Below are 57,230 nucleotides of genomic sequence, written 5' to 3'. Positions count from 1 at the left end.
CCGCCCAGCGGCTCCGGCACGATCTCATCGATCAGCCCCAGCTTCTTCAAATCCTGCGCGGTGATGCGCATCGCCTCGGCGGCGGTGGCGGCCTGGGCGGAATCACGCCAGAGGATGGAGGCGCAGCCTTCCGGTGAGATCACCGAATAGATCGCGTGCTCATACATCAGAACCGTATTGCCCGCCGCCAGCGCGATGGCGCCGCCGGAGCCGCCCTCGCCGATGATGGTCGCCACCAGCGGCACCGGCGCGTCCAGGCAGGCCTCGATGGAGCGGGCGATGGCTTCCGCCTGGCCGCGCGCCTCGGCCTCGATGCCGGGGAAGGCGCCGGAGGTATCGACGAAGCTGAGGATCGGCAGGTTAAATTTGCCGGCCAGCTCGATCAGCCGCTTGGCCTTGCGATAGCCCTCGGGCTTGGCCATGCCGAAATTATGCTTCAGGCGGCTTTCGGTGTCGGTGCCCTTCTCGGTGCCGATCACCATCACCGCCTGGCCCCGGAAGCGGCCCATGCCGCCGACGATGGCGGCGTCATCCGCGAAGGCGCGGTCGCCGGCCAGCGGGGTGAACTCCTCGATCAGCGCGGAAATCACCGCCAGCGCCTTCGGGCGCTCGGCATGGCGGGCGACTTGCGCTTTCTGCCAGGGGGTCAGCTTGGCGTAGGTGGCCTTGAGCTGCGCATCCGCCTTGGCGGAGAGCTTGGCGACCTCTTCGGCGATGTTGATCTCGCCGGGGGCCGCACTCATCCGCCGCAGCTCCTCGATCTTGCTCTCGAGCTCCGCGACCGGCTTTTCGAATTCCAGATACTGACGCATGGCCGTGGGGCTTAGCACATCTTCCGCGTAAAAAAAGCCTTAAGCGCGCGCGGGCAGGCCCGCCGCCGCATCGGCAAGGCGCGCCAGCGCGGCTGACAGCTCGTCATTGCCGGGCGGCAAAGACGGCAAGGGCACCGCCTCGCCGCGCAACCGGGCGAGGATGGACGCGGCGAGCGCCCGGCAGGCGGCGGCGCGCGCCGCATCCGCCGTGCCGGCACCCAGCACCCGCACCGCCGCCGCCCCGGCGACATTCCGCAACGCGCCCAGCAGCGCCGTGGCGGCCTCCAGCCGGCCGCCCCGGCCGCGCCCTTCCAGCCGCATCCGCGCCAGGGCGGTTTCGGCGGCGGAGCTGGCCAGCCCGGCGGCGCGCCGCTCCTGCCCGGCCGCATCCTGGCCCATGGCGGGATGCGCCAGCGCCTGGGCGGCGAAGGTGAGATTGGCCTCCACCGCCGCCGCCAGCAGCGCCACCACCCCGCCCGGCCGGCGTTCCGGCCACAGCACGAGCCCCCCCGCCACCCCGACCAGCGCGCCGATGATGTTATTCACCGCCCGGGCCACCGGCACGCCGCTGCCCGGCTGCACCATCTCGATCACCAGCACGAAGAGGGAGGTGAGAAACAGCACGAACACGGTATAATTCACGCTCTTGAAGGCGATGGTGAGCGCCGCCAGCGGAAAGATGATCAGCAGCAGCACCGGCTTGGCGGGGCTGGCCGCCAGCAGCAAGGCCGCCAGCATGCCGCCGCCGACACTACCCAGGATCCGCTCCAGGCTGCGCGGCCAGGTCGCCTCGGCCAGAGGCTGCATCACCATCACCGTCGCCATCGTCGCCCAGTAGGAGAAGGTGAGGTTCAACCAGGCGACCAGCAGATAGGCCAAAGCCACCGCCACCGTCACCCGCGCCGCATGGCGCAGCACCGGGACGGTGATGCGCCCCGGCCCTGCGTGCGGCTGAATTGCATCATGCTCCGCCCCCGGCCCGGCGGCATAGGCGGCCAGGGCAGCGGCGCATTGCGCCAAAGCCCGGCCCGGCGCGTGCGGCAGCACCCGCGCATCCTGCGCCAGGCTGCGCGCCTGGTCCGCCAGCCGCACCCCGCTGAACTGGCGCGACGCCGCCTGGTGCGCGGCCTCGGCCAGCGCCTCATGCAGCGTCCAGAGCGCGAAGCGCAGCGGCCGCGAGGCCTCGCCCGAGGCCAGCCCATGGCCCAGCGCCAGCAGCCCGGCGAAGAGCCGGTCCGCGCAATCCACCGCCAGCTCATGCCGGCCGCGGCGCTGTTCCAGCCGTGCCACCGCCGCGCGGGCGCGCTCGATGGACAGCCGCACCGCACGGCGATGCTCGGCATTCAGCCCGGCCCAGTCCGCCTCGCTGGCCTCTTCATGCCCGGCCAGCACCAGCATGTCCTGCACCATCGCCGCCTCGCGGGCGTACAGGGCCGCCGCCGCGCGGCGCACCGGGGCGTGCGGATGGATGCGCCAGAGCACCAGGCAGAGCAGATAGGCCCAGGCGCAGCCGAACAGGAACGCGCCGGTGAGCACCAGCGCGCCGGCGGGCGTGTGCGGATAATCCACCCCCACCACCGCGACGACGCTGACCAGAATGCCCGGCACCGTCGCCGAGGCGCCCCAGGCGCGCGGCAGATTGGTGAGAAACACGGCCGCCAGCATCACCGGCCCGCCCACAAACGGCCCGAACGCGCCGGCGATGGAAACGATGGGCAGAACCAGCGCCCCGGCCAAAGCGAAGCCGCCAATGGCGCGCCTGCGCACCCAATCCGGCCCGCCCGGGTCCGCCAGGCAGCACCAGAAGGCGCCGAACACCGCCCAGGCCAGCCAGGGCCGGCCCAGCCCGTAGGCGAGAGCCGCCATCACCGCCACGGCGGTGGCGGCGCGCAAGCCCTCGACAATGCCGATCTGCTCCGGAGTCAGCCCGAAGGCGCGGGATTCCAGCTGCCGCGCGAGGCGGTAGAACCCGTCCGAGATCCCCGCCGCCGGGCCCCGCCATGTGAAATGCCTTAAATCCACGCTCCGAGTCCGCATCCGCGATCCATCACCGGCGCCGCCACGGCCCGACTGCGTGAGTATATGCTGCGGCGCAGCATTAATGAAATGAATTGTTTAACTGGCCATATGTCGATTTTGGAATGACGAGAGACGGCCGGCCGGCGCAACGCTGTGCGCCTCCCAGGCCGCCATGCCCAGGAGGAGGGCTGCGGCTCAGACCGTGCCCTTATCCTTCAGCAGGTCGCGGATTTCGGTCAGCAGGGTCTCGGTCGGCGTCGGCGCCGGGGCGGCGGCCGGCGGCGTCGGTTTCTTGTAGATCTTCTGCACCATCCGGACCATCCAGAAGATCGCCGCCGCGACGATCACGAAATTGATCACCGCATTGATGAACACGCCATAATTCAACGTGACATCACCGGCCTTCTGGGCATCCGCCAAAGTGAGCGCCGGGGTGCCTTTGAGGATGATGAAATGATTGGAGAAATCCACCCCGCCGGTGATCAGCCCGATGATCGGGTTGATCACGTCCTTGACCAGCGAGCTGACAATGCCGGTGAAGGCGGCGCCGATGACGACACCAACCGCCAGATCGACGACATTGCCGCGCATGATGAAGGCCTTGAAGTCATCCACCCAGCTGGGGGCCTTCAGCTGCACCGGGAATTTGGACGTGTCGGACATCGGGCTCTCCGCGTTGGTTACGTTTCACCATGTACGCGCCGGATCGCGCTTCGCAACCCTTTTTAAACCAATCCGTTCTGGACCAAGCCCCCGCGCATTGCCGGCAATTTTTCGTAAGCCCTTGAAAAGAAAAACGTCTATCAGCGCACCCCGTCCCGCAGGCGGATCGATCGGCGGTTTGGCTTGCGCAACGCGGCGCGCCTTTGAGACAAGGGCAAGACCAAACAGGAGAGATGGATGTTCAAGAAATCCCTGATGCTGGCGATGGCGCTGGCCCTCGCCGGCTGCGGCCATGGCACCGGGCGCACCACCGGGACGGCCGCGGGTGGCGCGGCCACGGGGGCGTTGATCGGCATTGTCGGCGGGCCGATCGGCGTGGTCGTCGGGGCGGGCATCGGTGCCGGCGCGGGCGCGCTGGCCGGGTCCAACACCACCCCCAAGCAGGTCAATCTCGGCCAGGCGCCGTGGGATAAAAAGGGCAATTAACCCCGATATGCCGGGCGCCTGCAGCGGCGCCGGGCATGTCATGGCGGGGTCTGCCTTAAAAATCCGAAACGAAATCAACGCGCCGGTCGCAACGACTGACAAAAAACTCAGGCTTTTTTAAGCCACCATTCATCGCCGGCAGCTTAGCTATTCCGCGCAGTCTGCCCATGGCCCACCACCTCCATGTTCCAGCTGCCGGGTGATGGGCCGTGGTGGCCCATCACCTGCGTGTCGCGCGGGCGCGAAAAGCCGGTGTCAGGCGCCGGCCAGGGTCATGCCGTCCAGCCGCAGCGTCGGCGCATCGGTGCCGCGCTTGAATTCCAGATCGCTGGCCGGCGTCAGGTTCAGGAACATGTCCTTGAGGTTCCCGGCAATGGTAATCTCCGCCACCGGCTCGGCGATCTGCCCATTGCGGATCATGAACCCGGCCGCCCCGCGCGAATAATCGCCGGTGAGGCCGTTGATGCTGGAGCCCATCATCTCGGTCACGTACAGCCCTTCGGCGATGTCGGCCATCAACTGCTCAGGGCTCAGCCGCCCCGGCGCCATGTAGAAATTCGAGAGCCCGCCGGCATGGGCGTTGGTCTTCAGCCCGAGCTGGTTGGCCGAGCGCGTATCCAGGATCCAGCCCGTCAGCACCCCGTCCGCGATGAAGCTCATCTGCGCCACGCGCTGGCCCTCGCGGTCAAACGGGCGGGAGCGGCGGCCGCGCACTTTCAGCGGGTTGTCGATGATCTCCAGCCCGGCGGGGAAAATCCGCTGGCCCAGCGCATCCTTCAGGAAGGAGGTGCCGCGCGCGATCGAGGCGCCGGAAATCGCCCCGGCCAGATGGCCGAGGATGGAACCGGAGACCCGCGGATCGAAGATCACCGGCAGCCTGGCGGTGGCCGGGCGCCTGGGGTTCAGCCGGGCCAGCGCGCGGGCGGCGGCATTGCGGCCCAGCTGCGCCGGGTCGGCCAGATCCGCGCCATGGATCACGCTGTCATAATCATAATCGCGCTGCATCGCGGTGCCGGTGCCGGCAATGGCGGTGACGGAGACGCTATGCGCGGTGCGGGCATATTCGCCCAGAAACCCATGGCTGGTGGCCAGCACCGAGACGGCGCGCGACCAGCTGGCGGAGCCACCTTCGGAATTGGTGATGCCGGGCACGCCCATGGCAGCGTCCTCAGCCTGGGCCGCGCGCGCGATCAGCAGATCAGCGCTCGGCTCAACCGGGTCTTCAAGCTCCAAAAACCCGGCATCCAGAGCCGGCGGCGCCTCGGGGATTTCCGCATACGGGTCCTCCGGCACCACTTTCGCCATCGCCACCGCCTGCGCGGCCAGGCGCGCGAAGGCGCTGCTGTCGATGGAGCTGGCGGAGACGGAGGCCGAGCAGCGCCCCAGGAACACCCGCAGGCTCAGCTCGGTGGTCTCGGCGCGCTCGGTCTCCTCGGTCTTGCCCAGCCGGCGCTGCACGCCGACCGAGGTGCCCTCATACAGCCCGACCTCGGCGACATCCGCCCCGGCCCGCTTCGCCGCTTCCAGCAGCCCAGCGGCGGCGTCGGAGAGCGCGCTCATGCCGCCAGCCGGTCGATGATGGCGGAGAATTTCGGCACCTGCGCCACCGGGCCGATGGTGGCCAGAGTGGGTTTCTGCCGGAAAATCTTGGCGGCCGAGGCGCGGATATCCTCCACGGTGACGGCATTGATCTTGCCCACGGTCTCCTCAACCGGGATGATCCGCCCGAACACCTGCCATTGCCGGGCCAACTGCTCGCAGCGGCTGCCGGTGGACTCCAAGCTCATCAGCAGCCCGGCCTTGAGCTGCGCCCGGGCGCGGTTCAGCTCCGCCTCGCTGACGGAACGCTGCACCTTCTCCAGCTCCTCCAGCGTCACCGGGATCAGCTCGGCGGCCTCGGATTCACCGGTGCCGGCATAGATGCCGAACAGCCCGCCATCCTGCGCCGGGGCGGTGAAGCTGTAGATGGAATAGACCAGCCCACGCTTCTCCCGGATTTCCTGGAACAGGCGCGAGGACATACCGCCGCCCAGCAGAGTGGAGAGCAGCATGGAAGGATAATAATCCGGCTGGCCATAGCCCGGCGCATCGAAGCCCAGCACGATATGCGCCTGGTCGAGATCCCGCAGCTCCCGATACTCGCCGCCCATATAATCGGCTTCCATCGGCGCGGCGCGCTCGGCGCGCGGCAGATCGGCGAAATGGCGCTGGGCCAGCTCCACCACCTGCTCATGGTAGAGATTGCCGGAAGCGGCGATGACCATGTTCTCCGGCGTGTAATGCTGGCGCATGAAGCCGGGCAGCGCCTCGCGCTTCATGGTGCGGATGATCTGCTCGGTGCCCAGCACCGGCCTTCCCATCGGCTGCGCCGGATAGGCGGCGGACTGGAAATGGTCGAAGATGATGTCGTCCGGCGTGTCGTTCGCCTGGCCGATCTCCTGCAGGATCACCCCGCGCTCGCGCTCCAGCTCCTCCGGCTCGAAGCTGGAATGGCAGAGAATATCGCCGATGATATCCGCCCCCAGCGCCAGATCCTCCTTCAGCAGCTTGACGTAATAGGCCGTCTGCTCGCGCGAGGTATAGGCGTTGATATGGCCGCCGACATTCTCGATCGCCTCGGCGATATCCGCTGCCGAGCGCCGCTCGGTGCCCTTGAAGGCCATATGTTCGAGGAAATGCGCCACCCCGTTTTCGGCGGCGGTCTCGTGCCTTGTGCCGGCCCCGACATAGGCGCCGAAGGACACGGTTTCCACCCGTTCCATGCGCTCGGTGAGCACGGTCAGGCCGGAGGGCAGCGTGGTGATGGAAACCTGTTCAGGCATTTCAGTTCCTGTTCGCAAAATTCCGCACCAAGGTTTCGATCTGGTTGAGATCGGCGCCGGCGCGGGTGAATGTCTCTTTCCTGTCATATAGGTCGGAAAGATGGTTTGGGAGGGGCGGGCGAATGCCGACCGCTTTTTCAATCGCATCCGGGAACTTCGCCGGATGCGCGGTGGCGGCACAGATCACCGGCAGGCGCCCCGTGTCGCAATCGCGCCCGGCGGCGAGGCCGATGACCGAATGCGGGTCCGCCAGATAGGCGCTCTCGGTATAAAAACGCTTGATTTCCGCCAAAGTCGCCTCGTCCGACAGGCGGTAGCCCTGGAATTCATGGGCGATGGCGCGCCAGACCGGCGCCTCCACCGTCATTTTCCCGGTGCTGCGGAAATCCGCCATGGTCTTCGCGGTCAGCAGCGCATCCCGGCCCAAGAATTCGAACAAAAGCCGCTCGAAATTCGAGCTGACGCCGATATCCATGGAGGGCGAGAGGCTGGGCTCGACCTCATGCACGGACATGTCGTTCTCCGCCAGGAAGCGGGAGAGAATATCGTTGCGGTTGGAGGCGACGATGAATTTGACGATCGGCAGCCCCATCTGCTTGGCCGCCCAGGCCGCCAGGATATTGCCGAAATTCCCGGTGGGGACAGAGACCGCCACCTCCCGCTCCGGCGCGCCGAGATTGAGCGCGGCATAGACATAATAGGGGATCTGTGCGGCGATACGGGCGAAATTGATGGAGTTGACGGCGGAGAGATTCATCTCCGTCCGGAACGGCGCATCCGCGAACATCGCCTTCACCAGATCCTGGCAATCGTCGAAATTCCCGTCGACCGCGATGTTGAGCACGTTATCCGCCTGCACCGTAGTCATCTGCCGGCGCTGCACCTCGGAGGTTTTGCCGTACGGGTGCAGGATGGTGATGTCGATATTCTTCCGGTTGGCCACGGCCTCGATGGCGGCCGAGCCGGTATCGCCGGAGGTGGCGCCGACGATGCGGACTTTCTCGCCGCGCTTGGCCAGCACATGCTCGAAAAGATGCCCGACCAGCTGCAGCGCCATGTCCTTGAAGGCCAAAGTCGGGCCGTGGAACAGCTCCAGCGCGTAGAGATTGGTCTCCAGCTGCACCAGCGGCACGATCGCCGGATTGGCGAAATCCGCATAGGCGAGCTTGCACATGGAGAGCAGCTCAGCCTCGGAGACGCTGCCCGCCGCGAACGGGGCGATGACCTTGGCGGCGAGTTCGGGATAAGGCAGGCCGCGCAGGGATTTCAGCTCCTCGGCGGAGAAGCGCGGCCAGCTCGCTGGCATATAGAGCCCGCCATCGCTGGCGAGGCCGGCCAGCAGCACGCCGGCGAAATCCATCTCCGGGGCCTGGCCCCGCGTCGAAACATAGCGCATCGAAATTCCCTTAATTGCGGCTGGCTATACTATCTGCACAGGGCCGGCAGCAATGCGTCCAGCCGTTTGATGCCTTGCGCGGTGGCGGCCAGCCGGTCCTCGGCGAAGGTGAGATAGCCCTCGGCGAGGCACTCATCGAGGATCTCCGGCTCGATGGCATCCAGCAGGGCAATGCCGGTGCGGGCGGCGAAGTGCGGCGCGGCGATGCCCTCGCGCAGCCGCAACCCCATGATCAACGCCTCGCGGGCGCGGTCCTGGGCCGGAATGTCCTCCTCCAGCGTGGTGCCGTGGCCATGCGCGGCGACGCGCTCCATCCAGGGCTCCGGGGCGCGATGGCGGGTGGTGGCCAGCAGCCGGCCGCCCAGAGAGAGCCGCCCATGCGCGCCGGGGCCGATGCCGGCATAATCGCCATAGCGCCAATAGGTCATGTTATGCCGGCTCTCACCGCCGGGCTTGGCATAGTTGGAGACTTCGTAGCGCTGCAATCCATAGCGCCCGGCCTCCTCGGCGGTGATGTCATACAGCGCCTCGGCCTCGTCCTCATCCGGCAAAGTGAACTCCCCCCGGGCGTGGAGGGTGGCGAATTTGGTGCCGTCCTCGATGGTGAGCTGGTAGAGGGAGAGATGATCCGCCGCCAGATCCAGCGCCTGGCGCAGCTCCGCCCGCCACGATTTCTGATCCTGGCCGGGCCGGGCATAGATCAGGTCGAAGGAGATGCGGGGGAAGATGCTGGCCCCCAGCTCGATGGCGGCGATGGCCTGCTGGGCGCTGTGCTGGCGGCCGAGAAATCGCAGCGCTTCGATTTCGAAACTCTGCACGCCGATGGACACACGGTTCACCCCGGCCTGGCGATAGGCCTGGAACTTCGCCGCCTCCACGCTGGTCGGGTTGGCTTCCAGCGTGATCTCGGCCTCCGGCGCCAGGCTGAACACCCGCCCGGCCTCCTGGATGAGTGCCGCCACGCTCTCCGGGTCCATCAGGCTCGGCGTGCCGCCACCGAAAAAGATCGAGCCGACCTCACGCCGCCCCAGCCGCGCCGCCTCATAGCCCAGCTCCGCCGTCAGCGCCGCCAGCATCTGCGCCTGCGGCAGGCTCTCGCGCACATGGGAGTTGAAGTCGCAATAGGGGCATTTGGCCAGGCAGAAGGGCCAATGGAAATACAAAGCCAGCTGATCCATGCCGCCCGGCATAGACCGATGCGCCGCGCGGTGCGAGTCCGCACCGTGTTTTGCGCAAGGTCAAGGCGGTGCGGCGTGCCGCGCTTATGTTCGCGGCACTTTCAGGAGACAGGACATGATCCAGGACTGGACGAAGCTGATCGAGGCCATGAATGGCGGGGTGAAAACGCTGCGCCAGGGCGCGCCGGAGGCGATGAAAGGGTTTGCCGCCCTCGCCCAGGGCGCCCATGCCGGCACCGCGCTGGACCAGAAAACCAAGGAGCTGATCGCACTCGCCATCGGGGTGGCGACGCGCTGCCAGCCTTGCATCGCCTATCACGCCCAGGCCGCCGGCACGCACGGGGCCAGCCGGGCGGAGGTGCTGGAGACGATGGGCATGGCGATCTATATGGGCGCTGGCCCCTCCGCGATGTACGCCGCCCAGGCGCTGGAAGCCTTCGACCAGCTCACCCCACCCGCCGCATAGGCGCCCTTCGCCGGGGGTGGTTGGCAAGACCGCATCGCGCGCTTAATCCCAAAGCGCATGGAGACGCGGTTTTCAGAGCCTATACCGGCCCCGATGCGGACACGCATAAGCCGGTTTTGCGCCATAATCTTCGTCTTCATGCCTGACGCAGACGCAATCAGGCGCGGCGCGGCGGCGGCGTGCCCAACCGGAGACTGAGCATGCACCGCTTCTGGCTCATCCGCCACGCTTTGGTCCACCGGGACAATCTGGCCTTCCTCTACGGCACCGACGACGTGCCGGTATGCACCGACACGATGGCGGCACAGGCAGCGGACTATGCCGCCCTGGCCGCCCGGCTGCCGCGCCCGGCCCGGCTGGTCTGCACCCCCCTCACCCGCACCCAGCTCACCGCCGATGCGCTGCAGCGCGCCGGCTATCCGCAGATGCCCCGGCTGATCGAGCCCGCCTTCATCGAGCAGGATTTCGGCGACTGGCAGGGCGTGCCGATTTCCACCTTCGATGCCCGCGGCCATGATGAGCGGCATCCGTTCTGGCCGATCCATGCCGCCGAGACACCGCCGGGCGGGGAGAGCTTCGCGCATCTGATCGAGCGCGTCGGCGCCGGGCTGGAGGCGCTGCGGGAAAGTGCCCAGGGCAGCGATACCATCATCGTCAGCCATGGCGGGGCCATCCGCGCCGCCTGCGCCTCTGCGCTGGGGCTGACCCCGCATCAGGCGCTCTGCCTGCAGATCGACAATATCTCCCTCACCCGGCTCTCGCATGGGCCGCGCGGCTGGCGGGTTTTGTCGGTTAATGAACATTCATCCACCCAAGCTTGCCGCTTCGAGGCCGCCACCCCACCTGCAGCAACACGGCAAGACGCGCCCAAACCCGAAGGAGTTCTCTCATGAAGCGCCTGCTTCTCGCCGCGGCCCTCGCGGCCGGCACCGCCGCCCCGGCCCTGGCCGCCAATCCGCAACATCTGGTCGATAGTTCCACCTTGGCGCTGGAAGACATGATGGGCGGCGCCCAGGGCTCCCAGGCTCAGGAGTTCCTGCGCAAGGCCAAAGCCGTCGTGGTCTGCCCGAACGTGTTCAAGGCCGGCTTCTTCTTCGGCGGCGAAGGCGGCGGCTGCGTGATGAGTGCCCGCACCGCCGATGGCGGCTGGTCCAACCCGGCCATCTATTCCATGGGCGCGGGCAGCTTCGGCCTGCAGATCGGCGTGCAGAACGCCGAGGTGATGATGATCATCATGACCACGGGCGGGCTGAACGCGCTGCTGAACTCGCAATTCAAGATCGGCGCGGATGCCGGGCTTTCGGTGGCGACTTTGGGGGCCGGCGTGAATGGCGCCATGTCCACCGCCACCAATGCCGATATCATCAGCTTCTCCAAGAGCCAGGGGCTCTATGGCGGCGTCTCGCTCTCCGGCACCGTGCTCTCCAACAATGCCGGCGCCGAGCAGCAATATTACGGCCAGCAGCTGGATGCGCGGCAGATCGTCGTTGATGGCCAGGGCAATAATCCCGGCGCCAACCCGCTGCGCCAGACCTTGCAGCGCTACGGCGGGTAAGCCCTGCCCCTCGCGCGAATAAGCCGCCCTCCTCCCGGAAGGCGGCTTTTTTCATCTCAGGGATACAGCCCGCGCTCGTTGCGGGCCTGCAGGATGCGCTCGCACGCCACCACGAAGGCGCCGGTGCGCAGGCTGAATCCATGCCGCTCGCAGGTGGCCCAGATATGCGCCAGCGCCCCGGTGATGATCTTGTCCAGGCGCAGATTGATCTCTTCCTCGCTCCAGAAGAAGGACGAGAAATCCTGCACCCACTCGAAATAAGAGACGATGACGCCGCCGGAATTGCAGATCACGTCCGGCAGCACCGTGACACCGCGCGCGGCGAGAATATCATCCGCCCCCGGCACGGTCGGCCCGTTGGCGGCCTCTAGAACCAGGCTGGCGCGCAGCCGTTCGGCGCGGGCCTCGGTGATCTGGCCTTCCAACGCGGCGGGGATGATCACATCCACCTTCGCGTCCCAGAACTCCTCCAGCCCCAGCACCTCGCCGCCACGAAACCCGGCGACGCTGCCTTTTTCCAGCACATGCGCGGTCAGCGCCGGCACATCCAGCCCGTTATCATTATAGACGCCGCCGCCATGGTCCTGCACCGCCACCACCTTGGCGCCGGACTGCGCGAACAGCTCCGCCGCATTGGCGCCGACATTGCCAAACCCCTGGATCGCGATGCGCGCCCCGTCCATCGGCAGCTTCAGCCGGCGCATCGCCTCGCGCCCGGTGACGAACACGCCGCGCCCGGTCGCCTTCACCCGCCCGAGCGAGCCGCCCAGGCTGATCGGCTTGCCGGTGACCACACCGGTGGCCGTGGCGCCGACATTGGCGGAGTAGGTGTCCATCATCCAGGCCATGATCTGGCCGTTGGTGTTCACATCCGGCGCCGGAATATCGCGCTGCGGGCCGATGATGATGCCGATTTCGCTGGTATAGCGCCGGGTGACCTTTTCCAGCTCCCGCTGCGACAACTGTTTCGGGTCCAGCCTGATGCCGCCCTTGGCGCCGCCAAAAGGCAGATTGACCGCGGCATTCTTGATCGTCATCCAGGCCGCCAGCGCCATCACCTCTTCCAGCGTCACGTCCGGATGGTAGCGCACGCCGCCCTTGCCCGGGCCGCGCGAGAGGCTGTGCTGCACCCGGTAGCCTTCGAAATGCGCGATGCTACCGTCATCCATCTCGATCGGCACATCGACGATCAGCACCCGCTTCGGGCGTTGCAGCGTGCCGGACCAGCGGGCGAGATCGCCCATATAAGGCAGCACGCGGTCCACCTGCGCCAGATAGGTGCCCCAGGCGCTCTGGCGCGTCGGCGATACGTAAGACAGGCTGGCGCCTGGCAAGAAACTTTGCGGATGATCGGCCATTCCATACTCCTCTGCTGACGATTGCTTCGCCTTGCGCCCATAATCGGGCGAGAGTCATGACGCGCGGGCCGCGCCATGATGGAAAAGCTACACCTAAGCTCAAGCGTCGTCAGGGGCTTAACGCCGCGTTTCAACGCAGCCTTGTTAAAGCCGGGAAGCTCAGCAACGCCAAAAAGGCATGGGGCGTTCCGCCCCCATGCCCTGTCTTCGTCGTCTTACGGCAGCTTAGCTGACCGGAATAATGAACCGGAACCAGAAGCGCGTGTCGTTGCCGAGATAGCCCGTCTGGGTAACGTCATGGGTAAGGTAGGATTGCAGAACCACCTTGCCGAAATTATAGCCGACCAGACCGCCCATCGCGAATTGATGCTGCTTCTGGTAGCCGGAATAGGGTGAGCTTGTGTCCGTTGAATAATAAGCGACCGGGCCGAAGCTCCAATTGCCGAAACTCTTCGTCGCGGTCAGATCCAGGTTGAGATAATTCGGCACCTTGGAGGCATTGACCGAGGAGTTATTCACCTCATTGCCGATGATCAGATTGGCGGAGAGATTGAGGCCATTCCCCGTATAGGACACCGCGAAGCGCTGATTGATGGTGGTGGCGTCATTCGCGACCGGGCTGGAGAGCTTCGGGTAGGTGCCGAGCAGATAGGACACGCCGATATTGTTACCGAGATCCCAGGCCAGCTGGCCGGCGAACCAGGGATTATACCAGCCCTGCACATGCGCGCCGGGCACGCTCGCCTCGGCCAGCGGAAAGGCGGCGTAAAGCTGTACGCGCGCGCCCAGCAGATGCACTGGGGTGGACCAGGCGACAACCGGGATGGTCACCCCCAGCGCTTCCTTGCCGAGATTACCGTAATCGGTGGTGTCCACCAGATACACGCCTTGCGGCAGCGGCGTGCCGGGCGCGAGGCCGATGGTCTCACCGGGCTGGGTGACGGAACCGGCGAAGGCCGGCACGGCAAAGCCCGCGAGAGCGGTGCCCGCGAGCAAGGCCAGCGCCCGGGCGGTATGGGTACGAGATTGGATCTTCATGAAACCCCCTGCATATCGACAAATCGGTCTGCGCCGCTTTGTCTCTTGGTTTTGACTTGGACGTCCCGGCCTTGATTTTTTTGACCGGGGCGATGCGAGACCCCGGTGTTCCGGGCGGCCCGCATCGCGTCATCGTCTCAGCAGGATTCGTGCCAAAGAAAGTTCTTGGGTTTTACTGGGGAATTCACGAGATAGCTGGGATTTGAGCTGTCACGTTTTTCATCACTGCTTCGAAACGCAACAGCTCAGAAGGTCAGTTTCATTCCCGCCGTCACCGCCACCGGCGCGCCGATGGAATAGCTGCGCGGGTTGCTGTAATTTGGCGCCGGCGCGACATAGACGCCGCCAACGCTGGAATAGGTGCCGTAAACAAAGTAGCGCTGGTCTGTGACGTTATCGATACTGCCAAACAAAGTGAGATGCGGTGTGACGCTGTAGCGCGTGTTCAGATCGATCAGCGCATAGCCCGGCAACGGCTTATCGAGATTGGCGGCATCGCCGTAGAGATAGCTGCCCGTCTGCGCGGTGCCGCTGAAGCCCACACTCCAGCGCGGGGTGATCTTGTAATCCGCGCCGAACTTGATGAGATTTTTCGGCACGCCCGGCAGAAAATCGCCGCTATTGACGGTGATATTGCCGCTCGCATCGGCATTCGGGCTGTTGCTGCGCTCGATAAAGCTGGCGCCATAGGTCGCCTGCACGCGTGAATAGGATGCGTAGAGATGCCATTTGGCGCTATCGAACTGCGCCGCGAGATCACCGCCGCGCCGGTGCACGCTGCCGATATTGGAGAAATAGCCGTTGCCTTGCGGATTATAAGGCGATTGCAGGAATTCGATGTCGTCTCTGGTTTCATCATCATAAACATCCTCCTGGATGCTGAGGAAATTCAATCCGCCGACAACGAACGTCCCACGCAGCCCGGCCTGGAAATTCTGCGAGACGATCTGCTTCAGCGCCGGATCGCCGGACATGAAATTCGCCAGGGCACAGCTATCAAGCGGGCTGGCGCAGGAGAGTTCAGCCGGGGTCGGCGCCGCGTTCTGCACAGACCAGCTGCCATAGAGCGTCACCGCGCGCGTGAGCGCGTAGGCCATGCCGACCGAGGGGTTGAAATGCTGATAATAATGGCTGCCATTCAGCCCGCCCGGCGCGGCGTTGGGGTCGTAACCACGCTCATTATGCAAGGCGATCTGCGCGATATTGAACCGCCCGCCCAGCGTGAGGGAGAGTTTTTTGGTGAGGTCGATCGTATCCGTCGCGTAGAGCCCGTAATAGGCGTTGCGCAAGCCTACATTCACCGGCACGTTGCCGGGCTCATCGACAGGATAGCCAAGTCCGGTGCCGGGCAGCGCATAATAATCGCGCGTGCTCAGCGACAAGGCGCCATCATAAGCCGCGGCGCCGTAGGTGCTGTAGCCGCCATCATAACTGAGCCCTGCGACGAGCTGGCCCAGCGCGCCCTTATGGGTGATCTGCGCGGAGGCGCCATAGCCGTTGGTATTGGTGGTGTTGAGGTTGAGCTGCCCGTAGGCATTATTGCCATTCGGCAGATATTGCGGAATGATGCCGCCGCCGGCCGCCGTGGAATAACTCCCCCCTGCCCCGCCCTGGCAGAGATTTTGCCCATCGCCGCAGGGAAGATCGTTGGGCCCGTTGCCGTTGAGCAGATGCTCCCAGATGTTCTCGTAATAGAGCACCGCCTGCAGCGAGGTATCGCGGCTCAGCTGCAGATCCAGCGTACTGCTGAGGCGCAGATATTTATCGTTGATGGAATTCGGGCCGGTGAATTGCGCGTTGGGATCCGCCGCCAGCACCTCCACCGGCACCGTGCCAGGGCCATGCAGCCCGGAATTACCGGCGATGAGATTGATATGCAGCGCCGCAGCGCTGCCGCGCCAGCCGAGATCCGCGTAGGCGCTCTTGATGTCGGAACCTTGCGCATCGCGCCAGCCGGTATTGCGGGCGGCAGAGATGTCAACATACGCGGCTGCATTGCCAACCTGCTTGCCATATTCAAAATGGCCAGCAATCGTGCCGAAGGAGCCGCCTTGCAGCTCCAGCACGCCACCCGGGGCGGTGAAGCCGTTTTTCATCTTCACATCGATGGCGCCGCCGAGCGCGTTGAGGCCGAAGAGCGGGTTGCCATCGACCAGATCGAAGGAATCGATCGCGTCGTCAGGCAGCACGCTCCAGAGCGCCAGATCGCCAAAGGGCGTGTTGAAGCGCGCGCCATTCACATAGACCGAAAGCCCGGCCGGCGTGCCCTGGATAGGGGAAAGCTCGTAGCCGTGGTAAAGCACGCTCGGCTGATACGGGTTGGCCTGGCTGTTCTGCAGATTGACGCCGGCGGCTTGCCGCGCCAGCGCGCCGGTGAAATCCGTCGCCCCTTGTTTGGTCAGATCCTGCGCGGAGAAGCTTTGCACGGCGGTCGGCCATTTCTGCAACGGCACGCCGCCGCCCAAGGGCGAAACACCGATGTGAACGTTAATGACCGGCGGGGTGGTGTCAGTTGAGCTGTCGCTGGTCTGCGCCATCGCCAGTCCGGGAACCAGAGCCGCACTGGCGAGAAGCAGGCGCCTGGTGCGGCCCGCCAAAATCATGAAACGCGCCGCCATTTGAAGTCACCAGGCTCTTGCTGCGCCTCTGCCGCCGCCATCGCGTTCATGGCCGCGTGACGCGGGGAGCGCGAACAGACTGGGTCGGTCGCCGCCGCATCGCCGGTGATGGCCATTGCCTGGCAGCGGCAGCCGCCCCAATCGATTTCCTTCAGCGCACAGCTGGAACAAGGCTCCTGCATCCAGCCGGTGCCGCGAAATTTGTTGAAGGCGTCGCTGCCTTCCCAGATTTCTCGCAAGGGCAGATCATCGGCGCGCGGGAAGGTCAGGCCGGGGATCGTCTCCGCCGCATGGCAGGGCAGCACCCGCCCATCCGGGGCGATGTTGAGCATTTTCTGCCCCCAGCCGCCCATGCAGGTTTTCGGCAGATCCGCGTAATAATCCGGCACCACGTAATCAATCACCATGCGCGCGCCGATTTCCTCACGCTTGCGCGCCACCAGCGCATCCGCCGCCTCGAACTGGGCGCGGGTGGGGATCAAAGCGGCGCGGTTTTCCAGCGCCCAGCCATGATATTGCACATGCGCGATTTCCAGCCGGTCCGCATCCAACGCCAGCGCCAGATCGATGATCGCTGGCAGTTCCTCAAGATTCTGCCGATGCACCACCGCGTTGATGGTGAGTGACATGCCAATCTGCGTGACCAGCTTCGCCACTTCGAGTTTCTTCTCGTGCGCGCCTTTGTAATTGCCGATCCGGTCGGCATTCGCCGCCTCCGCGCCTTGCAGGCTCACCTGCACATGACCCAGCCCCGCCTGCGCGTAGGCGCTGAGCTTGTCCCTGTTCAGCAGCACGGCGGAGGTGATCAGGTTGGCGTACATCCCGCAATCGGTCGCATGCGCGATCAGCGCAGCCAGATCCGACCGCAGGCTCGGCTCGCCACCAGAGAAATGGATCTGCAGCACGCCCATCGAAGCCGCCTCGCTGATCACCCCGCGCCAGAACGCCGTGTCACGCTCCTTGTTCGCCTTCAGCATCTCCAGCGGGTTGGAGCAATAGGGGCATTGCAGCGGGCAGCGATGGGTCAGTTCCGCCATCAAGGCGAAAGGCGGTGCGATAGAGCTCATAGCGTGACCAAGGCGGACTCCGCCAAGCCTTCCAGAAATTCCCTGACATCGCCGTCGATCTCCTCGACCGGCGCCTGATAGCGCGCGGCGAGCAGCGCGACGATGTCAGCGATATTGCGTTGCCCGTCACAGGCGGTGACGATGGCATCGGCAATCTCGTCGAGCACGACGACACGCTCCGGGGCCATCAGCACGGCGGTGTCACGGGCCTTGTCGAACTGGCGGCGCACCCCGCGGCGCAGGCGGGGGACGGTCTCGCCGGTTACGCGCACCGCGCCAGCGCCGCCTCGGCGCCAAACGCATCGAGCGGGACATGACCCGGCGTGACGTAGGCGGCATACAGCGCATCCAGCTGCGACCAGAGCACATCGCATTTGAACCGCAATGCGGCGATCACCTGGTCCTGTTCGGCGCGGGTGGTGGCGTGGTGCTTCACATAATCCAGGGCGAAATCCGCATCGCGCGGCGCCTGGGTGAGGCGGGCGTTGAAATAGACCAGCGTATCCTTCGACACCCATTCATAATTCGCCAACATGCCGGCGACACGCTCGGCGATGATGGTGGGTGAGAACATTTCCGTCAGCGAGGACGCCACCGCTTCCAGCAGCGAGCGGTCGCGCACGAAATGCACATAGGCATCCACGGCAAAACGCGTCGCGGGCAAGATGCCCTGGGTCGATTCCACGTAGGCGGTCTCCAGCCCGACCCCTTCCGCCAGACGCAGCCAGCGGGCGATGCCGCCATCGCCTTCGCGCTCGCCATCATGGTCGATGATGCGCTGGCGCCAGGCGCGGCGGGAGGCGGCATCCGGCAGGCGGGAGAGCACGATCGCGTCCTTGATCGGAATGCAGGCCTGGTAATAATAGCGGTTCAGCGCCCAGGCCTGCACCTGGGTCTGGTTCAGCTTGCCGCCATGCAGCAGCTTATGAAACGGATGCAGACTATGGTAGCGCGTGGCGCCGACATTGCGCAGTGCTGCCTCAAGCTCGGCATGGGAAAGCATATTCGTCATAACGTCACCTCCATTCCGTCATAGGCAACGTCCCAGCCATTTTCTTGGACTTTTTTGGCTTCCTTGGAATCGTCGCACAGGATCGGATTTGTATTGTTGATATGAATGAAGACCTTGCGAGTCTGCGTCAATGCGGAAAATGCGGCCATCGTGCCGGCTTCACCCGAAACGGAAATATGCCCCATGCGCGCGCCGGTTTTTTGGCTCAAGCCAGCATCGATCATCTCGCGATCCTGCCAGAGCGTGCCATCGAAAAACAGAATATCAGCTTGTTGAGCGCGCGTTAGAATATCCGGCGTCACGTAGGCGCAGCCGGGAATGAAAAGAATCCTGTGTCCGGCCTCATCCTTTACGGACAGGCCGATGACGCTGTCATCGCTCACCAGGGCCGCGAGGTCCCGCCCCGCCTCCTGATAGAGCGGCAATTTTCCAGGCACCGGAAAGGCTTCCACCGAAAGCCCGAGGCTTTGCCCCGCCGCATCGCGCAGCGCCACCGGCTCGTTCACGCGCAGACTCTCCTGGCGCACCAGCGCCGGATTCATCACGCTGAACACCTGGTTACCGTTCAAAATCGCCTGGACGAAATCCTGCGCATAAAGCCGGAATTCATGCCCCTCGCGCAGCGTCAGCAGCCCGGCGATGCAATCAATATCCCCGCCGGAAATCACCACAGCCGCCACTGGATTATTCCGGGCCGGGCCATCATGGTCAGGATGCAGAATGACATGGTCGCGCAGCTGGGAGGGAAGATCCGGGCTGGCATTCAAAAGCACCCAGCGCACCCCATCCGCGCTAACGGCGAGAGAGGCCTGGGTTCTGGGCTTCACGGCCGGATCCCCGGCCCGCGCCCGGCGGCAGCCCTTGCAATGACAATTCCATTGCGGAAAGCCGCCGCCCGCGGCCGATCCAAGCACAATTACACGCATGGGAGAGACGTGGCCTATGCCTGGATCGGTTGCCTCACTTACTTGCGGGTCGCGGAGACGTAAGAGTTGATCTCAGCGCCGATACAAATCTGCTTCACGGTCGGTTTACGCCACATTGTCCATTCCTCCTTGGTTATGATCCGGCGCGACATCGCGCCCTTATTTGCAAACCGCTTGCAAATTTCATTCACCCTTGCCGGGTGTTATTTCACCTGAGAGACCAGCGGCGTGCTGTCGCCCATCGCCTTATCGTAATTAAGGGCGGTGCTGCCGGCAGGGTAGCCGTTGGTCTTCAGGATATAAGCGAAGATGTCCTCATACTGGGTATGGGTCAGGCTGCCCGGCTGGCCGGCGGGCATCTGCTGGGCCATCTCGGTGAAGAGTGCGCCGACGGTATAGTTGTTGCTGGCGGAGGCGAAGGCCTGGCCAACCAGGGCCGGGCCGGCGCCGCCTTCCATCTTCGCGCCGTGACACATGGCGCAATTCTGCGCATAGGCATCGGCGCCGGCGGTGGCCTGCGCATCGGTATAGATCGCCGGCGGGGTTGCCGCCTGCGCCGCCACCGCGCCCAGGGACAAGGCCAAACCGAGGACCGCAATCTTCATATTTTTCATACTCTTCTCACTCTTCCATGCCTGAGACGCCGTGAGCCGGGACGTCATAGGGTTTGACCAAAGCCCCTAGCTGTCGCGATGCAGCAAGCGCTTCGATCGCCTTATTGAACGCCCTGACCTCTGGTTTATTCTGCGCCGATTGCGGATACAGAGCAACAACGTTCCAGTTTGCGTAGGGCATGTTCAATTCCGCGACATGCAGACTTTGCGGATGCGCGGCCAGCTGCTGGTTCAGCCAGGGCCGCCAGATCAGCGCGGTGTTCACCTCGCCGTTCAGCACGGCGCCGAGCAGCTGATCGTTGGTGTAATAGACATGCTCATGCGCCATCGTCGCGGTGGTGAAATAGGTCTCCGCCGGCGACATGTTCAGCACCCCGATCGTGCCTTTATGCAGCAAGCCCTTGAAGCCGCCGGAGACATCCCCCTGCGCGACGGCGACAAAGCCGGTGCGCGCATAAGGGCGCGAGGCCGCCAGACCGGCGGGGACATTGCCGCCGCCATCTTCAAGCGGAAAGCCCATCACCAGGTCGCAATTATGCACCAGCGCCTTGATGGCTTTCATGTTTTCGCCATGGCCGGCATCGTCATCGCCGCCGGTCTCGGATTTCAGCGAATCACGTTCGATGAAGACCGCAACCTCTCCCGCCTTTTGCGCCGCGGCCCGCGCCACCGCCATGTCGGTCGGCAGCATCGGGTTGGCCTTGTCCACGCAGAATGTGATGCTGCCCGCGTGGGCGAGGCCGGGGCAAAGCAATGCCGCCGCGAGCAGCATTGCACCGGAGGCAAAAAGTCCCGACCGCTTGCGCGGCCGGGTCAGGTTACCTTCAGGAGCCAATTTTATAGACATGCAGCTGACCAAAGCGCGGGGTGTTCTTCAGCGGCTCGGCGAGGGCGCCGCCCCAGAGCGGCCAGACGCCGCCATAGCTCGCCCACACCGCGACATATTCGGTGCCGTTGACGCTATAGGCGACAGGGTCGGCGAGGATGGCGGTGCCCATGGCCGGGCTGGTCCAGAGATCCTTGCCGGTCTTGGCATCGAAGGCGTGCAGCTTGCCATCGACGGTGCCGGAGAAGACAACGCCGCCAGCGGTGCTCAGCGCGCCCGCATCCCAGACCTGCTTGGTCTCGTGCTGCCACATCTGCTTGCCGGTGTTCAGGTTGATCGCCTGGAAGGAGCCGAGATTCGGGTCCTTCGGATCCGGCAGCATCTTGAAGGTCTCACCCAGGAAGGGCAGCCCGGCGGCGTAGGTCACCGGCACGCCGGTCATGCTCATGCAGGCATGCAGCGTGGTGATGTAGGCGGTGTGGTTCATCGGGTCCACCGCGATCGGCCACCAGTTCTTGCCGCCCAGGAAGGAGGGGCAGGTGGTGATGGTCTTGCCCAGGGCCGGGCGCAGCGCCTGGCTGGTCTGGGTCACACCATTCTTGATGCCGGTGACGGAGGTATCGTGCACGAAGGGTACGGCATAGATGAACTTGCCGGTGGTGCGGTCCAGCGCGTAGAGATAGCCGTTACGGTTCGGCTGGATCACCGCCTGGTACTGCTTGCCCTTATAGGTCAGGTCGGTCAGCACCGGGGTGTTGACGCCGTCATAATCCCAGGTGTCGTTCGGGGTGAACTGGTAGTACCATTTCAGCTTGCCGGTGTTCGGGTCCAGCGCCACCAGGGAGTCGGTGTAGAGATTATCGCCGGGGCGCATCGTCGCCAGCCACGGGCCCGGATTGCCAACGCCCCAGAACAGCGTGTCGGTCGCGGGATCGTAGGTGCCGGTCATCCAGGGCGAGCCGCCACCGGTCTTGTAGGCGCCGGCGGGCCAGGTCTTGCCGCCCGGCTCGTCCTCGGACGGGGTGGTGTAGAATTTCCACAGCTCGTTGCCGGTATTGACATCCAGCGCCACGATCCGCCCGCGCGCGCCATACTCGCCGCCGCCAGTGCCGATAATGACCTTGCCATTCACGATCAGCGGCGCCTCGGTGATGGAGTAGCCGGTGCCCGGCTCCTTCAGCGTGACATTCCACTTCACCGCGCCGGTAGCGGCATCCAGCGCCACCACGTGATTATCCAGCGTGCCGAAAATCACCATGTCGCCAGACAGCGCGACGCCACGGTTATTGGTGTCGCAGCACAGCGTCTTGAAGGCGGCGGTGGGCAGCTGGTAGTCATATTCCCAGAGCTTCTGGCCGGTCGTCGCGTTATAGGCGATGACATGGTCCTTGGCGGTGGTGACGAACATATAATCGCCATTGATCACCGGCGAGCCTTCGAACGCATCGGGAATATCGATCTTGTCGGAGGTCCAGGCCTCGGTCAGCTTGCCGGCGTTCTTGGTGTCGATCTGCTTGAGCTGAGAAAAATTCTGCCCGGTATAGTCATGATTGAACATCAGCCAGCCATCATTGCTGGCGGCGTTGGCCAGCATGTCGCTGGTCACCGGCTGGTAGGCGGCCTGGTCGGCGCGCGCCATCGGCGCGGCCAGCAGCCCTGCCGCCAGCGTGAAGCTGACCCCGGTCAGCAAACGCTGCGCCAGACGTGAATATTTCGAAACGCTCATCCTGTTTCCCCTCTATTCTTGAACCATTTTTGCCCCGGACCGGGCTTGATGTTGGTGCTGACTTCGTTACGGTTCAGGCAAGCGCCCTCCCCGCCGCGCCCGCCAGCTGCTGGCGCGGATCTTGTTTTTGCTTGTCGCTTGGCTTTAGACGGCCGCCTCGAGAGCGGCGAGCTCCGCATCCTCGAACACACGCGAGCGAGTAAGGAAGCGCAATCCCGTCCCATTCTCCAGCGAGAACATGCCACCCATGCCGGAGACAACGTCGATGATCAGCTGGGTGAATTTCCAATATTCAAACTGCGAGGCGCTCATGAAAAATTCCGCCCCGCCGATTTCACCCAGCTTCACATCGTCCGGCGCCACCAGATAATCGCCGACCGGATAGCACATCGGTGTCGAGCCATCGCAGCAGCCGCCGGATTGATGGAACATGACAGCGCCATGTTTCGCCTGCAGTTTCTGGATCAGCTCCACCGCCGCTTCGGTTGCCAGAACGCGTGCCGGGAGCTGATCCATATCGCTATTCCCTCAGAAGAAGCCCAGCGGCTTCGGGCTGTAGCTGACCAGCAGATTCTTGGTCTGCTGATAATGATCCAGCATCATCTTATGGGTTTCACGGCCGATGCCGGACTGCTTGTACCCACCGAACGCGGCATGCGCCGGATAGAGATGGTAGCAATTCGTCCAGACACGCCCGGCCTTGATGCCGCGGCCCATGCGATAGGCGCGGTTGCCATCGCGCGACCACACGCCGGCACCCAGGCCATAGAGCGTATCATTGGCGGCGTGCAGCACCTCTTCCTCGGTCTTGAAGGTGGTGACGGAGAGCACCGGCCCGAAGATTTCCTCCTGGAAGATGCGCATCTTGTTATGGCCGTGGAACACGGTCGGGTTGATGTAGAAGCCGTTGGAGAGGGCGCCGCCGAGATCGGCCTTGCCGCCGCCGATCAGCATCTTCGCCCCTTCCTGCTGGCCGATATCGATATAGGACATGATCTTCTGCATCTGCTCGGAGGAAGCCTGCGCGCCGATCATGGTGGAGGGATCCAGCGGGCTGCCCTGCTTGATCGCGGCGACGCGCTTGAGCGCGCGCTCCATGAATTTATCGAAAATGCTCTCCTGGATGAAGGCGCGCGACGGGCAGGTGCAGACCTCACCCTGGTTCAGCGCGAACAGCACCAGGCCTTCGATCGCCTTGTCGAGGAAATCGTCATCCTCGGCCATCACGTCGGAGAAGAAGATGTTGGGGGACTTGCCGCCCAGCTCCAGCGTCACCGGAATCAGGTTATGGCTGGCATATTGCATGATCAGCCGCCCCGTCGTCGTCTCGCCGGTGAAGGCGATCTTGGCGATGCGGTTGGAGGAGGCCAGCGGCTTGCCAGCTTCCAGCCCGAAGCCGTTGACGACATTGATGACGCCCGGCGGCAGCAGATCGCCAATGATTTCCATCAGCACCATGATCGAAATCGGGGTCTGCTCGGCCGGCTTCAACACCACGCAATTGCCAGCGGCCAAAGCCGGGGCCAGCTTCCACACCGCCATCAGCAGCGGGAAATTCCAGGGGATGATCTGCCCGACCACGCCCAGCGGCTCATGGAAATGATAGGCGATGGTGGTCTCATCCACCTCGGAGAGCGCGCCTTCCTGGGCGCGCACACAGGAGGCGAAATAGCGCATATGGTCGATCGCCAGCGGCACGTCAGCCGCGGTGGTCTCGCGGATCGGCTTGCCGTTATCGACGGTCTCGACATAAGCGAGCAGATCGAGATTTTCCTCCATCCGGTCGGCGATCTTCAGCAGCGCCAGAGCGCGCTCGGCGGGGGCGCGCTTGCCCCAGGCGTCAGCGGCGGCATGGGCGGCATCCAGCGCCAGATTGATGTCCGCCTCATTCGAGCGCGCGGCCTGGGTGAAGACCTGGCCGGTGATCGGCGAGACATTATCGAAATACTGGCCGGAGAGCGGCGCCGTGAACTTGCCGTTGATGAAATTGTCGTAGCGCGGCTTGAAGGAAAACCCGGAAAGGGCGCTTCCCGACAGAGGCGCGATGGCTGCGTCGAGCATTGTATGGTTCCTCGCTTTGTTGTGCGCGGTTAAGCCGCGTTTGGACGTATCCAGGTTCCAGCAAGGAGCATGCCAAGGCCGGAAACTGGCTGAGTTATTCAAACCACACGCGCGCCGTCCAGCAAAGCAAATTGAATTTAGCGTCCTGAAAGCTCACACTGTCCCATAACAGAACAGTGAACATTCAACGGGTCGAGGGCGCGACTTTGTTAATGAACGCGATGCAATCCCTCAGAACCGGCGCCAGGAAGGTCAGATATGGCGAGAGCGCGCCGACGAGTTTGCGATGGTCCAGCCCCGGATACAAAGCCAGCTCCACCGCATCGCCATGCGCGCGCAGCTTCGCCGCCAGCCTCTCGCTATTGCCGGGATCCACGGTGTGGTCCGCCAGCCCGGCGGCGAGGAATGCAGGCGGCGCGCCTGGGGTGACGAAATTGATCGGCTGGGTACGCGGCCATTGCGCCCGGGAGCCGAACATGCGCTGCAAGGCGGGGTCGGTGATCGGCAGGAAATCATACGGCCCGGCGAGGCCCAGCCAGCCGGCGAGGTCACGGTTCGGCACCAGCCCGTGCGGCGCCAGAAATTGCGCATCCAGGGCCAGCATGGCGGCGTTATAGGCCCCGGCGGAATGGCCCATCAGCACCAGCGGCGCGGACGGGGCGAGGCGGCGGGCAAAATCGATGGCGGCGGCGCAATCCTCCAGAAATTCCGGAAAGCGCACCTGCGGGTAAAGCCGGTAATCCGGAATCGCCACCATGCAGCCGCGGGCGGCCAGCGCTGCGCCGACGAAGCGGTACATCGCCTTGTCCCCCTCCTGCCAGCTGCCGCCATAAAAGAAAACCACCAGCGGCGCGCCCTGCGCCTGGCGGGGCAGATAGAGATCCATCCGGCCGCGCGGCCCGGGGCGGTAGGCAAGGTTGCGCTTTACCGTGAACGCGCCGGGGGCGAAGGCGTTCAGCACCGTCACCGGCGAATAAGCGGCAAAGCCCACGCCCCCCGCCAGCCCCAGCGCCGATCCGGCCAGCAGCAGCACGCGGCGCCTCACGCCCGCACGCGCCGGCTGGCTGACAAAAAAACGCCCGGCACGAGGGCCGGGCGTTGAAACGGGCGCCAGGACTGCATGGGCTTTATACGCCCGCGCCCTCGCGCTGGATCACATAAGGTTCAGATGCCGAAGGCCGACATCGCCATCCCCGCCAGCGCCGCGCCGATCAGCGGGCCGACCACCGGGATTGCCGCATAGCTCCAATCCGCATCCCCCTTGCCGGCGATGGGCAGCACCGCATGGGCAATGCGCGGCCCCAGGTCACGCGCCGGGTTGATGGCGTAGCCGGTGGTCCCGCCGAGCGACAGGCCGATGCCCCAGACCAGGCAGCCGACCAGATAGGGCCCCAGCCCGCCGGCAACGCCGTTAGGCGAGGCCGTCTTGGAGAAAATCGCGCCGACGACGAACACCAGCACAAAGGTGCCGATGATCTCGCTGATCATATTGGCGGCGATGTTGCGAATGGCCGGGCCGGTGCAGAAGCAGGCGAGCTTCAGCCCCTTATCCTCGGTCTCACGCCAATGCGGCAGGAAATGCAGCCAGACCAGCGATGCGCCGATGAACGCGCCGACGAAATCCCCGGCGATGGCCATGGGCAGCTTCGCCCACCCGCCATGATCCACCGCCAGCCCCACCGCGACGGCGGGGTTGAGGTAGGCGGCCGGGCTGCCGGTGGCGGCGGCGACGAACACGCCGCACATCACCGCGAATGCCCAACCGGCGGTAATCACGATCCAGCCGCCATTCTGGCCTTTGGATTTATTGAGAAGGACGCAGGCGACAACGCCGTTGCCCAGGAGAATGAGTGTGGCGGTGCCAAGCAGCTCGCCCCAAAAGACCGAACCCATCTTGATGTTCCCTGATTGATTATTGCTTCGAGAGATCCCCGGCAAAAGCACGCGGCCGGGGGCGCGTCGGTCTGCTCAGTCCACCCAGTCGAACGAGCGCTGAACCGCCTTCTTCCAGGATTTGTAGTAATGCGCGCGCTTATCGGCGGCCAAAGCCGGGGTCCATTGCTTGTCCACCTGCCAGTTGGCGCGCAGATCCTCGACATTGCTCCAATAGCCCGTCGCCAGCCCGGCCGCGTAGGCCGCGCCCAGCGCCGTCGTCTCCGTCACTTTCGGGCGGATCACCGGCACGTCGAGAATATCGGCCTGGAACTGCATCAAGAGCTCGTTGGCGACCATGCCGCCATCGGTCTTCAGGCTAGAGAGCTTGATGCCGCTATCGGTCTCCATCGCCTCGACCACGTCGCGGGTCTGGTAGGCGGTGGATTCCAGCGCGGCACGGGCCAGATGCGCGCGGGTGGCAAAGCGCGTCAGCCCGGCAATCACGCCGCGCGCGCTCTCTTTCCAGTAGGGCGCATAAAGTCCGGAGAAGGCCGGCACGATGTAAACATCGCCGTTATCCTCGACGGATTTCGCCAGCGGCTCGATCTGAGGGGCGACATCGAACAGCTTCATATTGTCGCGCAGCCACTGCACCAGCGCGCCGGTGATGGCGATGGCGCCTTCCAGCGCGTAGCGCGGCTTCTCGCCGTCAAACTGGTAGGCCAGAGTGGTCAGCAGCCCGGCCTTGGATTGCACCGGCTCGGTGCCGGTGTTCATCAGCATGAAGCAGCCAGTGCCGTAGGTGTTCTTGGCCTCGCCGGGCGAGAAGCAGGTCTGGCCGACGAGCGCCGCCTGCTGGTCGCCCAGAATGCCGGCGAGCTTGGCGCCGCGCAAAGTCGGCGTGGTGATCTCGCCATACACGGTCGAGGAGGGCAGGATTTTCGGCAGGCAGGCGCGCGGAATTTTGAATTCATTCAGCATGTCCTCGTCCCAGTCGCAGCTGGCGAGGTTCATCAGCTGGGTGCGGCTGGCATTGGTGACATCGGTGATATGCACCCCGCCCTTCGCGCCGCCGGTGAGGTTCCAGGCGAGCCAGCTATCGATGGTGCCGAACAGCGCCTCGCCGGCTTCCGCCTTGGCGCGCGCGCCCTCCACATTCTCCAGCAGCCAGCGCAGCTTCAGCCCGGAGAAATAGCTCGCCAGCGGCAGCCCGGTCTTGGCGCGGAACCTGTCCTGGCCACCGTTTTTCGCATATTCGGCGCAGAGTTGATCGACCCGCGTATCCTGCCAGACCAGCGCGTTATGAAGCGGCTTGCCGGTGGCCTTGTCCCAGATCAGCGTGGTTTCACGCTGGTTGGTGATGCCGACGGAGACGAGATCGCTGGCCGAGAGATCGGCCCGCGCCAGCGCCGCGCCGATCACCTCATTGGTGTTGTGCAGAATCTCCAGCGGGTCATGCTCGACCCAGCCGGGCTTGGGATAGATCTGCTTATGCTCCTTCTGCGCGACCGAGACGATATTGCCCGCCTTGTCGAACACGATGAAGCGCGAACTGGTTGTGCCCTGATCGATGGCGCCGACATATTTTGTCATGTGTTGCCGTTTCCTCGTTGTCATTTGAAATCGCAGTCCTTCAGCCGGCGCGTTGCATCCGGCTCAGATAGTCATCGATACGCGCTGCCGTGCCCTCTGGCACATGCAACCCCAAACGCGAGCGGCGCCAGAGAATATCCTCCGCCGTTCGCGCCCATTCCTGCGTGGCCAGGTAGGCGATCTCCGCCGCGCTGATGCCGCCGCCAAAATCCTCACCAATATCCGCCCCCGCGAAGCGCTCGGCGCGGCTGCCGTAATTGCGCACCAGCCGGTGCGCCAGGGCCGCCGGCAGCGCCGGGAAGCGCTGGCGGAACTGCGCCAGATAGGCGTCGAAATCCTCGAAATCGCCGCCTGGCAGCGGCGCCTTGCCGGTCCAGGAGGGGCCCACCTTGCGGCCCATCGCCGGCAGCAATTTCTCCAGCGCGTGCTCAGCCAGCTTGCGCGAGGTGGTGATCTTGCCGCCAAACACCGAGAGCAAAGGCGGGGTGCTGGCATCGTGCTGCAGATCCAGCACATAATCGCGTGTCACCGCGCTGGCATTCTCGGATTTATCGTCAAAGAGCGGGCGCACCCCGGCATAGGACCAGACCACATCCGCCGGCGTGATCGGCTTGCGGAAATAGCGGCTGACGCATTCGCAAAGATAGCTGGTTTCCTCAGCCGAAATCTCAACCTTGTTGGCATCCGCCTCGAACGGCACATCGGTGGTGCCGATCAGCGAGAACTCGTTTTCGTAGGGGACAACGAAGACGATGCGCCCGTCGGGGTTCTGCAGAATGAAGGCCTCGTCGCCCTCATAAAGCCGTTTGGTGACGATATGGCTGCCTTTGATCAGCCGCACGCTGGCGGCGGTGTTGCGGCCGAGCTTGCTGTTCAGCACCTCCGCCACCCAGGGGCCGGCGGCGTTGATCATGGCGCGGGCGGCAATCGGCCCGGCCTCGGTCTGTGCCTGCCACACCCCGTTCTCAACCCGTGCCGAGAGCAGCTTGCAGCGTGTGGTGATCACCGCCCCGCGCTCGGCCGCATCCATGGCGTTGAGCACCACCAGCCGGGAATCCTGCACCCAGCAATCCGCGTAGGTGAAACCGCGGCGATACTCACCCTTCAGCACCTGCCCGGCCTGGTGCTTCGCAAACGAAACCGCCTTGGAGGAGGGCAGCGTGCGGCGCTTGGCCAGATGGTCATACAGAAACAGCCCGGCGCGAATCATCCAGGCCGGGCGCAGATGCGCCTCATGCGGGAGCACGAATTCCAGCGGCCAGATGATATGCGGGGCGATGTTGAGCAGCCGCTCGCGCTCCATCAGCGCCTCGCGCACCAGGCGGAATTCGTAATATTCGAGGTAGCGCAAGCCACCATGGATCAGCTTGGTGCTGGCCGAGGAGGTGTGCTGGGCCAGATCATGCTGCTCCAGCAGCCGCACGGAGAGCCCGCGCCCGGCCGCGTCCCGCGCGATGGCGGCGCCATTCACGCCCCCGCCCACGATCAACAGATCCACGATACCAGCCTGGTCCAAAACAGTACCTTCCTTGGGTTTCCTTGGCCTGAGCCACCGGATATGCGTTTAAACCGAATTTTCGATGTTCGCAATCGAAAATTTAAATCGAAAATTAAGTTCGATTTCGCACATGCAGCATAAATCACGGTTCGCCCGCCAACATGCCGCCCGCCCGGTGGCGCTGGCGGAGGCCGGGAAACCGGCCTAATATGGGGCCAGCAAGGAGTGGTGCACTGTCCGAGAAACAAGGCAATGAAGACCGGCAAAGCGAGATCGTCGAGCTGGTGGCGAAGCGGGGATTCCAAACCATCGAGGCGCTGGCTCAGCATTTCGGGGTGACGGTGCAGACCATCCGCCGCGATGTGAACACGCTGGACGCGGAGGGCCGGCTGTCGCGCTATCGCGGCGGGGCGGGCTTGCCCTCTTCCATCGAGAATATGGAGTATGAGCGCCGGCAGGTGATCAATCTCGCGCGCAAGCAGAGCATCGCCAGCGCGGTGGCGCGGGATGTGCCGCAGGGCGCGTCCTTGTTCATCAATATCGGCACCACGACGGAGCAGGCGGCGCGGGCGCTGTTGGCGCATCGCAATCTGCGGGTGATCACCAACAACATCAACGTTGCGAAAATCCTCAGTGAAAATCAGGATTGTTCGATTGTGATGGCGGGCGGCAAGGTGCGCAACCGGGATGGGGCGATTACCGGCCAGCTTGCGGTGCAGATGTTCGAGCAGTTCCGCGCCGATATCGGGATTATCGGGGTCTCGGGCATCGACAAGGAGGGCGGCATGTTCGATTACGATCTGGATGAGGTGATGTGCACCCAGGCGATCATCCGCAATTCCAGGCGGGTATTTCTGCTTGCCGACCATTCCAAATTCGGCCGCCCGGCGATGGTGCGGATCGGGCATTTATCGCAGATTTCGGCGCTGTACACGGACGCGCCGCCGCCGGAAGCGATCACCACGATGCTGAAGGAAACCGGGGTGGCGCTGGAAATTTCTGGCTAAATTAATAAAAGTTTTTGGGGGTGTGGGGACTTTTTTCAAAAAGTCCCCAAGAATGTCTGGGGTGTTGGCACCGAAGTTGCACACGCCCCACCGTTTTTCGCCGCTTTTTTGAAAAAAGCGGCCCCTCCGGCGGCTTTCCACCGCTGCTGCGCAGCAGCGGAACCTTGGCCGCCTCCGCCAAAAAACTTTTATATATTCACCAGATGCGAAATCTCGCTCGCGGACTCCATCGCCGTGCTGCCCGAACGAATAATCCGCCCGCGCTGCATCACATGATACGCCTCGGCAAACGACCAGGCGAAATCAAGATATTGCTCGACAATCAAAATCGTCACCCCCAACTCGGTGCGAATCCGCCGCAAAGCCGCCTCAATCTGCTGCACCACATTCGGCTGAATCCCTTCCGTCGGCTCATCCAGCAGCAACAGACGCGGCTGCCCGGCGAGTGCGCGGCCAATCGCCAACTGTTGCTGCTCCCCGCCTGACAGCAGCCCCGCCTTACGGTTCTTAATCTGTGTCAGCTTCGGGAACAGATCGAAAATATGGCTGGCAATGCCTGACTCCTTCACCGCCTTGCGCCCCGCCAACGCCGCCAGCCCGACGGTGAGATTCTCCATCACGGTCAAATGCGGAAACACATGCCGCCCCTGCGGCACGAAGCCGATCCCCGCCCGCGCGCGCCCATGCGCCGGTGTCGCGGTCAGATCCTCCCCGCCAAACTTCAAATGCCCGCCTGTAAGCTTCTGCACCCCGGCAATGGCATTCAGCAGCGTGGTCTTGCCCACGCCATTGCGGCCGATGAGCGCCACCGCCGCCCCTTGCTCCACCTCCATATCGATGCTCCACAGTACCTGGCTCTGGCCATAAGCCGCGCAAGCGGCCTGCAATTCAAGCAACTTCATCTTTGGCCCTCCCCAGATACACCGCTTCCACCGCCGCATCCGCGCGGATTTCCGCGACACTGCCTTCCTTCAAAATCTGCCCCTGATGCAGCACCGTGGTAAAACCGTTCAGCGCCTCCACGAAGCTCATATCATGGTCGATCACCAGCACCGCATGCCGGCCGATCAGCGAGAGGATCAGCTCGGCGGTGCGCTGCGTATCCTGCGGGCCCATACCGGCGGTCGGCTCGTCCAGGAGCAGCAAATCCGCGTCCGTCGCCACCACCATGCCGATTTCCAGCCATTGCTTCTCGCCATGGGCGAGGCTGGCGGCGGGCACGTCGCGCCGGTCCTGCAACCCGATCGTCTCCAGAATCTCCTCGGCCCGTGCCATCTCCTGCGCCGGGGTGGCGGTGGTGAAGGCGCGCCACCAGGCGCGGTTCTTGCGGCCACTGACCAGCAGATTTTCCATCACCGAAAGGCTCGGCAGAATCCCCGGCGTCTGGAATTTCCGGCAGATGCCGCGCTTGACGATCTCCTGCTCCGGTAGCGCGGTAATCGCCTCGCCCTTGAACAGAATCCGCCCCGCCGTCGGCCGCACCCGGCCGATGATGGTGTCGCACAAAGTCGATTTTCCGGCGCCATTCGGGCCGATGAGGATGCGCAGCGCGTTCGCCTCCAGCGTCAGCGACACATCGGTGAGCGCCTTGAACCCGTCGAAATCGACGGTGACGTTTTCGAGGGCGAGCAGAGGGCTCATTCCACAACCTCCTGGCGGCGGCGCAATAGGCGGGGGGGTAGGCGCGGATTGCTGAACATCCCGGCAATGCCGCCGGGCAGGAAGCTCACCACCAGCACGAACAACGCGCCCAGCGCATAGAGCCAGAGCGAGGGCAGCGCCGAGCTGATCTCATCCTTGGCGAAATTCACCAGCAGCGTGCCGGCAATCGCCCCCCACAACACGCCGCGCCCGCCAACCGCCACCCACACCACCATCTCGATGGAGGGCACCACGCCCACCAAAGCCGGGGAGATCACCCCCGCATGCAGCGTGAACAGCGCCCCGCCAATGCCGGAGAGGCTGCCGGCGATGGTGAAGGCGACAACCTTGTAGGGCAGCGGGTTATGTCCCAGGAAGCGGATGCGGTTTTCGCCATCGCGGGTGGCGCGCAGCATGGTGCCAAAGCGCGTCGCCAGCAGCCAGCGCAAGGCGAAATAGGCAGCCACCACCAGCATGAAGGTGATCAGATAAATCACCCGCGCCGCGCCCTGGCTGGTGATGTCATAGCCGGCGAAGGTGGAGAAATTGGTCAGCCCGTTGAAGCCGCCGGTGAGCGCCTGCTGGCTGACCAGCAGCGTCGCGAAGGCCAAAGCCAGCGCCTGGGTAATCAGCGCGAAATACACCCCGCCAATGCGCCGGCGAAACACCAGCCAGCCGAAGAAGGCGGCAAACAAACCCGGCACCAGCACCACGTAAACCAGAGAGAGCCACGGGTTCACGAAAAAGCGCCACAAAGTCGGCAGCGCGGAAACCCCGCTCCAGGTCATGAAATCCGGCATGTCGCCATTGGCGATGTCCAGCCCTTCGAGCTTCAGATGCATCGCCAGCGCGTAGCCGCCCAGGCCGAAAAACACACCCTGGCCGAGCGAGAGAATTCCCCCCTCGCCCCAGGTCAGCATGATGCCGAGCGCCACCAGCGAAAACGCCAGAAACCGGCCGAGCAAGGAAAGCTCGTAGGCGGAGATGAGCCAGGGCGCGGCGGCGCCCAGAACCAGGACCAAAAGCGTGATGGGAAGTGCGGGTTTCATATCAGCCCTCCAGCGCGCGCGAGCGCACGGCGATGACACCTTGCGGACGGATTTGGATGAACAGGATGACGAAGACCAGCAGCAGCACCTGGGCGACGCTGACATCGACATAGATCTCGATCAGCGCGGTAAACAGCCCGACCATCAGCGAGGCGATGGTGGTGCCCACCAGCGAGCCCAGCCCGCCGAGAATGACGACGAGGAAGGCCGGCACGATATAGCTCTGGCCAACAGTCGGCGTCACCGGCCCCAGCAGCGCCAGGATCACGCCCGCGAGCCCGGCGACACCGGTGCCCAGCGCGAACACGGTCAGGTCCACCAGCCGCGCATTCACGCCCAGGGCGGCGGCGGTCGGGCGGTCCTGGTTGACGGCGCGCACATAAAGCCCAAGCCGGGTCTTGTTGATCAGCAGCGCCACGCCGCCAAGGATGAGCGCCGCCACCAGCAGGATGAACAACCGCGTGTCCGGCAGGGTCAGCCCGGAGAGGATGCCGGTGGAAAAGGAAATCGTATGGTCGAGCCAGGTGGGTGCGACCACCTGCACGCCGATGGCGCCGAACAGATTGCGCGCCGCCTGCTGCAGAATCAGCGAAACGCCCCAGGTCGCCAGCAGCGTATCCAGCGGCCGGGTCGAGAGGCGGTGAATGACGGTGAGTTCCAGGATGCCGCCGAGAAACGCCGCCCCCAGAAACGCCACCGGCATGGCGACGAGAATGCCGAGCGGGCCGGGCACGACCAACAATGTGAGATAGGCGAGATACCCGCCCAGCATCAGCATCTCGCCATGCGCCATATTGATGACCCGCATCAGGCCAAAGGAAAGAGCCAGACCCAAGGCCGCCATGACGAACAGCGAGGCCACCGAAATGCCGTTGAACACCTGGCCGATCAGAAACGCGCTTTCATGCATGGAGGCCTCCTGACTGAGAGAACGAAGCGCGGCCCTTGTTCAGGGCCGCGTCACAGGCTTTAGAAGTTGCTGTGCAGGCCGCAGCTCTTGCCGGGGAAGGTCAGCGGGTCATACGGCACCGGCTTGATCGGCGCCGGCGAGGACCAGATCACCTTGAACTGACCATCCGGCTGCAGCTCGCCGATATAGCCGGTCTGCACCATGGACTGGTTGGCATCGAACTTCACCTGGCCCAGCGGGCTGTCGACGAAGCCGAGCTTCACCGCCTCGTTACGCACCTTCTTCGGATCGAAGCTGCCGGCCTTCTTGGCGGCGTCGGCCCAGATCATCACATCCTCATAGCCATGCACCATCGGGTCATCGACGACGGAGTCAGCGCCATATTTCGCCTTATAGGCGGCGACGAAATCGGCATTGGTCTGGCCCGGCAGGCTCTGGAAATAGTTCCAGCTGGTATAGGAGCCGGCGAGCAGGCTCGGGCCCATCGCCTTGGCTTCCGGCTCGGCGATGGAGAAGCTCATCACCGGCAGCTTGTCCGGGGTCATGCCGGCGGCGGCCATCTGCTTGAAGAACGACACGTTGGAATCGCCGTTCAGCGTATTGATGATGATGTCCGGCTTGGCCTTCTGAATCTCCGCGATGATCGAGGAGAAATCCGTCCCGCCGAGCGGCACATATTCCTCGCCCGAGAGGGTCAGCCCGTCATGCGCGATATGCTTCTTCAGGATCAAATTCGCGGTGCGCGGATACACATAATCGGAGCCGACCAGGAAGATCTTCTTGTAGCCCTGCTTCTCGGCCCATTCCAAAGCCGGGAGCGCCTGCTGGTTCGGCTGCGCGCCGGAATACATGATGTTCGGGGAGCATTCATTGCCCTCGAACTGCACCGGATACCAGAGCAGCCCGTGCAGGCGCTGGAACACCGGCAGCATCGCCTTGCGCGAGGCGGAGGTCCAGCCGCCGAACACCGTCACCACCTTGTCCTGCTGCAGCAGCTTGGTCGCTTTCTGCGCGAAAATCGCGGGGTCGGAGGCGCCATCTTCCACCACCGGCACGATCTTCTTGCCCAGCACGCCGCCCTTGGCGTTGATCTGGTCGATCGCCAGCAGCTCGGCATTTTCCAGCGGCACTTCGGAAATCGCCATGGTGCCGGAGAGGGATTGCAACACACCCACCTTCACGGTGCCGTCGGCATGGGCGGGGGCGGCAAGGCCCAAAGCCGTGCTGGCGAGAAGGGCGGCGGTAAGGCCCAGTTTTTTCATCTTCATCAAAGTCTCCCACTTGTTGGCGGCAAGCCCGCGTTCGTGATGGGGGACTATGGGTTTGCTGCACCGCCGCGCGCCATGGGCCATTTGACGTAGTGGGCGGGGTGGGGGCATCGCCCTTGCACACGCCCAAACGTCTTCGCCGCTTTTTTGTAAAAAAGCGGCACCAAAAAACTTTTATAATTTTTCAAAGGGTTTTTATCCCCGCCGCGCAAGCGCTCCCACCGCCAGGGCCGCCGCCGAGGCGCGGTTCTCCACCCCCAGCTTGGTGAAAACCTGCTCCAGATGCTTGTTCACCGTGCGCGGCGAAATGCCGAGAATATCCGAGACATCCTTGTTCGGCTTACCCCGGGCCACCCACAGCAGCACCTCCGCCTCGCGCGCGCTCAAGCCGAACTGGCTTTGCAGAAACGCCTCCTCCTGCCCGCCCCCGCTCTCGGTCAGGCGATAGAGCAACTCCGCCGGTCCGGTGCGCCCCACCAGGGCAAAATGCAGCGTGCGCGATCCCGCCTGCATCTCCAGCCCGGCCGGCAGACGAAAGCCGGCGGCGGTGAAATCCGGCAGCGCGTCAGCCAAACGCTGCTCGGCCTGCGGCGTGCACCAGAGCAGGGCCCCCGCCTCATCCGCCGCCAGCAGAAACCCGCCCGCCGCATCCAAAACCGCCCTGGTCCGCAAGGCCGCCCTGGCATTGCCCAGATGCACCCGTATGCGCGCCAGCATCTCATCGATGACAATCGGCTTGGTGACATAATCCACCCCGCCCGCCTCCAGCCCGCGCACCACATGCGCGGTATCCGAAAGCCCGGTCATGAAGATCACCGGAATCGGGCTCAGCGCCGGCAGCGCCTTCAGCGCCTTGCAGGTCTCGAACCCGTCCAGCCCCGGCATCATCGCATCCAGCAGAATGAGGTCCGGCGTCACATGCAGCAGCGTCTCCAGCGCCGCCTCGCCGCTGGTCGCCACCAACGCGGTCAGCCCGGCCGTTTCCAGCGCCTCGGTCAGCAGCCCCAGCGTCTCCGGCGTGTCATCCACCACCAGCACCAGATCACGGCGCGCGCTCATGGCGTCTCATCCAGATAGGCCAGGATGCGTTTCAGCTCGAAGCCGCGCAGCCAGCCGAGCAGCTCGGCGCAGAACGGCGCCAGCGCCGCATCCTGCGCCTCCAGCGTCTTCAACCTTGCCTCCAGCCCCCGCGCATAGCCGATGCGGGCGAGCTGGCGCAGCTCCTCCACCACATCCTCATCCGGGCGCGCCAACGCGGCCTGCGGCGCGGGGGCGGGCGCCTCATACACCCAGTCCAGCCCCAGCAGCGTGCCGATCTTCTCCAGCAGCGCGCGGATATCGATCGGCTTGGCCAGGAACGCATCATAATCCGCCTCACCAGGGCGGGTCGCATCATGCAGATTGCCCGAGACCATCAAAATCCGCGCCCTCTCCCCCCGCGCCCGCAACGCCCCCGCCACCTCCAGCCCGGACATGAAGGGCATTGAAATATCGAGAATGATCAGATCGGGTGCCGCATCCTGCGCCAGCGCCAAACAGGCGGGCCCATCCGCCACCGAGAGCACGACGAAGCCCAGCGGCAGCAGCACGTCACTCACCAGCCGCACATGGTCCGCATCGTCATCGGCGATCAGGATCTTCCGCCGCGGCCCGGCATAGGCGGTCATCCGCCGCGGCGGCGCCACCGCCTCCGCCCCTTGCGCCTCGGAGAGCAGCAGCCGCACCTTGAAGGCGCTGCCCTGGCCCGGCGTGCTCTCCACCGCAATCTCCCCGCCCAATATCTCCGTCAGCAGCTTGGAGATGGTCAGCCCCAGCCCGGTGCCGGGCAACGCGTTGGAGGCGGGCAGATGGCCGCGCTCGAACGGTTCGAAAATCTTCGCCAGATCCTCCGGCCGGATGCCATTGCCAGTATCGGCGATGGTGAATTCCGTCACCAGCCCGCGCCGCTGCACATTGAGCCGCACCTCGCCCTTGGGGGTGTATTTGATCGCGTTGGAGAGCAGGTTGATCAAAATCTGCCGCAGCCGCTTCTCATCCGTATGCACATGGCGCGGCAGCATGCGCGCGCGCTCATCCTTGAACACGATGCCTTTCGCCTGCGCCTGCAGCCGGAACATATCCACCAGCTGGTCCAGGAAATCCGGGAAATCCACCAAATCCCGATGCAGATGCAGCGCCCCGCTCTCGATCTGCGAAATATCCAGCAACCCATCCACCAGATTGGAGAGATGCGCGGCGGAGCGGCGGATGGTGCGGATCGCCTCGTCCGGCCGCAACGTGCCGCCGGCCTCCAGCAGCTGCGCATAGCCGAAAATCGCATTCAGCGGCGCCCGGATTTCGTGAATCACGCCGACGATATAGCGGCTCTTGGCGGTATTGGCGGATTCCGCCGCCGCCTTGGCGGTCTGCAGCGCCGCATCGGTGCGCTCATGCGCGGCGATCTCATCCAGCAGCATCGCGGTCTGGTGCCCGGTCTCGGCCTCCGCCGCCCGGCTGCCGGCCCGCGCCAGCACCAGCAGCCAGGCGGCCAGCGCGGCGAGGATGAACAGTGCATAGAACGCCACCAGCAAGGTCTGGCGCACGGCGGCACTGGCATTGGGCTCCAGCACCCCGAACTCATAGCCGATCACCCCCAGCAGCGCCGCGATGATGGCGGTGAACAGCAGCAGCAGCCCGAGGAAGGGCAAGATCCGCGCATCCAGCCGCTTCGCCAGCCAGTCGCGCAGCTTTGCCGGCAGGCTGCGCTCTAGGCTCTGCGCCAGCCTTCCCTGCGGCTTGCAGAGATCATGGCAGCGCGCCTCCAGCGTGCAGCAGAGCGAGCAGATCGGCCCGCCATAGGCCGGGCAGCCGGCCATGTCCGGCCCGTCGAAAACCCCCTCGCAGACGATGCAGCTTTGCGCGGCCACATCCTCCGGCGGCCGCGCCAGATAGAACCGCCCCCTGGTCGCCCAGGCAATCGCCGGCGCGGCCACGAACGCGACGACCAGCCCGCCAAAGGGTGCGACCGCCCGCGCCACCGGCCCGAACACGCCAAAGCTCATCAGCGTGGAAACCAGCACCGAAAGCCCCATCGCGCCGACACCGACCGGGTTGATGTCGTACAGATAAGCCCTCTTGAACTCGATCCCCGGCGGTGACAGCCCCAGCCGCTTATTGATCACCAGATCCGCCGCCAGCGCCCCCATCCAGCCCACCGCGAAATTCGCATACAGCCCGAGGATATTCTGAATCACCCGGTAGATGCCCAGCTGCATCAGCAGCAGCGCCAGCGCCACGTTGAACACCACCCACACCACCCGGCCCGGATGCGAATGGGTGAGCCGGGAGAAGAAATTGGACCAGGCGATGGAGCCGGCATAGGCGTTGGTGGTGTTGATCTTCATCTGGCAGGTGACGACGAAAACCAGCGTCAGCCCCGCCGCCAGCGCCGGGTTATGGAACACTTCCAGAAAGGCGAAGCGGAACATGGTGGCGGGCTGCGCCGCATGCTCCCAATCCACCCCGCGCTCGATGGCGAGATAGGCCAGGAACGACCCCGCCGCGATCTTGGCGCAGCCGGTGAGCACCCAGCCCGGCCCGGTGAGCAGCAAAGCCGCCCAGCCCCCCGCCCCGCGCTTGGCCGGCAGAAAGCGCAGATAATCCACCTGCTCGCCAATCTGCGGCAGCAGCGAGAGCAGGATGGAGGTGGCCATGCCGAAGGGCAGCAGTGCCAGCCCGTTACTGCCGGTGATGCCGGGAAACTGCGTCCAGGCCGCGATATCCGGCAGGCCCTGCGCGGCGAGATAGAGCAGCGGCCCGAATTGCAGCACCAGCCAGAGCGGCTGGCTGAACAGCTGCATGCGGCTGATGACCCGGATGCCCAAGGCGGCAATCGGCACCACCGCCAGGGCGCTGATGCAGTTCGCCAGCCAGAGCGGCAGATGCAGCACCATCACCATTGCCGCCGACATGATGCTGGCCTCGATGGCGAATAATATGAAGGTGAAGGTGGCGTAGATCAGCGAGGTGATGGTCGAGCCGATATAGCCAAACCCCGCCCCGCGGGTGAGCAGATCGACATCGATGCCGTGCTTCGTCGCCGCCGCGCAGATCGGCAGCCCGACCAGGAACATGATCAGCCCCGCCGCGACAATCGCCGCCATCGCGTTGGTGAAGCCGAAGGTGAGGGTGATGGAGCCGCCAATCGCCTCGCAGGCCAGGAAGGAGACCGCGCCGAGCGCCGTGTTCGCCACCTGAAAGGCGCCGCGCCGCGCCCGGGTCGCGGTGAAGCGCAGCGCGAAATCCTCCAGCGTCTGGTTGCCGACCCATTGATTATACTGGCGGCGCTGGCGGATGACGCGCTGAGGAACCTGCATGGGCTTTTCTCTGGCGCGGCGGCGGCGCGGTCAAGCGGAAAGGCATGACTGGGATGCGCCCCCGCCGGGACGCGCCAGGCTGGAACGGCTTGACAGAGGGGCACCTGAAGTTCCAGTAATTTCAAAAATTACTGAAAGTTCGGAAGAGTGCCGCTTTCACCTTTAGTCGAGAATTTCGTGCTGCATTTCGGCGAAATGGGCAGCCGCTGGGGGATCAACCGCACCGTCGGTCAGGTCTATGCCCTGCTCTATGCCTCGCAGGCGCCGCTCTCCGCCGACGAGATCGTCGCGGCGCTGGGCGTCTCGCGCTCCAATGTCTCGATGAGCCTGAAGGAGCTGCAAAGCTGGGAGCTGGTGCGGCTGCAGCATCTGCCCGGGGACCGGCGGGATTATTTCTCCACCCCGGACGATATCTGGCAGATCGTCCGCACCTTGGCCGAGCAAAGGCGCAAGCGCGAGATCGACCCGACGCTGAGCGTGCTGCGCGGCCTCATCGTCACCCAGCCGGGCAGCGAGGCCGATGAATACGCCCAGCAGCGTTTGCAGCAGATGCACGATCTGATCGAGCTGCTGGTGCAATGGGCGGACGAGGTGCAGCGGCTCAACACCAAGGAGCTGGTGCAGCTCTTGCGGCTGGGCAGCAAGGTGGTCGGGCTGCTGGAGTTGAAAAACAAGCTGCCGGGGCTGGGCCGCGGCCTGCGCCGCCAGCCCGCCGAAACCGACGCGCAGCCGGACTGATTTGAGTTTGCGTTAACGATCCCGAGGCCAAAACCGCCCGGGTAAGAAATAACACTGGAGTGTGTGCGATGCAGGATAGCCCTCTATCCGTCCTTCTGTCGCGGCTGGATTTCGCGTGGATCACCACCATGCATATCCTGTATCCGCCTTTGACCATCGGGCTGGCGGCGCTGCTGTTCCTGGCGGAATGGCATTGGGTGCGCAGCCAGAACGAGGCCTGGTACCGGCTGGTGCGCTTCTTCGAGAAGCTGTTCATCGTGAATTTCGCCGCCGGTGTCGCCACCGGCATCACCATGGAAATGGCCTTCGGCATTCTCTATGGCCGCTTCTCCGCCGCCGCCGGGCCGTTCTTCGGCCAGGTGCTGGGCTATGAGACGATCACCGCCTTCATGTATGAGGCCGGCTTCATCGGGCTGATGATCTTCGGCTGGGGCAAGATTTCCCGCAGGATGCATCTCTTCGCCACCTTCAATGTCGCCCTCTCCTCCACCCTCTCGGCGATGTGGATCCTGGATGCAAATAGCTGGATGCAGACCCCGGCCGGCGTCGAGCTGAAAAACGGGCTGTTCCAGGTGACGGATTGGGGCAAGGCGCTGCTCAACCCGGATGTATGGCTGGGCTTTCCGCATATGTGGCTGGCGGCGGTGGAGCTGGCGCTGGGCTTCGTCGCGGCGATTTCCGCCTGGTACTGCCTGAAATTCCGCCATGTGGCGCTGTTTCAGAAGACGCTGAAAGCCTCCATCCTGGCGCTGGTCGTCGTCGCGCCCTTGCAGGTCTATCTCGGCGATGGTCTGGGCCGGGTGGTGGCGGACGGCCAGCCGGCGGCCCTCGCCGCGATGGAAGGCCATTACCACACCTATAATCCGGACGGCTCGGTGAATACCGGCTGGCATGTCATCGCCTGGCCGAATGCGCGCGGCGACGGCAATGCCTGGGCGATCACCATCCCGCACGTGCTGAGCCTGCTGGAGGATCATAGCTGGAACGGCAAGGTGCAGGGGCTGGATGAATTCCCGGCTGACCAGCGCCCGCCGGTGCTGATCCCCTTCTACGCCTTCCGCGTCATGGCCGGCGCAGGTGCGGCGCTGGTGCTGCTGGCCTTTTGGGGCCTCTATCTGGCGCTGCGGGGCAGGCTGGGCGCGGCCCAAATCGCGCGGCAGCGCTGGTTCCTGCGCGCCGTCATCGCCGCCGGTTTCCTGCCTTACATCTCCATCTGGTGCGGCTGGTGGGTGCGCGAAATCTGCCGCCAGCCCTGGGTGGTGTACGGGATGATGCGCACCGCGGACGGGGTGAGCCTGATGGGCATCGGCCAGGAGATCGTCTGGATGGTTGGCTATCTCGGCTTCGAGCTCGCGGTGTGGGGCAGCGTCTGGTACTTCCTGGCGAAGATCATCCGCACCGGGCCGGATCTCACCAGCCCGGTCGCCGAGGATGGCCACCAGCATCTGGGCGCGCTGGAGCCCGCCCCGCACGATAAGCATGCCGCGCCGTCTTATGTGCGCCCGGTCTGAGGCGGAGATCCGATCATGAATGAGTTCACCCAAGTTCAGGACCTCGTCACCTTCGCCTGGTGGATCGCGCTCGATGTTGCCGTGCTGCTCTATGTCGTGCTGGATGGCGCGGATCTGGGGGCGGGGATTTTCTCGCTCTTCGTCCGCGCCGAGCATGAGCGCGGCGCCATCATGTCCGCCATGGCCGGCACCTGGGATGCCAATGAAACCTGGCTGGTGGTGGCCGGCGGGGTTTTGTTCGGCACTTTCCCGCTGGTCTATGGCTCGGCCTTTTCCTATCTGATGATCCCGCTGATGATCGCGCTCTGGGGCATGATCACCCGCGCGGTGGCGCTGGAATTCCGGCATCTGGCCGCCGCGCGCTGGCAGCGTTTCTCGGATTACGCCTTCGGCGTTTCCAGCCTCATCGTCGCCTTCTTCGGCGGGCTGGCGGTGGGGGCGGTGCTGAACGGCTTCCCGATCACCCATGACCCGAACGCGCCCGGCGCCTATGTCGGCGGGGCGCTGCGCTGCTTCACCCCGTTCAGCATCTGGACCGGTGTGGCCGCCGTCATCGCCACCACCCTCTCGGGCGTGCTGTTCGTGCGCGCCCGGTTTGAGAAGGACGAGCCGATCCGCCAGCAGGCCGCGCGCTGGACCAGCACCGCCTTCTGGCTGGCGCTGGCCGTGGTCGCCATCACCGTGGGCTTAAGCGCCATCCTCTTCCCCTGGGCGCGCGGCAAATGGCTGGGGCCGCATATGTGGATGTGGATCGTCGTGCTGCTGGTGGTGGTCTTCGCCGCCTGGCGGATGCGCCTTGCGGCACGGCAGGACCGCGACATCGCCGCCATTCTCTGGCTGAATATCGGCATCGCGGTGATGGCGCTCTCGATGATGGCGACGATCTATCCCTGGCTGATCCCCAATACCTGGACGATCTATGACGGCGCCAGCCCGGCGGTCTCGCTGTTCACCTTCACCTTGGCGATGGGCGGCTTCATTCCGGTGATGCTGGCCTATAACGCCTATCAGATCTGGGTGTTCCGCGCCCGCATCTCGGCCCTGGCGGCCTATCACTGAGCATGGCGACGCACAGCGCCCCGCTGCCCCGCGACCAGGCCAAGGCCCTGAATGGCTGGCTGCGGGCGCGGGCGAAAAATCTCCGCCGGCCCCTGGCGGGCGCGGTGGGGCTGGGGGCGCTGGGCGGGCTGCTGCTGGTGGGGCAATGCTGGCTGCTGGCCCGCATTGTCGATGCGGTGATGTTCCATGTGGAACATCTGGCCGGGCTCTGGCCGCTGCTGGGCGGGCTGCTCGGGGTGTTCGTCCTGCGCGCTTTGGCCGGGTTCGGTACGGACGCTCTGGCCTTCGAGGCGGCGGCTCAGGCCAAAACCAGCCTGCGCGCCAGTTTGCACGAAAAGCTGGCGGCTTTGGGGCCGCGCTTCATCGCGGGCCAGCGCAGCGGCGAACTCGCGGCCTTGTTTTCCACCGGGCTGGACAAGCTCGACCCCTATTACGCCGCCTATCTGCCGCAAACCGCCCTGGCCGCCTTCCTGCCTGTAGCCATCCTCGCCGTGGTGCTGCCGACGGACTGGGTCTCCTTCCTGATCATGCTGCTCAGCGCGCCGTTGATCCCGATCTTCATGATCGTCATCGGCAAGGGCACGGCATCGCTGAACCAGCTTCAATGGCGCAAGCTGGCGCAGCTCTCGGCGCATCTGTTCGATGTGATCGAGGGGCTGACGACGCTGAAACTCTTCAATGTCAGCCGGGTGCAGGCGCGCATCGTCGGGCGAATGGCGGAGGAGTACCGGCATGCGGTGATGGAGGTGCTGCGCGTCGCGTTTCTTTCAGCCCTGGTGCTGGAATTCCTGGCGACGATCAGCATCGCCATGGTCGCGGTCTATATCGGGTTTCGGCTCTATTACGGCGAGATGGCCTTCCTGCCCGGCTTTTTCGTGCTGCTGCTGGCCCCGGAATTCTACCGGCCGCTGCGCAATATGGGCACGCAATATCACGCCAAAATGGACGCGGTGGCGGCAGCCGAGCAGATTGTCGCGTTTCTGGAAACCCCTATCCCGGTGGCGCAGACCGGGACCATGGCGCTGCCCACGCCGCGCCTCGGCGAAGTCCGGCTGGAAGGGGTGGGCTTTGCCTATGAGCCCGCGCATCCCACGCTGGAGGGGATCAATCTGAGCCTGGCGCGCGGCGAGATGCTGGCGCTGGTGGGGCCGAGCGGCGGCGGCAAGACAACTTTGGCCCGGCTGCTGCTGGGGCTGGAGGCGCCGAGCCAGGGGCGGATCATGGTCGATGGGCAGGATCTGCGCGAAATCGACCCGGCATCCTGGCGCCCGCGCGTCGCCTGGATGCCGCAGCGCCCGACCTTGTTCCCGGTCAGCATCGCCGAAAATATCCGCCTCGCCCGCCCTGAGGCCAGCGACGAGGAGGTGCGCGCCGCCGCCCGCGCCGCGCATGCGGACGGGTTCATCGCGACGCTTTCGCAGCGCTACGAGACGCGGCTGGACGAGGCCGGCCAGGGGCTCTCCGGCGGGCAGCTGCGCCGCATCGCCCTGGCCCGGGCGATCCTGAAAAACGCCGACCTGCTGGTGCTGGACGAGCCGGATGCCAGCCTGGATGAGGAGAGTGCGGACAACATCCGCGCCGCCATCGCAGCGCTGCGACAAGAAAAAGCCGTGCTGATCATCGCGCATCGGCTGGAGAGTGTGCGCGCGGCGGACCGGATTGCGGTGATCGAGCAGGGCCGGGTGGTGGAATATGGGCCGCCCGCCGCGCTGCTGGCGCAAGGCAGCGCCTATCGCGCCGCGCTGGCGGCCTATGAGGGGGCGGCATGAGGGATCTGCGCCGGCTTTTATCGCTGCTGGGGGCGGGCTGGGGCTGGGCGCTGGCGGGGGTTCTGCTCTCTGCCGGGGTGATCCTCGCCAATGTGGCACTGCTCGCACTCTCCGGCTGGTTCATCGCCGCCATGGCGCTGGCCGGGCATGGCGGGCCGATGATCGAATATTTCACCCCCGCCGCCGCCATACGCGGGCTGGCGGTGCTGCGCAGCGTCGGGCGCTATGGCGAACGGCTGGTCACGCATGACGCCACCTTCCGGCAGCTGAGCGCCTTGCGCGTCTGGTTCTATGAAAGGCTGGAACCGTTGGCCCCGGCGCGGCTGCAGGGCCAGCGCAGCGGCGATCTGCTGAGCCGGATGCGCGCCGATATCGATAGTCTGGAGACCTTCTATCTGCGGGTGCTGGTGCCCAGCCTGGCGGCGTTGCTCTGCGTGCCTTTGCTGGTGGTCTTCCTGGCGCGGTTCAGCTTCGCGGCGGCGGCGGTGATGCTGGCCGGGCTGCTGCTGGCCGGGCTGGCGCTGCCTTTGCTCACCCAGCGCCTGGGACGCGCGCCCGGGACGGCTTTGGCGGCGGCGCGGGGAGACCAGGCGGCGGCGCTGAGCGCGCTGCTGCGCGGCTATGACGAGCTGCTGCTGGACGGCGCCTTGCCGCGCCAGACCCGCATGTGCCTGGAAGCCGGCAGCACCGCCCTGGCCGCGCAGCGGCGCGGGGCGCGTATTGCCGCCGCCGGCCAGGAAGGGGCGGGGCTGGTTGCGAACCTGACCTTATGGGCGGTTCTGCTGGTGCTGCTAGCCGCCGGCCCCGCGCTCTCCGGCCCGGATTTCGCGATGCTGGGGCTGTTCGTGCTGGCCGGGTTCGAGGCGGTTGCCGCCCTGCCCGCCGCCTATCAGGCGCTGGGCGAAGGGCTGGCGGCGGCGCGGCGGATTTTCGAGATTGTCGACCTGCCCCCCGCCCTGGCCGAACCCGCACGGCCCGCTTTGGCCCCGGCGCGGTTTGATCTGCGCTTGTCGCAGCTGCGCATGGGCTATGGCGACGGGCCGGCGGTGCTGCGCGATCTCAGCCTGAGCGTGCCCGAGGGGGCGTGCCTGGGCATCACCGGCGCGTCCGGGGCCGGCAAGACCAGCCTGTTCAATGTGCTGCTGCGCTTCTGGGACTATCAATCCGGGCGGGTGGAGATTGGCGGGCAGGAGCTGCGCCGGCTGGATGGCGAGACCGTCCGCGGCCTGTGTACGGTGGTGGCGCAGCGCACGCATCTGTTCAACACCAGCATCCGAGAAAACCTGCTGATCGCACGCGCGGACGCGACCGAAACGCAGCTGCATGACGCGCTGCGCGACGCGGCTTTGCTGGACGAGGTGCTGGCGATGCCGCGCGGGCTGGAGACGCTGGTGGGCGAGGCCGGGCAACGCCTCTCCGGCGGTCAGGCGCGCCGGCTCTCGATGGCGCGGGCCTTCCTGAAGGATGCGCCGATTTTGCTGCTGGACGAGCCGACCGAAGGGCTGGATGCGCAAAGCGAGACCGCCGTGCTGGGCGCGATGGCCAGGCTGATCAAAGGCCGGACCTGCCTGCTGATCAGCCACCGCCCCCAGGCGTTGCGGCTGGCGACTCAACGCCTGGCGTTATAGCCGTGTTTCAGCCGTCCCGCCCGAAGGCGCGGGCAAGCTTGCGGTCGGTATCATACTGGCTCAGCGCATAGACCGCCCAGATCGCCGCCGGCACCCAGCCGATGACGGTGAGTTGCAGGACCAGGCAGATGATCCCGGCGAAGGGCCGGCCGATGGTGAAGAACAGCAGCCAGGGAACCAGCAAGGCAAGCAAAAGACGCATGAGGGCCTCCATTTCCAGGGGCGAACCCGTCCCCGCACCCTGGCTGCATACGTAATTTGCCGAACATCGCAGGGTCAAGCGCCTCATACCGCGGAGGCTTACGGATCGTTGAAATATTGAAAACAGGGGACCCCAGCCCCGGCCTTGCCGGCGCGGCGGGTGGAATTCGCGCTGATCGGCCAGATGGCGGAGGAGGAGTTTCTGCTGCGCATCGTCGAGCAGGATACCGACCATGACGTGGACCGGCTGCAGGCGCGTGTGAGGCTGACCCGGCGGGAGACGGAAGTGCTGCCCTGGCTGGCGTGCGGCAAATCCAACCGCGACATCGCGCAGAGTCTCAATGTCAGCGACCGGACGGTGAACAAACATCTGGAGCAGATATATCCGAAGCTGGGGGTGGAGACGCGGACCTCGGCGGTGGCGATTGCGATCAGGGCGCTGGAGGGGGCTTAGATTACGGCCCAAATCCGGCCCCGTAAGCGCCCATATCGATTTCCGCCTGCCCGTAGGCGGTAAAGACATTCACGAAAAACCGCTCACCGCGGCGGAACATGCGCATCTCGTAGGTCAGAAGCCCGTGGATCGGGTTGTTGGCCTGACGCTGCAGCCAGAGCAGATGGGTGATGATGGGCGCGGCGGCATTGGCGAAATCATGAATCGTATACTTGGTTGTTCTGCCGGTGATGGATTTGCAATTGAGCCAGCCGGCATAGTTCGGCAATTGATGATAGATCAAACGGGCGAGCAAAAAGCCGAAGCTGCTGAGCACGATCTGCGCCGCCTTGTCGGCGTGCGCGGTCATCGCCGTGGTGGCATCAGGCGTGCCGTTGAAGCCGTAAATGATCTGCCGGCGCAAACGCAGCTCTGTTTCCACGGCGAAGGAGCTGTGCAGTATATCTAGGGCCTTACAGGCGCCACAATGATATCGTAGATTCACTGTGGGAATGCTGTCATTGACGTTATAGTAATTGACCATTGCGGCGGCACTGGCGGCGCCGTATAATTTATATCCCGGTGCTGCGAAGGTGGCGCCGATCTTGCCAGGCAACGCTCCGGCGACGAAATTCGCAATGCCGCCACCTAACGAATGGCCGGTGATGTAAATCGGTTTACCTTTGGCAATTCCCGCAATATTTGTGACGAAGGCAAGACCGCTTTGAAATTGTGCCACGCGCTTACCGCTAAAAATATCAAAATCGGCAGATAGATCCTGGATCATCGGATCAGCCTGCAACGCCGCCTCGGCCTCCTGCGCCTGCTCGATCTGCCGTTTGGAGGGGAGCGGCGTATTCGCCAAGCTCACCTGCGCGCCATAGGCGCTAAAAAACCGGTTCAACGTGCCTTTATAGTCCGGCAATGTACCGCGAAAAGCGATCAGATAATGACCGTCGCTGGCACGCAAGGCGATGGCCTGAAACCCGTTATCGAGGGTCTGAGACGCGGCAATTTCATAATGCGGCAGGAATTGCGCGACGCTGGCCTTTGGATCGCTCAGATACGCGATCTCAGAGGCGTAGATATAGTCCTGATCCGGTAAAGGACTGGCCATGGAGGGTCACTTTCCATCCGGTTGAAGCACGTAGACATCGATCTTTCCGTTAACAGCGATGGCGAGCCCGTGCCCATCCGCCGCAAGCGCGGGGATGGCGACGGCATCGCCGATATCGGGGCTGATGCTCTGCGCCGGATCACCGTTCAGGGGGCAGAGTTTGGCACCGCCTCGTTCATCGGTGATGACAAGGCCGCGCTGATCCGGCAGCCAGAGCATATTCGCCACGCCGTCCGGCTGGGGTCCACATAATGTCGAGGGCGCCCCTTGCGGCATGCCCTGCGAAACATGCCAGAGCAGAACCGGCGCGGTTGGAAACGGGTTGGGGGCCGTGCGCAGCGTACCGTCCGGTGATGGCAACTCGACATGCCCGCCATTGGCGAAGCCAGCCGCCAGTGCCGCGCCATTCGGGCTATAGGCCAAGGCGGATAGCGGTTCGGTCCAGCCATTGACCGGCAAAGCCAGCGTGCCCTCTGGCTTTGCCGAGGCGCTTGCATAAAAATCCAATCGATCCGTCGCACTGGCGACGGCAAGGGTGGCACCATCCGCCGAGAGGGCGAGTTGCAGCATGTAGCTCACATTGATCACCGGTTCGGGCTGAAAGCCCGGCAAGGTGAAAAGCCGGATTGCCCGCGCCCCATCCCCGTTGGCGGCGGCGGCGATGGTTTTGCCATTGGCCGCCATCGAGAACATGGCCGCTCCCGCCTCTTGGCCGGAGAGCCTCTCGATCTCGCGCTGTTTGACGCCCGTGCGCGCCGCCCAGAGCGAGAGGAAAGCGGAGCCGCTTTGGCGTTGCGGCGGCAGGATCAGCGTGGCGCCATCCGGGCTGAAGGCGATAACCCCCTGCCCCCGGCTTTGGATCAGGCCGCCAATATCCGGAATCACCGCACGCGCCGCACCGCTTTTGGCATCGAGGATGTGAACCCCACCCGGTCCCGCATAAGCGATCTCGCGGCCATCCGGGCTCAGCGCCAGCCCAACGACCGGACTGTCATCAACCGCAAACCTGGCAATCTGCCGTACGGGCTGTGCGTGCCCCGCCAGGAGCGCCGCAAGGGCCAGACTCAACGCCGCGAGAGGATGCCAAAGAGCGTGCATTACATTTTGCCACCGGGTGGAAGGGGCTTTGATGCGTTATAGCGGCGCGATCCGGACCAGACCAGACCATGGACGCTTTTACGAGTCCGGCGCCCAGTGCAGCAGTTTTTTCAGCAGCATATCCACCCCCACCCAGAGCAGGATCGTCATGGCCGCCAGCAGCACCAGGGCGGCGAACATCACATCCGTCTGCATCCGCGCATTGGCGTTCAGCATCACATAGCCCAGCCCCTCGGAGGCGCCGGCCCATTCGCCGATGATGGCGCCGATGGGCGCCACCGAGGCGGCGATGCGCAGGCCCGCGCCGAAGGCCGGCAGCGCCGCCATCAGCCGCACCCGCCAGAGAATGGCAAGCCGCGAGGCGCCCATGGTGCGGGCGAGGTCCAGCCAGCCCGGCTCGGTGCGGCGCAGACCGTCATAAAACGCGGCGGTGACGGGAAAGAAGATCACCAGAACCGCCATCAGCACTTTCGAGGCGAGGCCGAAGCCCAGCCACAGCACCAAAAGCGGCGCCAGGGCAAACACCGGCACTGCCTGGCTCAGCAGCAGCAGCGGCAGCAGCCAGCGCTGCACCCCGCGCGAGGCCACCATCACCAGCGCGCAGCCCGCCCCGAACAGCGTGCCCAAGCCCAGCCCGAGGGCGATTTCCAGCAGCGTCACCAGCGCGTTGCGGGCCAGGAAGCCCCATTGCGACACCAGCGTCTGCGCCACAGCACCAGGGCCGGGCAGCAGAAAGGCGGGGATGTTGGCGAAGCGCGCCAGCGCCCACCAGAGCGCCAGCAGCCCCACGCAGGTGCCCAGCGGCCGCAGCACCCGGCTCATGCCCCCTGCCCCGCCAGCAAGGCGCGCAGCAGCTCGGCCTGGGTGTGCAGCAGCGCCTCGTCGTCCGGGGCGCGGGGCGGGGTGCCGGGCACGGTGATCGCCGGGCCGAGGCGCGCCGGCTGCCCCGCCATCACATGCAGGCTGTGGCCGAGCCGGCAGGCTTCCAGCGGGTCGTGGGTGATCAGCAGCATCGTCCGCCCGGCCAGCAGCGTTGCGGCCAGCGTCTGCATCTGGGCGCGGGTGATCGCGTCCAGCGCGGAAAAGGGCTCGTCCATCAGCACCACCGGCCGGTCCTCATACAGTGTGCGGGCCAGAGCGACGCGCTGGCGCATGCCGCCGGAGAGCTCCTTGGGCAAAGCCCGCTCGCGCCCGGCCAACCCCACCGCTTCCAGCAGCGCCATGGCCCGCGCATGATCCGGGCGCTGCCCGCGCAGGCGGCTGCCGAGTGTGACATTCTCAAGGGCGCGCGCCCAGGGATAGAGCAGATCCTGCTGGCCCATCCAGGCGATGCGCGGGGCCAAAGCCTGGCCGTCATCGGCCTCCACCACTCCGGCGTCCGGTGTCTCCAGCCCGGCGGCGATGCGCAGCAGGCTCGTCTTGCCCACCCCGCTCGCCCCCAGCAGCGCCACGCAGCGCCCCGCCGGCACGCGCAGCGCCAGCCCCTCGAACAACGGGCGGCCTTCATAGCGCAGGGTCAGCCCGTGCAGATGCAAACCGGGCGGCTTGGGCGTTTGCTTCATCCCGTTCAGCTATACCCGCTTGCGCGCATGAAAAAAGGCCGGACCCTGGGGTCCGGCCTTGGCGTGGCTCAATTGCCTGTCAGCGATGTCGGCTTGCCGGGGGTTTGCCCCGCCACCGGCTGCGCGGCGGGCATTGTGGCCGGCACTGGCTGCGTGCCCGGGGTGCTGTTCGCCTCCCAGCCGCCGCCCAGCGCCTTGTACAGCGTGATCTCGTTCTGCCGCTGCGCCAGCTGCAGCGCCACCAGATTGAGCTGCGCGCTGAGCAGATCATTCTGCGCCACCAGCACGTTCAGGTAGGTATCGATCCCCGCCTTGAAGCGCATCTGCGCCAACGTGTAATAACGCTGATCCGCGTTCACCAGATCCTGCTCATACTTCACCTGATCCACATAGGTCTCACGGCCGTTCAGCGCGTCCGAGACATCGTGGAAGGCGGACTGGATGGTCGCCTCATAGGTCGCGATCTGGATCTTCTTCTCGACCTTGGCGATGTCGAGATTGGCGATATTGGCGCCGGCGGTGAAGATCGGGATGGTGATCTGCGGCTGGAAGGACCAGGAGGTCTGGCCGCCGGAGAACAGGCTGCTGAGGCTGTTGCTGGCGACACCACCGCTGGCGGTGAGCGAGATCGACGGGAAAAACGCCGCCCGCGCCGCGCCGATATTGGCGTTCGCCGCCAGCAGCTGATGCTCGGCCGCGCGGATATCCGGGCGGCGGGTGAGCAGATCGGAGGGCAGGCCCGCCGGCACGTGCGGCAGCTTCGCCTCGGCATCCAGCCCATCCACCGCGTTCATCCGCGCCAGCAAGGCGGGCGGGATGGGCGCGCCGGCCAGCAGCACCAGCTCGTCCATATCCTGCGCCACCTGGCGCTGATATTGCGACACGCTGGCGGCCGCCGTGTCGTAGGTGATCTGCGCCTGGGCCAGATCCTGCGCCGTCACCGTGCCGTTATTCAGCTCCAGCTGCACCAGCGACAGGGATTTCTGATCCGCCGCCGCGGTGTTCTGCGAAATTTGCAAGGATTGCCGATCCGCCAGCCAGGTATCGTACTCGGACGCCACCTGCGCCACCAGCGAGATCTGGGTGCTGAGCGCGGTATCCAGATCGCTCAGAAAGGTCTCATGCGCGGATTTCGCGGTCGCGCGCAGCTTGCCGAACAGGTCGATCTCCCAGGAGACCGCCTGCGCGCCCAGGCTGTATTCATGCGAGGTGATGGCCCGCCCGGCGGAGCTAAGATTGGCCGGGGTGTGGGTGACAGTTTGATAGGCATCGCCCTCGATGGTCGGGAACAGGCTGGCGCGGTCGACGCGATATTGCGCCTGCGCCTGCTGCACGTTCAGCGCCGTCTCGCGGAAATTGCGGTTATTCGCGAGGCTGAGGGAAATCAGCTGCTGCAGCGCCGGGTCCTTGAAGAAATCCTTCCAGCCGAGATCGGCGGCGGCGGGGCCGGCGCCGCCACCCGCCACCGGGTAGGCATTCTGCACCGGCAGCGCCGGGCGGTGATAGGCCGGGATGAGCGAGCAGCCCGAGAGCAGCCCCAGCATCAGGGCGGAGACCGGTTTCACGTTACGCATGGATCAATGGCCCCCGCCGGTATGTGTCACTTCCACCTGCTCCGATTTGCGGCGCACCTTGGTCAAGCCAAGCACCACGACGAAGAAGATCGGCACGAAGAAAATGGCGAGCACCGTGGCAGTGATCATGCCGCCGACAACGGCGGTGCCGATGGCGGTTCGCGCCCCCGCCCCCGCGCCGGTCGCGATCGCCAGCGGGAAGGTGCCGAGGACGAAGGCGATCGAGGTCATCAGGATCGGCCGCAACCGCTCCTGCGCCGCATGCAGCGCCGCATCGAACAGGCTTTCGCCCTGCTCATAGAAGTTCCGGGCGAACTCGACGATCAGAATGGCGTTCTTCACCGCCAGCCCCATCGTGGTGAGCAGGCCGATCTGGAAATACACGTCATTGGCAATGCCGCGCAGCAGATTGGCCAGCACCGCGCCGATAATGCCCAGCGGCACCACCAGCATCACCGCCACCGGGATCGACCAGCTTTCATACAAGGCCGCCAGGCAGAGCAGGATGAAGACGACGGAGATGGTGTAGAGCGCGCCGGTCTGCGAGCCGGCTTTCACCTGCTCGTAGGAGAGGCCGGTCCATTGCATGGTGACGCCCTTGGGCAGCTCGGCGGCGAGTTTCTCGACCTCCGCCATCGCCGTGCCCGAGCTCACCCCCGGGGCCGGCTGGCCCTGCATCTCATAGGCCTCGTCACCATTATAGATTTCCACCGCCTGCGGGCCGACGCTCCAGCTGCCGGAGGTGAAGGCGCTGAAGGGCACCATGCCGCCGGACGAATTGCGGACATACCATTTATCCAGGTCGCTCGGCTGCATGCGCGCATCCGCCTCACCCTGGACATAGACATCCTTCACACGTCCGTCGCGCTGGAACTGGTCGACATATTCCGAGGCCAAGGCCGCCTGAATGGTGGTGTTGACATCGCTCATCGACAGCCCGAGCGCCGAGGCCGCCTCACGATCGACCTTCAGATTATATTGCGGCGCCTCGCCGAGGCCATTGGGGCGCACCGCCTCCAGCAGATGATCCTGCGCCGCCAGCCCGAGGAACTTGTTGCGGGCATTGAAGAAATCCTGGCTGCTGAGATTGCCGGAATTCATCAGCTCCAGATCGAAGCCGGTGGCGTTGCCCAGCTCCAGCACCGGCGGCGGCTGCAGCACGAAAACCTGCCCGGCCGGGTTGCCGGCGAAATGCGCCATCACCCGGTTCGCGATCGCGGCGACATTCTGCGACGCCTTGGGCCGGTCGGCCCAGGGCTTCATCAGCATCACCAGGAAGCCCTGGCTCTGCGCCTGACCGGCGAAGCTGAAGCCGGTGACGTTGAAGACGGACTTCACGTTCGCGGATTCGGTCTTGTCGATATAGTCACGCAGCTCGGTGTTCAACGCCGTGGTCTGCTCGGCGGTGGAGCCGGTCGGCAGGGTCACCTGGCCCAGCAGCAGCCCCTGATCCTCGTTCGGCAGGAAGCCTGTCGGCAGCCGGGTGAACAGGAAGACGGTGAGGATGGTGATGCAGACAAAGCCCACCATGGTCAGCCGGCGATGGCGCGACATCCTGCGCACGCCGCCGAGATAACCGTTACGGGTGCGGTTGAAGTTGCGGTTGAACCAGCCATAGAACCCGCGCGTGCCGGCCCCTTCCTTCGGCGGGCGCAACAGCGAGCCGCAGAGCGAGGGGGTGAAGATCAGCGCGGTCAGGATCGACAGCACCATGGCCGAGACGATGGTGACCGAGAATTGCCGATAGATCACGCCGGTGGAGCCGCCGAAGAAGGCCATCGGCAGGAACACCGCCGCCAGCACCAGCGCGATGCCGACCAGCGCCCCGGAGATTTCATCCATCGATTGGCGCGCCGCCTCTTTCGGCGCGAGCTTGCGCTCATGCATCAGACGATCGACATTTTCCACGACGACGATGGCGTCATCGACGAGCAGGCCGACGGCCAGCACCATCGCCAGCATGGTCAGGGTGTTGATCGAGTAGCCCAGCGCCGCCAGCACCCCGAACGTGCCCAAGAGCACGATCGGCACGGCGATGGTCGGCACCAGCGTGGCGCGGATATTCTGCAGGAACAGCAGCATCACCAGGAACACCAGCACGATGGCTTCCAGCAGCGTCTGCACGACCTCTTCCAGCGACAGCACGATATAGGGCTGGGTATCGTAGGGATAAACCAGCTTCACCCCCGGCGGCAGGCTCTTCGCCAGCACCGCCAGCTCCTGCTTCACCGCTTTTTCGGTATCCAGCTGGTTGGCGCCGGGCGCCAGTTTCAGCCCCATGGCGGCGGTCGGGTGACCGTTGAAGGTGGCGTCGATCGCGTAGCTCTGCGGCCCCAGCTCGACCTTGGCGACATCTTTCAGCCGCACCTGGGCGCCGCTGGTCTCCACCTTCAGCAGAATATTCTCGAACTGCTTGGGATCGGTAAACTGGCTCGGGCCGTTGATCAGCGCGTCGAGCCGCTGGCCCTTCACCGCCGGCAGGCTGCCCAGCTCGCCGGACGGCACCTGGATGTTCTGCGCCTGGATGGCGGAGACGACATCGGCGGCGGTCAGCCCGTATTTGAACAGCTCACCCGGATTGAGCCAGATGCGCATCGCATATTCCGAGCCGAACAGCGTGTAATCGCCAACGCCGGGAATACGGGTGATCGGATCCTCGAAATTGGAGGCGATGTAATCCCCGAGTGCGGCGTGATCCATGGTGCTGTTCGTGGATTCCAGCGCGAAGAACAACATATAGTTCTTCTCGGCCTTGCGCACATTGATGCCGCTTTGGGTCACTTCGCTCGGCAAGGTCGGCTCGGCCAGAGAGAGCTTATTCTGCACCTGCACCTGGGCGATGTTCGGATCGGTGCCCTGCTTGAAGGTCAGGGTGATCGTCACCGCGCCGGTCGCCTCGGCGGTGGAATCGATATATTCCAGCCCGTCCAGACCCGACATTTGCTGCAGGATCGGCCGGATCACGGTATTCGCCGCCGTCGTCGCATTCGCGCCGGCATAGCTGGTGGAGATCGAGATCGCCGGCGGGGCGATGGAGGGGTATTGCGCGATCGGCAGCTGGGTAATCTCGATGGCGCCGGCCAACATCAGCACCAGCGCCAGAACCCAGGCGAAAATCGGCCTGTCAATAAAGAAACGTGACATATCGGAGTCCTGGAACCGGGGTCAGGAGGCGGCGTTGCCGGAGGCGAATTTGGCGGTCTCGTCGGTGGGCGTGACCTTCTGGCCGGGGGTGGCGTTGAGCAGCCCATCGACGATCACGCGATCGCCCGGCTGCAGCCCGCCCGTCACCACCCAGTCATTGCCGAGCGTGGCGCCGGTCTTGATCACCTTCTGCGCGACCAAATCATCCTTGCCGACCACCAGCACGGTCGGGTCGCCATGGGTGTCGTGGGAGACCGCCTGCTCGGGCACCAGAATGCCGTTCTTGTCCACCCCTTCATCGATCACCGCGTGCACATACATGCCCGGCAGCAGCAGATGGTCGGGGTTGGGGAAGATCGCGCGGACCAGCACCGTGCCGGTGGTCTGGTCCACATTCACCTCGGCGAACTGCATCTTGCCCGCTGGCGCGTAGGTGCTGCCGTCCTCCAGGGTCAGCGTCACTTTGGCCGTGCCATCGGCGTTGGTCTGCAACGTGCCGGACTGCATTTCCTGCTTCAGCCGCAGCCAGGTCTCGGAGGATTCGTTCAGATCGACATAGATCGGGTCGAGCTGCGTCACCGTCGCCAGGGCCGTGCTCTGGTTCGCCGTCACCAGCGCGCCGGGGGTCACCGTGGAGGCGCCGATGGTGCCCGAGATCGGCGAGAACACCTTGGTGTAATTCAGGTTGATCTGCGCGCTCTCGATGCTGGCCTTGGCGGAGGCGACATTGGCCTCGTCCTCTTTCACCGTCGCCAGCGCATTGTCGTAGGATTGCTGGCTGACGGCCTGGGCCTGCGCCAGAGGCTTGTAGCGCCGGGCCTGCGCCTGATCCGTGGCCAGCTGCGCCTCGTCATGCTTTAATGTGGCAACGGCACTGTCATAAGTCGCCTGATAGGGCGCCGGGTCGATCTGATAAAGCTGCTGCCCGGCCTTCACATCCGAACCCTCGACGAACAGCCGCTTGAGAATCACCCCGGTCACCTGCGGGATGATCGGCGCCGTCATCACCGCGGCGGTACGGCCCGGCAACTCGGTTTCCCGGGTCACCGGCTGGGTTTTGATGGTGACCGTGCCCACCGCCGGCGGCGGCGGCGCGGAGGCGGCCTTCTGCTTGTCACAACCAGCCAGAAGCGTGAGCCCGGCAAGGCACGTTGCCGCCAGGGCACGGCCACGGGCGGGGCGACGAAATTCGACGGACATCAAGACCTCTCAAAGGCAGGCTGGAATGAAAACAACGGAAACCCAGTTGGAGCACTAGCAAAATCAAAGATCTAGTGTGATTCAGCGTCATAGATCCGCGATACGGAGAATCGCGGATGTCTGAACCATGCACCAGAGTGAAGCAACGACCTCAAAACATTTACAGTACTTATGAGTACTGATATTGTGCGATTGCGAAGGGCTGTCAAGACGCGACATGGTTGCATTTTTTCGCGTCAAAGAAACGAATATGGATGGGATTGAGTGTCCAAGGAGATTTGCAAGCATCGGGGGCGGCCAAAAGCCTGTACGGACGAGACGCAGCGGCGATTGATCATCGATTGTTCACGGCGCCTG

General features: G+C 64.8%; 51 protein-coding genes (2 of these 51 cut by a window edge). 12 read left to right on the top strand and 39 right to left on the bottom strand.

Features of this window, described 5'->3' with window-relative positions; all coding sequences use genetic code 11:
• The 3 genes from T331_RS0103240 to mscL all read right to left on the bottom strand — a co-directional run.
• Positions 1-812, bottom strand: partial view of an acetyl-CoA carboxylase carboxyltransferase subunit alpha gene (locus T331_RS0103240; RefSeq protein WP_008494877.1) — the 5' portion only. 145 nt of this gene lie to the left of the window's left edge; only the first 812 of its 957 coding nucleotides appear in the window; the start codon lies at positions 810-812; its stop codon lies beyond the left edge, outside the window.
• Positions 813-851: 39 nt separating this feature from the next.
• Positions 852-2,849 (bottom strand): FUSC family protein, encoded by a 1,998-nt coding sequence (locus T331_RS17150; RefSeq protein ID WP_155992586.1) that lies wholly within the window; start codon positions 2,847-2,849, stop codon positions 852-854.
• A 177-nt stretch (positions 2,850-3,026) separates the two neighbouring features.
• Positions 3,027-3,494: a large conductance mechanosensitive channel protein MscL gene (gene mscL / locus T331_RS0103230; RefSeq protein ID WP_008494875.1), complete on the bottom strand. Its 468-nt coding sequence runs from the start codon at positions 3,492-3,494 to the stop codon at positions 3,027-3,029.
• Between the two features lie 237 nt (positions 3,495-3,731).
• Between mscL and T331_RS0103225 the strand changes: the two genes are divergently transcribed.
• A complete protein-coding gene (locus T331_RS0103225) occupies positions 3,732-3,980 on the top strand; it encodes a hypothetical protein (RefSeq protein ID WP_026439009.1) in 249 nt (82 codons plus the stop codon).
• A 255-nt stretch (positions 3,981-4,235) separates the two neighbouring features.
• Here T331_RS0103225 and T331_RS0103220 read toward each other — a convergent pair whose 3' ends face one another.
• From T331_RS0103220 to hemW, 4 genes are read right to left on the bottom strand one after another with little or no spacing between them, the layout of a single operon-like run.
• On the bottom strand, positions 4,236-5,540 hold the full coding sequence (locus T331_RS0103220; RefSeq protein WP_026439008.1) for a TldD/PmbA family protein: 1,305 nt from the start codon (positions 5,538-5,540) through the stop codon (positions 4,236-4,238).
• A complete protein-coding gene (locus T331_RS0103215) occupies positions 5,537-6,802 on the bottom strand; it encodes a M16 family metallopeptidase (RefSeq protein WP_026439007.1) in 1,266 nt (421 codons plus the stop codon). Before T331_RS0103215 ends, T331_RS0103220 begins: the two co-directional genes overlap by 4 nt.
• A gap of 1 nt (position 6,803) precedes the next feature.
• Positions 6,804-8,198, bottom strand: coding sequence for a threonine synthase (thrC, locus tag T331_RS0103210; RefSeq protein ID WP_026439006.1), 1,395 nt, complete (start codon positions 8,196-8,198; stop codon positions 6,804-6,806).
• A gap of 29 nt (positions 8,199-8,227) precedes the next feature.
• On the bottom strand, positions 8,228-9,376 hold the full coding sequence (gene hemW, locus T331_RS0103205) for a radical SAM family heme chaperone HemW (RefSeq protein WP_081822127.1): 1,149 nt from the start codon (positions 9,374-9,376) through the stop codon (positions 8,228-8,230).
• Positions 9,377-9,491: 115 nt separating this feature from the next.
• On the opposite strand from hemW, the gene T331_RS0103200 reads away from it, so the two are divergent.
• The 3 genes from T331_RS0103200 (at position 9,492) to T331_RS0103190 (ending at position 11,397) form a co-directional block, all read left to right on the top strand.
• Positions 9,492-9,842 (top strand): carboxymuconolactone decarboxylase family protein, encoded by a 351-nt coding sequence (locus tag T331_RS0103200; protein WP_026439004.1) that lies wholly within the window; start codon positions 9,492-9,494, stop codon positions 9,840-9,842.
• A gap of 200 nt (positions 9,843-10,042) precedes the next feature.
• Complete coding sequence (locus T331_RS0103195; RefSeq protein WP_026439003.1) at positions 10,043-10,735, top strand: histidine phosphatase family protein; 693 nt, start codon at positions 10,043-10,045, stop codon at positions 10,733-10,735.
• On the top strand, positions 10,732-11,397 hold the full coding sequence (locus T331_RS0103190) for a lipid-binding SYLF domain-containing protein (protein ID WP_026439002.1): 666 nt from the start codon (positions 10,732-10,734) through the stop codon (positions 11,395-11,397). The genes T331_RS0103195 and T331_RS0103190 overlap by 4 nt, the downstream gene beginning before the upstream one ends.
• 56 nt (positions 11,398-11,453) lie before the next feature.
• Here the strand turns inward: T331_RS0103190 and T331_RS0103185 are convergent, their stop codons facing one another.
• From T331_RS0103185 to glpD, 17 genes are all read right to left on the bottom strand, one after another.
• Positions 11,454-12,755, bottom strand: a complete 1,302-nt coding sequence (locus T331_RS0103185) for a Glu/Leu/Phe/Val family dehydrogenase (protein WP_051622068.1) — start codon at positions 12,753-12,755, stop codon at positions 11,454-11,456.
• Positions 12,756-12,980: 225 nt separating this feature from the next.
• Positions 12,981-13,793 carry a transporter gene (locus T331_RS0103180; protein ID WP_026439000.1) on the bottom strand — a complete coding sequence of 271 codons (813 nt, stop codon included), beginning with the start codon at positions 13,791-13,793 and terminating at the stop codon, positions 12,981-12,983.
• A 245-nt stretch (positions 13,794-14,038) separates the two neighbouring features.
• Positions 14,039-16,411: a TonB-dependent receptor gene (locus T331_RS0103175; RefSeq protein WP_026438999.1), complete on the bottom strand. Its 2,373-nt coding sequence runs from the start codon at positions 16,409-16,411 to the stop codon at positions 14,039-14,041.
• A complete protein-coding gene (pqqE, locus tag T331_RS17145) occupies positions 16,393-17,478 on the bottom strand; it encodes a pyrroloquinoline quinone biosynthesis protein PqqE (RefSeq protein ID WP_035179009.1) in 1,086 nt (361 codons plus the stop codon). Before pqqE ends, T331_RS0103175 begins: the two co-directional genes overlap by 19 nt.
• Complete coding sequence (gene pqqD / locus T331_RS20205; protein ID WP_008494861.1) at positions 17,475-17,750, bottom strand: pyrroloquinoline quinone biosynthesis peptide chaperone PqqD; 276 nt, start codon at positions 17,748-17,750, stop codon at positions 17,475-17,477. The genes pqqE and pqqD overlap by 4 nt, the downstream gene beginning before the upstream one ends.
• Complete coding sequence (gene pqqC / locus T331_RS0103160) at positions 17,741-18,490, bottom strand: pyrroloquinoline-quinone synthase PqqC (protein ID WP_008494860.1); 750 nt, start codon at positions 18,488-18,490, stop codon at positions 17,741-17,743. The genes pqqD and pqqC overlap by 10 nt, the downstream gene beginning before the upstream one ends.
• The gene (pqqB, locus tag T331_RS0103155; RefSeq protein WP_026438998.1) at positions 18,487-19,416 is read right to left on the bottom strand and encodes a pyrroloquinoline quinone biosynthesis protein PqqB; all 930 of its coding nucleotides are present in this window, start codon (positions 19,414-19,416) and stop codon (positions 18,487-18,489) included. The genes pqqC and pqqB overlap by 4 nt, the downstream gene beginning before the upstream one ends.
• A gap of 38 nt (positions 19,417-19,454) precedes the next feature.
• Positions 19,455-19,532, bottom strand: a complete 78-nt coding sequence (gene pqqA, locus T331_RS20595) for a pyrroloquinoline quinone precursor peptide PqqA (RefSeq protein ID WP_008494857.1) — start codon at positions 19,530-19,532, stop codon at positions 19,455-19,457.
• Between the two features lie 87 nt (positions 19,533-19,619).
• Complete coding sequence (locus T331_RS0103145; RefSeq protein WP_234730365.1) at positions 19,620-20,021, bottom strand: c-type cytochrome; 402 nt, start codon at positions 20,019-20,021, stop codon at positions 19,620-19,622.
• A gap of 16 nt (positions 20,022-20,037) precedes the next feature.
• Complete coding sequence (locus T331_RS19000; RefSeq protein ID WP_008494854.1) at positions 20,038-20,802, bottom strand: transporter substrate-binding domain-containing protein; 765 nt, start codon at positions 20,800-20,802, stop codon at positions 20,038-20,040.
• A gap of 52 nt (positions 20,803-20,854) precedes the next feature.
• Positions 20,855-22,582 carry a PQQ-dependent dehydrogenase, methanol/ethanol family gene (locus tag T331_RS0103135; protein WP_026438996.1) on the bottom strand — a complete coding sequence of 576 codons (1,728 nt, stop codon included), beginning with the start codon at positions 22,580-22,582 and terminating at the stop codon, positions 20,855-20,857.
• A 144-nt stretch (positions 22,583-22,726) separates the two neighbouring features.
• Positions 22,727-23,098 carry a DUF779 domain-containing protein gene (locus T331_RS0103130; RefSeq protein ID WP_008494851.1) on the bottom strand — a complete coding sequence of 124 codons (372 nt, stop codon included), beginning with the start codon at positions 23,096-23,098 and terminating at the stop codon, positions 22,727-22,729.
• Positions 23,099-23,110: 12 nt separating this feature from the next.
• Positions 23,111-24,643, bottom strand: a complete 1,533-nt coding sequence (gene adh, locus T331_RS0103125; RefSeq protein ID WP_051622066.1) for an aldehyde dehydrogenase — start codon at positions 24,641-24,643, stop codon at positions 23,111-23,113.
• A 184-nt stretch (positions 24,644-24,827) separates the two neighbouring features.
• Entirely contained in the window at positions 24,828-25,688 is an 861-nt protein-coding gene (locus T331_RS0103120; RefSeq protein WP_211248667.1) for an alpha/beta hydrolase, read from the bottom strand.
• 119 nt (positions 25,689-25,807) lie between these two features.
• Complete coding sequence (locus T331_RS0103115; protein ID WP_008494848.1) at positions 25,808-26,536, bottom strand: MIP/aquaporin family protein; 729 nt, start codon at positions 26,534-26,536, stop codon at positions 25,808-25,810.
• A 75-nt stretch (positions 26,537-26,611) separates the two neighbouring features.
• Positions 26,612-28,111 carry a glycerol kinase GlpK gene (gene glpK, locus T331_RS0103110; protein WP_008494847.1) on the bottom strand — a complete coding sequence of 500 codons (1,500 nt, stop codon included), beginning with the start codon at positions 28,109-28,111 and terminating at the stop codon, positions 26,612-26,614.
• Between the two features lie 40 nt (positions 28,112-28,151).
• A complete protein-coding gene (gene glpD / locus T331_RS0103105; protein WP_026438993.1) occupies positions 28,152-29,627 on the bottom strand; it encodes a glycerol-3-phosphate dehydrogenase in 1,476 nt (491 codons plus the stop codon).
• A 191-nt stretch (positions 29,628-29,818) separates the two neighbouring features.
• Here glpD and T331_RS0103095 point away from each other — a divergent pair, with 191 nt between their 5' ends.
• Positions 29,819-30,616 (top strand): DeoR/GlpR family DNA-binding transcription regulator, encoded by a 798-nt coding sequence (locus T331_RS0103095; protein WP_008494844.1) that lies wholly within the window; start codon positions 29,819-29,821, stop codon positions 30,614-30,616.
• 188 nt (positions 30,617-30,804) lie between these two features.
• Here the strand turns inward: T331_RS0103095 and urtE are convergent, their stop codons facing one another.
• The 7 genes from urtE to T331_RS0103060 form a co-directional block, all read right to left on the bottom strand.
• A complete protein-coding gene (gene urtE, locus T331_RS0103090) occupies positions 30,805-31,518 on the bottom strand; it encodes an urea ABC transporter ATP-binding subunit UrtE (RefSeq protein ID WP_035179007.1) in 714 nt (237 codons plus the stop codon).
• Entirely contained in the window at positions 31,505-32,257 is a 753-nt protein-coding gene (gene urtD, locus T331_RS0103085) for an urea ABC transporter ATP-binding protein UrtD (protein WP_008494842.1), read from the bottom strand. The genes urtE and urtD overlap by 14 nt, the downstream gene beginning before the upstream one ends.
• Positions 32,254-33,306 (bottom strand): urea ABC transporter permease subunit UrtC, encoded by a 1,053-nt coding sequence (gene urtC, locus T331_RS17135; protein WP_035179006.1) that lies wholly within the window; start codon positions 33,304-33,306, stop codon positions 32,254-32,256. The genes urtD and urtC overlap by 4 nt, the downstream gene beginning before the upstream one ends.
• 1 nt (position 33,307) lies before the next feature.
• Positions 33,308-34,216, bottom strand: a complete 909-nt coding sequence (gene urtB, locus T331_RS0103075) for an urea ABC transporter permease subunit UrtB (RefSeq protein ID WP_008494839.1) — start codon at positions 34,214-34,216, stop codon at positions 33,308-33,310.
• 59 nt (positions 34,217-34,275) lie between these two features.
• Positions 34,276-35,484: an urea ABC transporter substrate-binding protein gene (gene urtA, locus T331_RS0103070; protein ID WP_155992584.1), complete on the bottom strand. Its 1,209-nt coding sequence runs from the start codon at positions 35,482-35,484 to the stop codon at positions 34,276-34,278.
• Positions 35,485-35,679: 195 nt separating this feature from the next.
• On the bottom strand, positions 35,680-36,543 hold the full coding sequence (locus T331_RS0103065) for a response regulator transcription factor (protein WP_026438989.1): 864 nt from the start codon (positions 36,541-36,543) through the stop codon (positions 35,680-35,682).
• Positions 36,540-39,839: a hybrid sensor histidine kinase/response regulator gene (locus T331_RS0103060; protein ID WP_026438988.1), complete on the bottom strand. Its 3,300-nt coding sequence runs from the start codon at positions 39,837-39,839 to the stop codon at positions 36,540-36,542. Before T331_RS0103060 ends, T331_RS0103065 begins: the two co-directional genes overlap by 4 nt.
• Positions 39,840-39,986: 147 nt before the next feature.
• Between T331_RS0103060 and T331_RS0103055 the strand changes: the two genes are divergently transcribed.
• The 5 genes from T331_RS0103055 (at position 39,987) to cydC (ending at position 46,544) form a co-directional block, all read left to right on the top strand.
• Positions 39,987-40,577, top strand: coding sequence for a GbsR/MarR family transcriptional regulator (locus T331_RS0103055; protein ID WP_035179003.1), 591 nt, complete (start codon positions 39,987-39,989; stop codon positions 40,575-40,577).
• 68 nt (positions 40,578-40,645) lie between these two features.
• Positions 40,646-42,088 (top strand): cytochrome ubiquinol oxidase subunit I, encoded by a 1,443-nt coding sequence (locus T331_RS0103050; protein ID WP_026438987.1) that lies wholly within the window; start codon positions 40,646-40,648, stop codon positions 42,086-42,088.
• Between the two features lie 15 nt (positions 42,089-42,103).
• The gene (locus T331_RS0103045) at positions 42,104-43,147 is read left to right on the top strand and encodes a cytochrome d ubiquinol oxidase subunit II (RefSeq protein WP_026438986.1); all 1,044 of its coding nucleotides are present in this window, start codon (positions 42,104-42,106) and stop codon (positions 43,145-43,147) included.
• Positions 43,148-43,149: 2 nt separating this feature from the next.
• Positions 43,150-44,916, top strand: a complete 1,767-nt coding sequence (gene cydD, locus T331_RS0103040; RefSeq protein WP_026438985.1) for a thiol reductant ABC exporter subunit CydD — start codon at positions 43,150-43,152, stop codon at positions 44,914-44,916.
• Complete coding sequence (gene cydC, locus T331_RS0103035; RefSeq protein ID WP_026438984.1) at positions 44,913-46,544, top strand: thiol reductant ABC exporter subunit CydC; 1,632 nt, start codon at positions 44,913-44,915, stop codon at positions 46,542-46,544. Before cydD ends, cydC begins: the two co-directional genes overlap by 4 nt.
• A gap of 7 nt (positions 46,545-46,551) precedes the next feature.
• On the opposite strand, the gene T331_RS0103030 is transcribed toward cydC, so the two are convergent.
• Positions 46,552-46,746: a YqaE/Pmp3 family membrane protein gene (locus T331_RS0103030; RefSeq protein ID WP_008494828.1), complete on the bottom strand. Its 195-nt coding sequence runs from the start codon at positions 46,744-46,746 to the stop codon at positions 46,552-46,554.
• A gap of 144 nt (positions 46,747-46,890) precedes the next feature.
• On the opposite strand from T331_RS0103030, the gene T331_RS0103025 reads away from it, so the two are divergent.
• On the top strand, positions 46,891-47,199 hold the full coding sequence (locus tag T331_RS0103025; protein WP_026438983.1) for a helix-turn-helix domain-containing protein: 309 nt from the start codon (positions 46,891-46,893) through the stop codon (positions 47,197-47,199).
• Position 47,200: 1 nt separating this feature from the next.
• On the opposite strand, the gene T331_RS0103020 is transcribed toward T331_RS0103025, so the two are convergent.
• The 7 genes from T331_RS0103020 to T331_RS0102990 all read right to left on the bottom strand — a co-directional run bounded on the left by T331_RS0103020 (position 47,201) and on the right by T331_RS0102990 (position 56,873).
• Entirely contained in the window at positions 47,201-48,295 is a 1,095-nt protein-coding gene (locus tag T331_RS0103020; protein ID WP_026438982.1) for an alpha/beta hydrolase family protein, read from the bottom strand.
• A gap of 6 nt (positions 48,296-48,301) precedes the next feature.
• Positions 48,302-49,363 carry a WD40 repeat domain-containing protein gene (locus T331_RS0103015; RefSeq protein ID WP_026438981.1) on the bottom strand — a complete coding sequence of 354 codons (1,062 nt, stop codon included), beginning with the start codon at positions 49,361-49,363 and terminating at the stop codon, positions 48,302-48,304.
• 108 nt (positions 49,364-49,471) lie between these two features.
• On the bottom strand, positions 49,472-50,215 hold the full coding sequence (locus T331_RS0103010; protein ID WP_026438980.1) for an ABC transporter permease: 744 nt from the start codon (positions 50,213-50,215) through the stop codon (positions 49,472-49,474).
• The gene (locus T331_RS0103005; RefSeq protein ID WP_026438979.1) at positions 50,212-50,955 is read right to left on the bottom strand and encodes an ABC transporter ATP-binding protein; all 744 of its coding nucleotides are present in this window, start codon (positions 50,953-50,955) and stop codon (positions 50,212-50,214) included. Before T331_RS0103005 ends, T331_RS0103010 begins: the two co-directional genes overlap by 4 nt.
• 68 nt (positions 50,956-51,023) lie before the next feature.
• Entirely contained in the window at positions 51,024-52,529 is a 1,506-nt protein-coding gene (locus T331_RS0103000; RefSeq protein ID WP_035179000.1) for an efflux transporter outer membrane subunit, read from the bottom strand.
• 3 nt (positions 52,530-52,532) lie between these two features.
• A complete protein-coding gene (locus T331_RS0102995; RefSeq protein WP_026438977.1) occupies positions 52,533-55,673 on the bottom strand; it encodes an efflux RND transporter permease subunit in 3,141 nt (1,046 codons plus the stop codon).
• Between the two features lie 21 nt (positions 55,674-55,694).
• Positions 55,695-56,873, bottom strand: a complete 1,179-nt coding sequence (locus T331_RS0102990; RefSeq protein ID WP_051622064.1) for an efflux RND transporter periplasmic adaptor subunit — start codon at positions 56,871-56,873, stop codon at positions 55,695-55,697.
• Positions 56,874-57,137: 264 nt separating this feature from the next.
• Between T331_RS0102990 and T331_RS17130 the strand changes: the two genes are divergently transcribed.
• Positions 57,138-57,230: the start of a TetR/AcrR family transcriptional regulator gene (locus tag T331_RS17130; RefSeq protein ID WP_035178998.1), read on the top strand. The gene runs 555 nt beyond the window's last position; only the first 93 of its 648 coding nucleotides appear in the window; its start codon is at positions 57,138-57,140; its stop codon lies beyond the right edge, outside the window.

It is taken from the genome of Acidocella facilis ATCC 35904, assembly GCF_000687875.1.
Lineage (GTDB): Bacteria > Pseudomonadota > Alphaproteobacteria > Acetobacterales > Acetobacteraceae > Acidocella > Acidocella facilis.
The sequence above is the reverse complement of the archived record's forward strand: the minus strand, read 5'-3'. Positions and strand labels throughout refer to the sequence as shown.

Bases quoted from the DNA above. Each gene is read 5' to 3' on its own strand.
- urtE (WP_035179007.1), bottom strand. From the start codon at position 31,518: ATGAAGTTGCTTGAATTGCAGGCCGCTTGCGCGGCTTATGGCCAGAGC.
- mscL (WP_008494875.1), bottom strand. From the start codon at position 3,494: ATGTCCGACACGTCCAAATTCCCGGTGCAGCTGAAGGCCCCCAGCTGG.
- pqqB (WP_026438998.1), bottom strand. From the start codon at position 19,416: ATGCGTGTAATTGTGCTTGGATCGGCCGCGGGCGGCGGCTTTCCGCAA.
- urtD (WP_008494842.1), bottom strand. From the start codon at position 32,257: ATGAGCCCTCTGCTCGCCCTCGAAAACGTCACCGTCGATTTCGACGGG.
- T331_RS0103215 (WP_026439007.1), bottom strand. From the start codon at position 6,802: ATGCCTGAACAGGTTTCCATCACCACGCTGCCCTCCGGCCTGACCGTG.
- T331_RS0103060 (WP_026438988.1), bottom strand. From the start codon at position 39,839: ATGCAGGTTCCTCAGCGCGTCATCCGCCAGCGCCGCCAGTATAATCAA.
- T331_RS0103145 (WP_234730365.1), bottom strand. From the start codon at position 20,021: ATGAAGATTGCGGTCCTCGGTTTGGCCTTGTCCCTGGGCGCGGTGGCG.
- T331_RS0103010 (WP_026438980.1), bottom strand. From the start codon at position 50,215: ATGAGCCGGGTGCTGCGGCCGCTGGGCACCTGCGTGGGGCTGCTGGCG.
- T331_RS0103020 (WP_026438982.1), bottom strand. From the start codon at position 48,295: ATGGCCAGTCCTTTACCGGATCAGGACTATATCTACGCCTCTGAGATC.
- T331_RS0103050 (WP_026438987.1), top strand. From the start codon at position 40,646: ATGCAGGATAGCCCTCTATCCGTCCTTCTGTCGCGGCTGGATTTCGCG.
- T331_RS0102990 (WP_051622064.1), bottom strand. From the start codon at position 56,873: ATGTCCGTCGAATTTCGTCGCCCCGCCCGTGGCCGTGCCCTGGCGGCA.
- hemW (WP_081822127.1), bottom strand. From the start codon at position 9,376: ATGGATCAGCTGGCTTTGTATTTCCATTGGCCCTTCTGCCTGGCCAAA.
- T331_RS0103095 (WP_008494844.1), top strand. From the start codon at position 29,819: ATGGGGCCAGCAAGGAGTGGTGCACTGTCCGAGAAACAAGGCAATGAA.
- T331_RS0103065 (WP_026438989.1), bottom strand. From the start codon at position 36,543: ATGAGCGCGCGCCGTGATCTGGTGCTGGTGGTGGATGACACGCCGGAG.
- pqqE (WP_035179009.1), bottom strand. From the start codon at position 17,478: ATGAGCTCTATCGCACCGCCTTTCGCCTTGATGGCGGAACTGACCCAT.
- T331_RS19000 (WP_008494854.1), bottom strand. From the start codon at position 20,802: ATGCTGCTCGCGGCGGCATTGCTTTGCCCCGGCCTCGCCCACGCGGGC.
- T331_RS0103190 (WP_026439002.1), top strand. From the start codon at position 10,732: ATGAAGCGCCTGCTTCTCGCCGCGGCCCTCGCGGCCGGCACCGCCGCC.
- urtC (WP_035179006.1), bottom strand. From the start codon at position 33,306: ATGAAACCCGCACTTCCCATCACGCTTTTGGTCCTGGTTCTGGGCGCC.
- pqqA (WP_008494857.1), bottom strand. From the start codon at position 19,532: ATGTGGCGTAAACCGACCGTGAAGCAGATTTGTATCGGCGCTGAGATC.
- T331_RS0102995 (WP_026438977.1), bottom strand. From the start codon at position 55,673: ATGTCACGTTTCTTTATTGACAGGCCGATTTTCGCCTGGGTTCTGGCG.
- T331_RS0103115 (WP_008494848.1), bottom strand. From the start codon at position 26,536: ATGGGTTCGGTCTTTTGGGGCGAGCTGCTTGGCACCGCCACACTCATT.
- T331_RS0103185 (WP_051622068.1), bottom strand. From the start codon at position 12,755: ATGGCCGATCATCCGCAAAGTTTCTTGCCAGGCGCCAGCCTGTCTTAC.
- cydD (WP_026438985.1), top strand. From the start codon at position 43,150: ATGGCGACGCACAGCGCCCCGCTGCCCCGCGACCAGGCCAAGGCCCTG.
- T331_RS0103225 (WP_026439009.1), top strand. From the start codon at position 3,732: ATGTTCAAGAAATCCCTGATGCTGGCGATGGCGCTGGCCCTCGCCGGC.
- urtB (WP_008494839.1), bottom strand. From the start codon at position 34,216: ATGCATGAAAGCGCGTTTCTGATCGGCCAGGTGTTCAACGGCATTTCG.
- adh (WP_051622066.1), bottom strand. From the start codon at position 24,643: ATGCTCGACGCAGCCATCGCGCCTCTGTCGGGAAGCGCCCTTTCCGGG.
- pqqC (WP_008494860.1), bottom strand. From the start codon at position 18,490: ATGACGAATATGCTTTCCCATGCCGAGCTTGAGGCAGCACTGCGCAAT.
- thrC (WP_026439006.1), bottom strand. From the start codon at position 8,198: ATGCGCTATGTTTCGACGCGGGGCCAGGCCCCGGAGATGGATTTCGCC.
- T331_RS0103200 (WP_026439004.1), top strand. From the start codon at position 9,492: ATGATCCAGGACTGGACGAAGCTGATCGAGGCCATGAATGGCGGGGTG.
- urtA (WP_155992584.1), bottom strand. From the start codon at position 35,484: ATGAAGATGAAAAAACTGGGCCTTACCGCCGCCCTTCTCGCCAGCACG.
- T331_RS0103130 (WP_008494851.1), bottom strand. From the start codon at position 23,098: ATGGATCAGCTCCCGGCACGCGTTCTGGCAACCGAAGCGGCGGTGGAG.
- T331_RS0103175 (WP_026438999.1), bottom strand. From the start codon at position 16,411: ATGGCGGCGCGTTTCATGATTTTGGCGGGCCGCACCAGGCGCCTGCTT.
- T331_RS0103005 (WP_026438979.1), bottom strand. From the start codon at position 50,955: ATGAAGCAAACGCCCAAGCCGCCCGGTTTGCATCTGCACGGGCTGACC.
- T331_RS0103195 (WP_026439003.1), top strand. From the start codon at position 10,043: ATGCACCGCTTCTGGCTCATCCGCCACGCTTTGGTCCACCGGGACAAT.
- T331_RS0103220 (WP_026439008.1), bottom strand. From the start codon at position 5,540: ATGAGCGCGCTCTCCGACGCCGCCGCTGGGCTGCTGGAAGCGGCGAAG.
- T331_RS0103000 (WP_035179000.1), bottom strand. From the start codon at position 52,529: ATGCGTAACGTGAAACCGGTCTCCGCCCTGATGCTGGGGCTGCTCTCG.
- T331_RS17150 (WP_155992586.1), bottom strand. From the start codon at position 2,849: ATGCGGACTCGGAGCGTGGATTTAAGGCATTTCACATGGCGGGGCCCG.
- cydC (WP_026438984.1), top strand. From the start codon at position 44,913: ATGAGGGATCTGCGCCGGCTTTTATCGCTGCTGGGGGCGGGCTGGGGC.
- T331_RS0103030 (WP_008494828.1), bottom strand. From the start codon at position 46,746: ATGCGTCTTTTGCTTGCCTTGCTGGTTCCCTGGCTGCTGTTCTTCACC.
- glpK (WP_008494847.1), bottom strand. From the start codon at position 28,111: ATGACAAAATATGTCGGCGCCATCGATCAGGGCACAACCAGTTCGCGC.
- T331_RS0103135 (WP_026438996.1), bottom strand. From the start codon at position 22,582: ATGAGCGTTTCGAAATATTCACGTCTGGCGCAGCGTTTGCTGACCGGG.
- T331_RS0103180 (WP_026439000.1), bottom strand. From the start codon at position 13,793: ATGAAGATCCAATCTCGTACCCATACCGCCCGGGCGCTGGCCTTGCTC.
- T331_RS0103045 (WP_026438986.1), top strand. From the start codon at position 42,104: ATGAATGAGTTCACCCAAGTTCAGGACCTCGTCACCTTCGCCTGGTGG.